Origin of the sequence: Enterococcus sp. E4-150 (genome assembly GCF_035726465.1) — a bacterium.
In the GTDB taxonomy this organism is placed as follows: Bacteria; Bacillota; Bacilli; order Lactobacillales; family Enterococcaceae; genus Enterococcus_B; species Enterococcus_B faecium.
Genome location: NZ_JAPRGK010000007.1, coordinates 1 through 57,671 on the forward strand (window position 1 = coordinate 1; position 57,671 = coordinate 57,671).

General features: G+C 38.7%; 52 protein-coding genes (1 of these 52 running past the window's edge). 7 read left to right on the forward strand and 45 right to left on the reverse strand.

What is annotated here, in order from left to right:
• Nucleotides 1-670: 670 nt before the first annotated feature.
• From OZ002_RS07340 to OZ002_RS07360, 5 genes are all read right to left on the reverse strand, one after another.
• Nucleotides 671-2,176: a HAMP domain-containing sensor histidine kinase gene (locus tag OZ002_RS07340; protein ID WP_002298265.1), complete on the reverse strand. Its 1,506-nt coding sequence runs from the start codon at nt 2,174-2,176 to the stop codon at nt 671-673.
• A complete protein-coding gene (locus OZ002_RS07345) occupies nt 2,173-2,859 on the reverse strand; it encodes a response regulator transcription factor (RefSeq protein ID WP_002346592.1) in 687 nt (228 codons plus the stop codon). The genes OZ002_RS07340 and OZ002_RS07345 overlap by 4 nt, the downstream gene beginning before the upstream one ends.
• Nucleotides 2,860-3,051: 192 nt before the next feature.
• Entirely contained in the window at nt 3,052-4,473 is a 1,422-nt protein-coding gene (gndA, locus tag OZ002_RS07350; RefSeq protein WP_002295350.1) for an NADP-dependent phosphogluconate dehydrogenase, read from the reverse strand.
• 169 nt (nt 4,474-4,642) lie between these two features.
• Complete coding sequence (rpmF, locus tag OZ002_RS07355) at nt 4,643-4,822, reverse strand: 50S ribosomal protein L32 (protein ID WP_002290970.1); 180 nt, start codon at nt 4,820-4,822, stop codon at nt 4,643-4,645.
• 57 nt (nt 4,823-4,879) lie between these two features.
• Nucleotides 4,880-5,449: a YceD family protein gene (locus OZ002_RS07360; RefSeq protein ID WP_002295352.1), complete on the reverse strand. Its 570-nt coding sequence runs from the start codon at nt 5,447-5,449 to the stop codon at nt 4,880-4,882.
• 185 nt (nt 5,450-5,634) lie between these two features.
• Between OZ002_RS07360 and OZ002_RS07365 the strand changes: the two genes are divergently transcribed.
• Nucleotides 5,635-6,537 (forward strand): LysR substrate-binding domain-containing protein, encoded by a 903-nt coding sequence (locus tag OZ002_RS07365; RefSeq protein ID WP_002295354.1) that lies wholly within the window; start codon nt 5,635-5,637, stop codon nt 6,535-6,537.
• A gap of 34 nt (nt 6,538-6,571) precedes the next feature.
• Here the strand turns inward: OZ002_RS07365 and pyk are convergent, their stop codons facing one another.
• From pyk to dnaE, 3 genes are all read right to left on the reverse strand, one after another.
• Nucleotides 6,572-8,356: a pyruvate kinase gene (gene pyk / locus OZ002_RS07370; RefSeq protein ID WP_002295355.1), complete on the reverse strand. Its 1,785-nt coding sequence runs from the start codon at nt 8,354-8,356 to the stop codon at nt 6,572-6,574.
• 73 nt (nt 8,357-8,429) lie between these two features.
• The gene (pfkA, locus tag OZ002_RS07375) at nt 8,430-9,392 is read right to left on the reverse strand and encodes a 6-phosphofructokinase (RefSeq protein WP_002304759.1); all 963 of its coding nucleotides are present in this window, start codon (nt 9,390-9,392) and stop codon (nt 8,430-8,432) included.
• Nucleotides 9,393-9,559: 167 nt separating this feature from the next.
• On the reverse strand, nt 9,560-12,874 hold the full coding sequence (gene dnaE / locus OZ002_RS07380) for a DNA polymerase III subunit alpha (protein WP_156249161.1): 3,315 nt from the start codon (nt 12,872-12,874) through the stop codon (nt 9,560-9,562).
• A gap of 230 nt (nt 12,875-13,104) precedes the next feature.
• On the opposite strand from dnaE, the gene OZ002_RS07385 reads away from it, so the two are divergent.
• A complete protein-coding gene (locus OZ002_RS07385; protein WP_002295359.1) occupies nt 13,105-13,290 on the forward strand; it encodes a YjzD family protein in 186 nt (61 codons plus the stop codon).
• Between the two features lie 61 nt (nt 13,291-13,351).
• On the opposite strand, the gene OZ002_RS07390 is transcribed toward OZ002_RS07385, so the two are convergent.
• Nucleotides 13,352-14,548, reverse strand: a complete 1,197-nt coding sequence (locus OZ002_RS07390) for a multidrug efflux MFS transporter (RefSeq protein ID WP_002290958.1) — start codon at nt 14,546-14,548, stop codon at nt 13,352-13,354.
• A 169-nt stretch (nt 14,549-14,717) separates the two neighbouring features.
• Complete coding sequence (locus OZ002_RS07395; protein ID WP_002295362.1) at nt 14,718-16,154, reverse strand: NCS2 family permease; 1,437 nt, start codon at nt 16,152-16,154, stop codon at nt 14,718-14,720.
• Nucleotides 16,155-16,446: 292 nt separating this feature from the next.
• On the opposite strand from OZ002_RS07395, the gene OZ002_RS07400 reads away from it, so the two are divergent.
• Entirely contained in the window at nt 16,447-17,256 is an 810-nt protein-coding gene (locus tag OZ002_RS07400; protein WP_002296740.1) for a Cof-type HAD-IIB family hydrolase, read from the forward strand.
• 430 nt (nt 17,257-17,686) lie between these two features.
• Here OZ002_RS07400 and OZ002_RS07405 read toward each other — a convergent pair whose 3' ends face one another.
• The 5 genes from OZ002_RS07405 to OZ002_RS07425 all read right to left on the reverse strand — a co-directional run bounded on the left by OZ002_RS07405 (nt 17,687) and on the right by OZ002_RS07425 (nt 25,533).
• Complete coding sequence (locus tag OZ002_RS07405; RefSeq protein ID WP_002332036.1) at nt 17,687-19,840, reverse strand: peptidoglycan D,D-transpeptidase FtsI family protein; 2,154 nt, start codon at nt 19,838-19,840, stop codon at nt 17,687-17,689.
• 293 nt (nt 19,841-20,133) lie between these two features.
• The gene (locus OZ002_RS07410; protein WP_002287653.1) at nt 20,134-20,982 is read right to left on the reverse strand and encodes a MurR/RpiR family transcriptional regulator; all 849 of its coding nucleotides are present in this window, start codon (nt 20,980-20,982) and stop codon (nt 20,134-20,136) included.
• Between the two features lie 224 nt (nt 20,983-21,206).
• A complete protein-coding gene (gene thrS / locus OZ002_RS07415; RefSeq protein WP_325083019.1) occupies nt 21,207-23,147 on the reverse strand; it encodes a threonine--tRNA ligase in 1,941 nt (646 codons plus the stop codon).
• Nucleotides 23,148-23,483: 336 nt separating this feature from the next.
• Nucleotides 23,484-23,663, reverse strand: a complete 180-nt coding sequence (locus OZ002_RS07420) for a 2-hydroxymuconate tautomerase (protein ID WP_002287649.1) — start codon at nt 23,661-23,663, stop codon at nt 23,484-23,486.
• A gap of 46 nt (nt 23,664-23,709) precedes the next feature.
• Complete coding sequence (locus OZ002_RS07425; protein WP_156249162.1) at nt 23,710-25,533, reverse strand: heavy metal translocating P-type ATPase; 1,824 nt, start codon at nt 25,531-25,533, stop codon at nt 23,710-23,712.
• A 277-nt stretch (nt 25,534-25,810) separates the two neighbouring features.
• Between OZ002_RS07425 and helD the strand changes: the two genes are divergently transcribed.
• Complete coding sequence (gene helD / locus OZ002_RS07430) at nt 25,811-28,090, forward strand: RNA polymerase recycling motor HelD (RefSeq protein ID WP_325083020.1); 2,280 nt, start codon at nt 25,811-25,813, stop codon at nt 28,088-28,090.
• Between the two features lie 92 nt (nt 28,091-28,182).
• On the opposite strand, the gene OZ002_RS07435 is transcribed toward helD, so the two are convergent.
• From OZ002_RS07435 to fabT, 21 genes are all read right to left on the reverse strand, one after another.
• Nucleotides 28,183-28,830, reverse strand: coding sequence for a hypothetical protein (locus OZ002_RS07435; RefSeq protein WP_002319388.1), 648 nt, complete (start codon nt 28,828-28,830; stop codon nt 28,183-28,185).
• A 179-nt stretch (nt 28,831-29,009) separates the two neighbouring features.
• Nucleotides 29,010-29,729, reverse strand: coding sequence for a YebC/PmpR family DNA-binding transcriptional regulator (locus tag OZ002_RS07440; RefSeq protein WP_002287641.1), 720 nt, complete (start codon nt 29,727-29,729; stop codon nt 29,010-29,012).
• A gap of 130 nt (nt 29,730-29,859) precedes the next feature.
• Nucleotides 29,860-31,011 (reverse strand): nucleotidyltransferase, encoded by a 1,152-nt coding sequence (locus OZ002_RS07445; protein ID WP_156249163.1) that lies wholly within the window; start codon nt 31,009-31,011, stop codon nt 29,860-29,862.
• Between the two features lie 216 nt (nt 31,012-31,227).
• The gene (locus OZ002_RS07450; RefSeq protein ID WP_002287639.1) at nt 31,228-31,968 is read right to left on the reverse strand and encodes a class I SAM-dependent DNA methyltransferase; all 741 of its coding nucleotides are present in this window, start codon (nt 31,966-31,968) and stop codon (nt 31,228-31,230) included.
• A 3-nt stretch (nt 31,969-31,971) separates the two neighbouring features.
• Entirely contained in the window at nt 31,972-32,331 is a 360-nt protein-coding gene (rsfS, locus tag OZ002_RS07455; protein WP_079993968.1) for a ribosome silencing factor, read from the reverse strand.
• Between the two features lie 20 nt (nt 32,332-32,351).
• Nucleotides 32,352-32,945 carry a bis(5'-nucleosyl)-tetraphosphatase (symmetrical) YqeK gene (yqeK, locus tag OZ002_RS07460; protein ID WP_002287635.1) on the reverse strand — a complete coding sequence of 198 codons (594 nt, stop codon included), beginning with the start codon at nt 32,943-32,945 and terminating at the stop codon, nt 32,352-32,354.
• Nucleotides 32,929-33,579: a nicotinate-nucleotide adenylyltransferase gene (locus OZ002_RS07465; protein WP_197081279.1), complete on the reverse strand. Its 651-nt coding sequence runs from the start codon at nt 33,577-33,579 to the stop codon at nt 32,929-32,931. The genes yqeK and OZ002_RS07465 overlap by 17 nt, the downstream gene beginning before the upstream one ends.
• Before the next feature lie 9 nt (nt 33,580-33,588).
• Nucleotides 33,589-33,900: a ribosome assembly RNA-binding protein YhbY gene (gene yhbY / locus OZ002_RS07470; protein WP_002295376.1), complete on the reverse strand. Its 312-nt coding sequence runs from the start codon at nt 33,898-33,900 to the stop codon at nt 33,589-33,591.
• Between the two features lie 15 nt (nt 33,901-33,915).
• On the reverse strand, nt 33,916-35,025 hold the full coding sequence (yqeH, locus tag OZ002_RS07475; RefSeq protein WP_002287628.1) for a ribosome biogenesis GTPase YqeH: 1,110 nt from the start codon (nt 35,023-35,025) through the stop codon (nt 33,916-33,918).
• A complete protein-coding gene (locus OZ002_RS07480; RefSeq protein WP_156249164.1) occupies nt 35,022-35,549 on the reverse strand; it encodes a YqeG family HAD IIIA-type phosphatase in 528 nt (175 codons plus the stop codon). Before OZ002_RS07480 ends, yqeH begins: the two co-directional genes overlap by 4 nt.
• Before the next feature lie 227 nt (nt 35,550-35,776).
• Nucleotides 35,777-36,562 carry an acetyl-CoA carboxylase carboxyl transferase subunit alpha gene (locus OZ002_RS07485; RefSeq protein ID WP_002290847.1) on the reverse strand — a complete coding sequence of 262 codons (786 nt, stop codon included), beginning with the start codon at nt 36,560-36,562 and terminating at the stop codon, nt 35,777-35,779.
• On the reverse strand, nt 36,555-37,424 hold the full coding sequence (gene accD / locus OZ002_RS07490; RefSeq protein WP_125179262.1) for an acetyl-CoA carboxylase, carboxyltransferase subunit beta: 870 nt from the start codon (nt 37,422-37,424) through the stop codon (nt 36,555-36,557). The genes OZ002_RS07485 and accD overlap by 8 nt, the downstream gene beginning before the upstream one ends.
• Nucleotides 37,425-38,804, reverse strand: coding sequence for an acetyl-CoA carboxylase biotin carboxylase subunit (locus OZ002_RS07495; protein ID WP_002287622.1), 1,380 nt, complete (start codon nt 38,802-38,804; stop codon nt 37,425-37,427). It lies immediately after the preceding gene.
• A gap of 7 nt (nt 38,805-38,811) precedes the next feature.
• A complete protein-coding gene (gene fabZ, locus OZ002_RS07500) occupies nt 38,812-39,231 on the reverse strand; it encodes a 3-hydroxyacyl-ACP dehydratase FabZ (RefSeq protein WP_002287621.1) in 420 nt (139 codons plus the stop codon).
• Between the two features lie 24 nt (nt 39,232-39,255).
• Nucleotides 39,256-39,732, reverse strand: a complete 477-nt coding sequence (gene accB, locus OZ002_RS07505) for an acetyl-CoA carboxylase biotin carboxyl carrier protein (RefSeq protein WP_002332042.1) — start codon at nt 39,730-39,732, stop codon at nt 39,256-39,258.
• Between the two features lie 2 nt (nt 39,733-39,734).
• Complete coding sequence (gene fabF, locus OZ002_RS07510) at nt 39,735-40,970, reverse strand: beta-ketoacyl-ACP synthase II (RefSeq protein ID WP_156249165.1); 1,236 nt, start codon at nt 40,968-40,970, stop codon at nt 39,735-39,737.
• 18 nt (nt 40,971-40,988) lie between these two features.
• On the reverse strand, nt 40,989-41,726 hold the full coding sequence (gene fabG, locus OZ002_RS07515; protein ID WP_002287617.1) for a 3-oxoacyl-[acyl-carrier-protein] reductase: 738 nt from the start codon (nt 41,724-41,726) through the stop codon (nt 40,989-40,991).
• A gap of 11 nt (nt 41,727-41,737) precedes the next feature.
• Complete coding sequence (fabD, locus tag OZ002_RS07520; protein WP_002287616.1) at nt 41,738-42,655, reverse strand: ACP S-malonyltransferase; 918 nt, start codon at nt 42,653-42,655, stop codon at nt 41,738-41,740.
• A 106-nt stretch (nt 42,656-42,761) separates the two neighbouring features.
• Nucleotides 42,762-42,986: an acyl carrier protein gene (locus OZ002_RS07525; RefSeq protein WP_002287614.1), complete on the reverse strand. Its 225-nt coding sequence runs from the start codon at nt 42,984-42,986 to the stop codon at nt 42,762-42,764.
• Nucleotides 42,987-43,038: 52 nt separating this feature from the next.
• Complete coding sequence (locus OZ002_RS07530; protein WP_002287612.1) at nt 43,039-44,001, reverse strand: beta-ketoacyl-ACP synthase III; 963 nt, start codon at nt 43,999-44,001, stop codon at nt 43,039-43,041.
• Nucleotides 44,002-44,010: 9 nt separating this feature from the next.
• Nucleotides 44,011-44,451, reverse strand: a complete 441-nt coding sequence (gene fabT / locus OZ002_RS07535) for a fatty acid biosynthesis transcriptional regulator FabT (RefSeq protein WP_002287610.1) — start codon at nt 44,449-44,451, stop codon at nt 44,011-44,013.
• A 305-nt stretch (nt 44,452-44,756) separates the two neighbouring features.
• On the opposite strand from fabT, the gene OZ002_RS07540 reads away from it, so the two are divergent.
• On the forward strand, nt 44,757-45,722 hold the full coding sequence (locus OZ002_RS07540) for a GIY-YIG nuclease family protein (protein ID WP_002376261.1): 966 nt from the start codon (nt 44,757-44,759) through the stop codon (nt 45,720-45,722).
• 56 nt (nt 45,723-45,778) lie between these two features.
• Here the strand turns inward: OZ002_RS07540 and OZ002_RS07545 are convergent, their stop codons facing one another.
• The 6 genes from OZ002_RS07545 to OZ002_RS07570 all read right to left on the reverse strand — a co-directional run bounded on the left by OZ002_RS07545 (nt 45,779) and on the right by OZ002_RS07570 (nt 51,514).
• A complete protein-coding gene (locus tag OZ002_RS07545) occupies nt 45,779-46,009 on the reverse strand; it encodes a YkuJ family protein (protein WP_002287607.1) in 231 nt (76 codons plus the stop codon).
• An 85-nt stretch (nt 46,010-46,094) separates the two neighbouring features.
• On the reverse strand, nt 46,095-46,982 hold the full coding sequence (locus tag OZ002_RS07550) for an NAD(P)-dependent oxidoreductase (protein ID WP_156249166.1): 888 nt from the start codon (nt 46,980-46,982) through the stop codon (nt 46,095-46,097).
• A gap of 88 nt (nt 46,983-47,070) precedes the next feature.
• Nucleotides 47,071-48,294, reverse strand: a complete 1,224-nt coding sequence (locus tag OZ002_RS07555; protein ID WP_002287605.1) for a glycosyltransferase family 4 protein — start codon at nt 48,292-48,294, stop codon at nt 47,071-47,073.
• Between the two features lie 16 nt (nt 48,295-48,310).
• Nucleotides 48,311-49,357, reverse strand: coding sequence for a glycosyltransferase family 4 protein (locus OZ002_RS07560; RefSeq protein WP_002323526.1), 1,047 nt, complete (start codon nt 49,355-49,357; stop codon nt 48,311-48,313).
• Nucleotides 49,358-49,520: 163 nt separating this feature from the next.
• Entirely contained in the window at nt 49,521-51,248 is a 1,728-nt protein-coding gene (gene ptsP / locus OZ002_RS07565; protein WP_002295388.1) for a phosphoenolpyruvate--protein phosphotransferase, read from the reverse strand.
• On the reverse strand, nt 51,248-51,514 hold the full coding sequence (locus OZ002_RS07570) for a phosphocarrier protein HPr (RefSeq protein ID WP_002287602.1): 267 nt from the start codon (nt 51,512-51,514) through the stop codon (nt 51,248-51,250). The genes ptsP and OZ002_RS07570 overlap by 1 nt, the downstream gene beginning before the upstream one ends.
• A gap of 478 nt (nt 51,515-51,992) precedes the next feature.
• Between OZ002_RS07570 and OZ002_RS07575 the strand changes: the two genes are divergently transcribed.
• Nucleotides 51,993-54,227, forward strand: coding sequence for an ATP-dependent Clp protease ATP-binding subunit (locus OZ002_RS07575; protein ID WP_002287598.1), 2,235 nt, complete (start codon nt 51,993-51,995; stop codon nt 54,225-54,227).
• Between the two features lie 147 nt (nt 54,228-54,374).
• Nucleotides 54,375-54,695 carry a DUF1827 family protein gene (locus OZ002_RS07580; protein WP_002290825.1) on the forward strand — a complete coding sequence of 107 codons (321 nt, stop codon included), beginning with the start codon at nt 54,375-54,377 and terminating at the stop codon, nt 54,693-54,695.
• Nucleotides 54,696-54,899: 204 nt separating this feature from the next.
• Here the strand turns inward: OZ002_RS07580 and OZ002_RS07585 are convergent, their stop codons facing one another.
• The 3 genes from OZ002_RS07585 to OZ002_RS07595 form a co-directional block, all read right to left on the reverse strand.
• Nucleotides 54,900-55,124 carry a hypothetical protein gene (locus OZ002_RS07585; RefSeq protein ID WP_002287661.1) on the reverse strand — a complete coding sequence of 75 codons (225 nt, stop codon included), beginning with the start codon at nt 55,122-55,124 and terminating at the stop codon, nt 54,900-54,902.
• Nucleotides 55,125-55,320: 196 nt separating this feature from the next.
• Complete coding sequence (locus tag OZ002_RS07590; protein ID WP_002298237.1) at nt 55,321-56,901, reverse strand: peptide chain release factor 3; 1,581 nt, start codon at nt 56,899-56,901, stop codon at nt 55,321-55,323.
• A gap of 400 nt (nt 56,902-57,301) precedes the next feature.
• Nucleotides 57,302-57,671 carry the 3' end of a hemolysin family protein gene (locus OZ002_RS07595; RefSeq protein ID WP_002295395.1) on the reverse strand. Its footprint extends 1,007 nt past the window's final position, so 370 of the gene's 1,377 nt are visible here — the last part of the coding sequence; the start codon falls outside the window, past its right edge; the stop codon is at nt 57,302-57,304.

Below are 57,671 nucleotides of genomic sequence, written 5' to 3' on the forward strand. Positions count from 1 at the left end.
GCGATTGTTAAGCTCAATTTGTTTGCTAGCATATTGCTTGCTTGTTAAAAATGTTTGTTGTCTTGAATTGAATCAAGACGCCCTACACATTTGGTTTGTCTTACTTTGTTCAGTTTTCAAAGGTCTAATCTTTTTGTTTCAACAACTCTTTAATCTTATCAGATTCAGAAGAGAATGTCAACAACTTCTTTGTTTATTTTTTCTAAACGTCTTTGTCACTCATTAGCAGCGACTTGATTATCATATCATCTTTATTGTTATTTGTCAATAACTTTTTCGAAGTTTTTTTCGATAAAATCAAGCTTTATTAGCTATCTCATCCAAACGACTTCGTTATTATAACATGACATCAAAAGTGCGTCAACACTATTTTTTATAATTTTTAGTGACACCTTAAAGGAATCATTTAGAACAAATAATAATATAGCAATCTCTTTATAAAATTGCAATAGAAAATTCCCTATTTTTATTTATTATTTTTAAACACGAATATTACAGCATTTCATTGTTTTTTCGTTCATCTAAAAGCTACTTACATTTAATTAACGGATGTTATTCTATTTAATTGTTCGCTAGTTTTTTTATAATGACACCCCTGAATTTCTCACTTGCTTGTATTTTGTACCTTATTCTTTGTTGGATATATAAAAAAACAAGTAAAGCACATGCTTTACTTGTCTTCTGCCTTTGCGATAGGAATAAAGATTCTAAAAATTGTCCCTTGCCCTACTACACTTTCTGCTAAGATACGTCCTTTATAGTTTTCAACCAGTTGTTTAGCGATAGACAACCCCAGACCATTTCCACCCTTCGTTCTAGCTCTTGCTTTATCCACTCGATAAAAACGATTGAAGATCTTATTAAGGTCTTCTTTGGGTATTCCTTCGCCAAAGTCCTGAATCGCGATCTCAAATTCATTCAGAGTGGAAGAAATAGAGATATGGACTTCTTTTCGTGTAGTTGAATACTTTACTGCGTTATCCAATATGATAATGATTAATTGTTCAAAGTGATTACGATAAATTTGCAGGGTCACTTCTTTTGTCAAATCATCATCTAAAGTGATCACATAGTCTGGATATAATATCTTGAAATTATTATAAACTTGATAGGTGACTTCTTTTCCTTTAGTTGTTTCATTCGCATAATGAACATCTACTTGTTCTGCTCTTGATAAGTCTAGCATCTCTTGAACTAAGCTTTTCATACGGCTGATTTCTTGCATGCTGGCGCTTAATGATTCTTCTAATATCTCAGGATCATCTTTCCCCCAACGATTTAGCAGACTAAGATGCCCTTCAATAATTGCAACAGGTGTCCTTAACTCATGAGATACGTCTTCCACGAATTGCTCTTGTTGTTCAATATACAAACGCATACGGTCAAGCATCTCATTGAATATTTCAGCTAAATCTGCCAATTCATCATTTGTGTCGATTTCAGGCATGTGGATATCTGATTGCGGATCTTTACGTATAGTATCCATTGTATCTCTGAGTACCTTGAGTGGTTTTAAGAAATAAGAAGATAAAAAGAAACCTAAAATACTACTTAAGATCAAAGAAACAACTTCTAAAACAATAAGAGTCAATAATAGCTTATTTCGAATATCATAGAAAGAAGATAATTCATAGAAGCTTTGCGCATAGCCGATCTTTTCTCTTGTACCTTTAGAATATATAGGCTGGATAGATAAAAAGCCAGTTTTTCCTTCTAGTGTAACGATCGTTGGAACTTTACGTGTAGTCTGAATCAGGTTTCGACTGTTTTCATGGGTTTTAAAAATCAAGTTCTCGTCCAAATCATAAACATAAAGATCCATTGATGGCTGCCCTAGCTCAGCTATAAAGGAATCGATCTTCATTAAGTTCCCTTCGACCAGTGAAGTATGATCTACGACCTCATCTCCGTCATTTGTCGCTTTCGTCAGATTACGATACGTATTTACTAATGTCAGTTCTTCATCCGAGTTAGCCAAACGAGAAGCTACTTCTGAAATCGTACGCTCTACATTGTTTCTTTCTTTTGCCACAATCAGATTGATAGATGATTTATAGGTAATGACAGCGAAAATTGTAAACACAACGAATATGAAGAAAGAACTCGCAAAGGCCCACTTGATTGTCAAGGAGGGCCCTTTCAGTTCTCTTTTTTCCGATTTTTTCGGCTTTATCACGAGCGCATCACATAACCTGTTCCGCGTACAGTTTGGATATAGCTTTCCTCCCCGGGAACGTCAATTTTGTTGCGAAGATAACGAATATATACGTCCACTACGTTTGTTTCAACTTCTGTTTCGTATCCCCACACTTTATTTAGTAAAACGTCACGTGCTAATACCACGTTCACGTTTTCCATTAAAGTAAGCAGCAACTCGTATTCTCTTTTTGTTAGTTCAATTACTTCATTTCCGCGACGTACGACACGGTTTTCTTTTTCGATAGTCAAATCGCGATAAGTAATAGTAGTTTGTTTAGCCACATTTTTATCGCCTTCAATATCGATTCGACGCAACAATGCACGAAGACGTGCTAATAATTCTTCGATAGCAAATGGTTTGACGATGTAGTCATCTGCTCCGTGGTCAAGTCCAGATACACGATCGATCACAGAATCTCTTGCAGTCATCATAATGATTGGTGTATTTTTGACTTGGCGTACACGTCTGCAGACTTCTAAACCGTTCAATTCTGGGAGCATCAGATCCAACAATATGGCATCCCACTCATTATTTAATGCCGCATCTAAACCAGTTCGGCCGTTGTAGTGGACTTCTGTGTTATACCCTTCATGCTTCAACTCTAGCTCGACAAATCGTGCCAAGTTCTTTTCATCTTCAATGATTAGAATATTGCTCATTTATTATTTTATCCTTTCTATTCTACTGGCTTTTTAAAAACTCTATCATTATACCGATAATATGCTTAAAAATCTATAGTCATTTTATCATGGATAGCAATTTTAAAAAAGAGCTGAAGTCTACTCATAACAATCGACTTCAGCTCTTTCGTCCTCTTTTTATTTTCTCATTTCCTAACAGCCGAAAGACTATTATTCTTCATGGTACCATGAGTAATGGAAGATTCCTTCTTTGTCGACACGTTCATAGGTATGTGCGCCAAAGTAATCGCGTTGGGCTTGGATTATATTTGCAGGCAGACGTTCTGCTCTGTATGAATCGAAGTAAGCGATGGCTGATGAGAAAGTCGGTACAGGTACGCCAGCTTGGACAGCCAAGGCAACGACGTCTCTGACTGATTGCTGATATTTTTTCGTGATTTCAACGAAGTAATCATCTAGCAATAAATTTTCGATCTCAGGATTTTTGTCATAGGCATCCGTAATTTTTTGCAAGAATCGAGCTCGGATGATACATCCAGCGCGCCAGATTTTTGCGATTTCACCAAATGGCAAGTCCCAATCAAATTCTTTTGAAGCGACACGTAATTGAGCAAATCCTTGGGCATAACTCATGATTTTACTGAAATACAACGCTTCTCGGATTTTTTCGACCAATTCTTTTTTGTCTCCCGTGAACTCAAAATCGTTCGTACGAGACAAAATTTTACTTGCTTGTACGCGTTCTTCTTTATAAGCAGAAATATAGCGGGCAAATACAGATTCAGTGATCAATGGAAGTGGCACACCTAAGTCAAGCGCGCTTTGGCTTGTCCATTTACCTGTTCCTTTATTCCCAGCTGCATCAAGGATCACATCTACTACTGGTTTACCTGTTCCTTCATCGTCTTTACGTGTCAGAATGTCAGCAGTGATTTCTATCAAATAGCTGTCTAATTCGCCTTGATTCCATTCTTTAAAGATATCAGCCATTTCTTCTACTGAAAGGTTTAAAATATTCTTCATTAAGTCATAAGATTCAGCAATCAGTTGCATATCTCCATACTCAATACCGTTGTGTACCATTTTCACATAATGTCCGGCTCCATTTGGGCCAATATATGTGACACATGGTGCTCCGTCTTCTGCTTTTGCAGAAATTTGCTCTAAGATTGGTGCAACTAGCGCATAGGCTTCTTTTTGTCCACCAGGCATGATTGAAGGTCCTTTTAAAGCTCCTTCTTCACCGCCGGAAACGCCTGTACCGATAAAGTTGATGCCAGAGTTGGCTAACTCTTCATTACGACGCATCGTATCTTTAAAGAATGTATTTCCTCCGTCAATCAAAATATCGCCTTTATCAAGGTGAGGAAGTAACTCTTGGATTGTTGCATCTGTTGCCGGTCCTGCTTTGACCATTAGCAAGATCCGACGTGGTTTCTCGATAGATTCTACAAATTCTTCGATTGTATATGTTGCTTTGAAATTTTTATCTGGGTGTTCTTCTACTACAGCGGTTGTTTTAGCCCCTGTACGATTGAATAAAGCCACTGAATAGCCGCGGCTTTCTATGTTCAAGGCTAGATTTTTACCCATAACGGCCATACCGACAACGCCGATTTGTTGTTTTGACATATGAACTCCTCCTACATACGGGATTTCTCCCTAATCTCTTACATTATAGCTTAACACGGCTACATTGCAAACTAAAGAACAACATATTTTTTATTTACCGACTACAAAAAAATAAACCTCAAGGCTCCATGGTTAGCCTTGAGGTTTTACATTTTCTAATTAAAATGTATTAAGCTTCTTTTGACATTACGTCCTTACCATCATAGTAACCACAATTTGCACATACGTGATGGCTTTTTTTCATTTCACCACAGTTTGGACATTCGTTTAACCCTTTGATTGTCAATTTGTAGTGTGTACGACGTTTTGCTTTTTTAGCTTTTGATGTTCTTCTAGCTGGTACTGCCATTTTGCTACACCTCCTTGTAAAGTCTTGTATCTAAATTAGACACAATATATTCCAATCTTACTTGTTATCGTCGTCTTTTGATTTAGAATCAAAAAGTTCAGATAGTTTTGCAAGACGAGGATCAATTTTATTCTCGGCTTCTTCCATTTTTCTGCGCTGGTATTCTTCTTCGGAAACAACTTCCCAATCATTGCCTTTTGGAAGTTCTGTTGCTGCTTCCTCTTCTTTTGTCAATACCCGCATTGGAATCGCCAATAAGATGTTGTCTTCAATCGACTCTGCTAAATTCAATAATGGACCTTCAATTAGCAAAATCTCATCTGCAGACATTTGTTCATCTCTACTTTGGAATTGTTCTTCTGTCATGAATACTTCGTCTACAGAAAAATCCATGGGCAGTTCAACAGGTTCTAGTGAACGTGTTGAAGGAACTGTCAAAGTCGTCTGCACAGTGTAATGAACGATATAGCCTTTCTTATCAACTGAGACCAAACCTTCGACTTCCACTGGCGCAACATCAAGTATTAAATTGTCTCGCTTCATGAGAGCGGCTTTCAAGTCGAGCGTCTCATGAAAAGTTAACGGTGTCTCCTGGTATTTTCTCAATTCCAATAAAGACCATTTCATTTTTCATCACTCCTAAGCAACAAAAGCAATTATACAGGGCAAAAAGCATGTTGTCAATGAAATTTTCTTGACACCTTGCAGTTCATAAAAAAACAGAAAAATCTTTATTAGAAAGCCTCTGTTTGCTATCATCCTCAGAATCATTTACAATAATCATTATTCCATTAAAGGAGCGGATGATCTTCATGAACACGAAAGATATCGAATACTATGTCCAAATCGTCAAACAAAAAAATTTTACGAAAGTGGCTAATTATTTCCGTGTGAGCCAACCTACTATTACATATGCATTACAACGTCTTGAAAAAGAGTTTGACACCGTACTTATTACAAGAGATCGATCGCATCACGAATTAATCGTCACGCCTTCTGGAAAGCAGCTGTTTCTCCATGCACAAACCATTCTCCAAGAGATTTCTACTGCAAGAGCTGAAATCACTCAGTTGCAAAAGAAAAAGCTTCGTTTTGGCATGCCTCCTATTATCGGCAATGAATACTTTCCTAAACTGTCAAGTTACTTTATCAAGCATGAATTGATGAATCAAATTGAGATTACCGATGGAGGCTCTCGGGACTTATACGGGATGATCCGACAAGGGAGGATCGATTTAGCTGTATTAGGCTCAACACAGCCAATCGTGGATCAATATTTAGAAACAGAGTTACTTTTGGACAAACGTTTCATGATCGTCGTGCCACCTACACATCCTCTTTCCAAGCAGGATACTGTCTCTTTCAAAGATATAGCAGATGAACAGTTTGTACTATTGAACGAACATTATGTCCACCCCGCAGCATTCACTAAGCTTTCTAAACAAACACATACTCATCCAAAAGTTGTTTATCAAAGCAATGACTTGACGATTTTAAAGAGTATGGTCCGAGAAAATGTGGGTATCGGTTTTTTGGCAGAGATTGCTGTCCATCCTGAAGATCATTTAGTTTGCCTCCCTCTTTCAGATGAAGTTCAGCCTCGCTTCTTGATTTCATTGGCAAAACGAACACAGCAGATCGTCACGCCTCTTCAAGAACAAGTAGTCCAAGTTATCCATGAATTCGTTACAGCACAAAAAAACAGCTCTTCGTAAAAGAAGAGCTGTTTTTATTTTTTATTAAGCTAAATTAGATAGCTGTTGTTTCGCCACGGTAAACGATGCCGCGACGTGAATCAACGGTAATCAATTCACCTTCTGTAATTGTTGTTGTTGCGCCTTTAGCACCAACGATTACAGGAATATCTTGTGCAATTCCTACAACTGCAGCGTGAGAAGTCAATCCGCCTTCTTCAACGATAACAGCAGCTGCTTTTTCGATTGCAGGCATATATTCTTTGTCAGTTGATGGTACAACTAGAACCATTCCGTCTTTTGCTTTTTTTACAGCTTCTTCAGCAGATGAAGCAATAACTGCATTTGCAACGACAGATTTTTGTCCAACGCCTTGAGCTTCTAATAATTTAGAACCAATCATTTGAATTTTCATCACGTTAGTTGTTCCGCGTTCACCAACTGGTACACCAGCAGTGATCAAGATTAAATCGCCTTCTGATGCGAAACCTAATTCAACAGCTTTTTTAGCTGCTAGTTCAAACATTTCATCAGTTGTTGATGGTTTTTCAGCAACTGTTGGGTAAACGCCCCAGTTTAACATCAAACCACGTTTTGTGCGTTCGTCAAAAGTAACAGCCAAGATATCTGCATCTGGACGATATTTTGAAATCATTTTTGCAGTGTATCCTGATTCAGTTGCAGCAACGATTGTTTTCACGCCTAGATTTTTTGCAGCACGAGCTACAGATAAACCGATTGTTTCAGTTACATCTGTTTTATCGAATTCGTTCAATTGGAATGTACCTAATTCTGATAATGCATTTTCAGCTTCTTGGTCGATACGTGCCATTGTTGAAACAGCTTCAACTGGGTAGTCCCCGTTTGCAGATTCACCAGATAGCATTGTTGCATCTGTGCCATCAAATACAGCGTTAGCAACGTCAGAAGCTTCCGCACGTGTTGGACGTGGGTTTTCTTGCATTGATTCTAACATTTGTGTAGCAGTGATAACTGGGATACCAGCAGCATTACATTTTTTGATAATGCGTTTTTGAACCATTGGTACTAGTTCAGCTGGGATTTCAACACCCATATCTCCGCGGGCAATCATAACACCGTCAGAAACTTTGATGATTTCGTCAATGTTGTCGATACCTTCTTGAGATTCGATTTTAGGGAAGATTTGAACATGAGTCATGTCTTTTTCTTCTAAGATTTCGCGGATATCTAGAACGTCTTGTGCTTTACGTACAAAACTTGCAGCGATAAAGTCGATATCGTTGTCTAAACCAAAACGAATATCGTCAGCATCTTTTGGAGTAATACCTGGCAAACTAATAGAAACGCCTGGTGCATTTACCCCTTTACGTGATCCTAGCATACCTGCATTTTTAACTTCTACGACTAATTCACGGTTTGCTTCGTCTTTTTCAATGATTTGCATATCGATCAAACCATCATCAAATAAAATGTGTCCGCCAACGTGAACATCGTCAAATAATCCTGGGTAAGTAACCGCGATTTTTTCTTTTGAACCTACATGTTCAGGATCCATAGAGATGCGTGTTTGATCTCCTACTTCAAATTTGATGTATCCTGCACGACCAAAATCAGCTTCTGTTGTGCCTTGAACAGTTGTACGGATTTCAGCTCCTTTTGTATCTAAAAGAATACCGACATCTTTTCCTGTCTTTTTAACTGCTTCACGGACCATAGTCATACGTGATAATTGTTCTTCATGGTCACCATGAGAAAAGTTAAAGCGGAAGACATTTGCCCCAGATTCAATCAATTGAGAAATAATTTCTACTGAGTTACTTGCTGGTCCTAATGTACTAACGATTTTGGTTTTTTTCATTTAAAAAACTCTCCCATTCAATTTTGTTTATTTAAAGCTGTACACAGCTTAAATAGCTTGGTTTCTTTCACTCTTAAAATGAAAGTGAATTATTTAGATCATATAGTGATAAGTCTGGTTTATGTTTGTTGTTTTCAAGTGTATCAATGATGTCAGACGCAACGATTTCGTTGTCATGGATACCGACACATAATCCACCTTTTCCTTCTTGAAGCAATTCGACAGCGTAAGCACCGAATTTACTTGCCAACACGCGGTCGCGTGCGCTTGGTGCTCCACCACGGACAACGTGTCCCAAGATAGATACACGTGTATGATAGTCACCAAATTCTGAAAGTTTCTCAGCGAATTCATTTCCGCCCATTACACCTTCAGCCAAGATGATCAAGCAATGTTTCTTCCCGCGATCGCGGCCTTCTTGGATTTTTTTAGCAACTGAAGCCATATCAAAATCATGTTCTGGGATGATGATTTCATCCGCTCCGCCAGCCACACCTGACCATAAAGCGATGTCTCCTGCATTGCGTCCCATTACTTCGATAACGAATGTACGAACATGAGAAGTCGCTGTGTCACGAATACGGTCAATTGATTCTAGTACTGTATTGATTGCTGTATCAAAACCGATTGTGAAATCAGTCCCAGGAATATCATTATCGATTGTTCCAGGAATACCTACTGCTGGGAAACCGCGTTTTGTCAAAGCCATTGCGCCATGATAAGAGCCGTCTCCTCCGATAACCACTAGACCTTCGATTCCGAATTTTTTCAATTGTTCGATTCCTTTTAATTGACCTTCTTCAGTTGCAAATTCTGGATAACGTGCAGAATACAAGAATGTACCACCACGTTGGATCTTGTCACCTACATCTGCCACATCAAGACGACGAATATCTCCAGCAACTAAACCGGCAAAACCATAATTGATCCCGTATACTTCCAGTCCTTCGTAAATACCTTTACGAACAACGGCACGAACAGCTGCATTCATTCCAGGTGCGTCTCCGCCACTGGTCAAAATTCCGATGCGTTTCATAATAAACATTCACCTCATTAAAATACTTTATCCTAAGTATGACTTAGGTTTACAACCATTTTTGCGTTAACCACGACTAACATTCTAACATTATTTTTCTCACTTGTCTTGATTTACGGATAAAAAAATGAAAAAAAATGAAAGCAAGTAGTATTTTTTACCGTAAGTTATTTGAAAACCACATTATCTTCGCCAAGCAGATAAATAAGTTGCCCCTTTATACTCTTGCTGTCATCCACCCAATAAGCATCTGACAGAACTACTTTTCGTTGCGTTTTTTCGTGATACATAACTACTGGTATATATCCTGGGTGTTTCTGAAAAATCACTTGTAATTGTTTCATTATCTCGGGATCTTCCCGTTCTTCTGTAATACGCAAATAGCAAGTTTGTGAAGGATACTGGGCTTCTAACTGGTTAGGATCAGCAAAGCTTTCTCCAATTAGTTGCAGTTCCTGATTATATTTGCTGATTTCGCTCCGCCCTTGAACAAAGATCACTCGATCAACGGCAAACAAATTACGATATTTACGATAAAGAGTTGGAAAAACTGTGACAGAAATTTCTCCACTACTGTCGGTTCCTTCAACAAAGGCCATCAGTTCTCCTTTTTTTGTCCGAATTTCTCTAACTTCCTTGATCATCACTAATAAATTGACTGGTTGATTAGGGACGATATCTGTAATCAGCTGAACTTGTTTAGCTAAACGAAGACGATCAAACCCTTCTGCAGGATGACCTGACAAATAAATACCTAAGTACTCCTCTTCCAGCTTCAAGCGTTCTTCTAGTGTATAGTCAGCGACTTCTTCTTCTTTTAATGCCATGATTCCCAGCAAGTCAAGACTTCCACCACTGTAAACGATATTTTGGATTTTTCCTTCGAGATCAAGCATCAATTGTTTCCTGTTAGGAGATAATTCATCAAAAACTCCTACTGCTGTCAGTGATTGCAGTAACTCTAATTTCAGCCAACGCTTATCGATCCGTATGAGGAATTGATCCACTGACTGGAACGGGCCATTTTGTTTTCTTTCGTTTAATATATCTTCTACAAAATCACGCCGAATACCTTTTATCGCTGTCAGTCCGAATCTGATTTCTTCCTTATTGACCAACTCAAAACTGGAATTACTTTGATTAATGGACGGCGAGGAAAGTTTGAGTTTATTTTTACGTGCTTCTGCAATATATTCTTTCAATTTTGATGTGTTATGCCGAACAGAATTCATCAGGCTGGTAAAGAAAGCACCTGGATGATGGGCTTTTAGATACGCCATTTGGAATCCCACGAATGAATAAGCAAATGCATGTGACCGATTGAATCCATAGTTTGCAAATTTTTCGATATATTCATATACGGTCGCTGCTGTTTTTTCCGAATATCCCTGTTGTAATGCTCCTGATACAAAATGCGACTTTTCTTCATCTAATACGTCTTTTTTCTTTTTACTCACTGCCCGTCGCAGAATATCTGACTGCCCTAATGTAAATCCAGCCATAGTCGAGGCGATCTGCATGATTTGTTCCTGATAGACGATCACTCCATATGTGTTTTTCAAAATCGGGATCAGTGAATCATCTGGGTAGCGAATGGCTTCTTTTCCTTTCTTCCTGGCAATGAAGGTATCTATATTTTGCATAGGGCCTGGTCGATACAATGCATTGACTGCGGCAATATCTTCGATGTTTTCTGGACCTAATCTTCGTAAAACGTTCCGGATACCAGCAGATTCAAATTGAAATACTCCTGAGGTTTCGCCTCGTTGAAACAAGAGCAGCGTTTTTGCATCATTTAGCGGGATCTCTTTTAATCGGATCTCATACCCTTCTACTCGCTTAACAGCTTTCAAAGTAAAATCAATAATCGATAAGTTGCGTAGTCCTAAAAAGTCCATTTTCAAAAGACCGATTGCTTCTACCTCATTCATCGTATACTGGGTCAGAAAAGCTTCATCAGAACCGCGTTGGAGCGGAACTAGTTCAAGTAGATTCTTATCGCTGATAACTACACCTGCTGCGTGAGTCGAAACATGTCTTGGCAATCCTTCTAAAATCACTGCAGTTTTGAATAAAAGTTGGTTTTTTTCGCTTGCCTGAACTAATTCTACTAATTGATGCGAAGTTTTATAAGCTTGGGTCAATGTGATTTTCAATTGATTGGGTATTGCTTTTGACCAGCGGTTTGCTTCACTTTGCGATAAACCAAACACTCTAGCTGCATCTCTAAGAACCATTTTTGCTGCCATTGTGCCAAATGTTGCGATTTGTGCCATATGATATTGTCCATACTTTTCTCGAACATAATTCAATACTTCTTCACGTCGATTGTCAGGAATATCCAAATCGATATCTGGCATCGTAAAGCGTTCGGGGTTTAAAAAGCGTTCGAATAGCAAATCATATTCTAATGGATCCACATCTGTGATTTCTAACACATAGGCTACTAATGAACCCGCAGCAGAACCACGACCTGCACCGGTAACGATTTTGTTTCTATGAGCAAAAGCCATTACATCCCATACGATCAAGAAATAATCATTGAATCCCATTTGATGGATGACAGATAACTCGTAGTCCAAACGTTCTTGGTATTCCTTTGTATAATCAGTGATTCGGCGTTCCACTTGCGAATAGCATAACTCTCTTAAATATTCTCCAGCTTGTTTTCCATTAGGAACTGGATAATGCGGAAGTAATTTCTGATGGAACTGGAATTCAAATGAAATCGATTCAGCTAAACGCTGGGCACCTATTACAGCTTGGGAAAGACCCGCTTTTTCGAATCGTTTGATCATTTCTTGTTCTGAAAGAAGATAGCCATTTGCTGTTAGTGGTAAAGATGCAGATAAATTTTCTAAAGGTATTTGGCTTCCATCTTTGATATGTTTCATCACTTCAAGTGCAAAAAGTTCTTCTTGTTGTAAACTAGCGATGGGATGTAATGCACAAAGCGAATAATTTTCTTTTATCACATACTGATACCATTCAGGCAATTGATCAGGCGTGTTTTCTGTCAAGCCGATATAAAAATTTCTAGTAAAAACATTTTCAAGTAAAAACTGCCAATGACCGAAAAAGTTATCCTCTTTATTGAAAGCCTCAGAAACAGAATGATTTGCCGGAACAACAAACGCTAGATGGTCGGTTTCTGTCATTTCTGCAAGTTCCAATTTTTCTTGGATCATTTTTCGGCTGGAAAGTTTCATCAGCTGCTGATAACCTATTTCATCTTTTGCGTACGCAAGCAAGCCATAATTTTTTTCTTCATAAGTATAACTAAGATGTAATCCAATGATTGGCTGTACTCCTTCTTCTACACAAATACGATAGAATTCAGGTGCACCGTATAAGACATCTTTATCCGTTATGGCTAATGAAGTGTAGCCTTGTTTTTTTGCTTCTTGTACATATTCTCGAATACGTATCGTACTTTGTAAAAGAGAATAAGAAGTAATTGTATAAAGTTGTGGGAAAAACATCTTGCATTCCGCCTTTTTTTTCGTTAAAATTCACTAGCGTTAAAAGGTTTGATCCTTTTACTTTCATTAAGATAGCAGGCGCTGAAGTTGATTATTCCACTTCATTTGCTTGCTTGTAATCTGTAGGAATGAGTTCTTTCGTAAGAACTCAAATTTTATTGAGATTTGGTCTCGTTTCTTTACATTCAAAGAAAATCTGGTAAAATTAAGATAGAAAAGAGGTGTTCTTTATGCGATATATCGTTACATTATTCTGGGCTGTCGTTCTAGGTCAAGTAGTCGGTTATATTGGTGCTGCATTAACAAGCGGAACATATGATTTTACTTTGACAACAATCATTTCATTCATTGCGGGTGTCATTATCCTTTTGATTGGTGCAGTTGCGCCAAGAAAAGAAACCTCTGCCCATTCGTAAAAAAACAGCCAAGAGCTTGAGATATCTCAAGCTCTTTTTTATTTTCTACTCCTCACCACCATTATAATCTGCTGCGAAGAACTTTACGAAAGTTGAATAAAGAAAGAAGAATATTTGACAGAACAAACAAACTTGTCACAATAAAAACAGCACTGTAATTATAAGCATGCGCGACTGTCGATCCTAGCATGGGACCTAAAACTTGTCCAAAGTTGCTAAACATCTGATTGTAGCTATAGATTCGGCTGACTCCTTCTTGAGGCGTAATCTTACTGATCAGTGTATTGACAGAAGGCATCAAAGCACCAGTTGAAAAGCCTAAAATAAAGCGAAGTATACCTAATTGGAGCGGTGTAGTGACGAATGCCATAGGTAAATAACAGCAAAATGATAAAATGAGTCCTCCAATTAGAACTTTTTGATTCCCAATCTTATCCCCTAGTTTTCCTAGTTTCGGTGAAGAAAAGACAGCGGAAACACCAGCTATCGAAACAATCAAGCCGCTGACAAAAAGGATATTTTCTGTACTTCCGCTCAATTCACGAATATATAAGGTCAAAATAGGGCTGATCGTAGTGATTCCTATCTGTAAAATCAAGGTCGTAATGAAGAGACCGATCAAAATAGAGAGATGATCCATTTTTGAAAAAATTTCTTTGGTGCTTATCAGATCTTTTTTCTCGATTGGATGGAAATCTTCTTTGACTAAGAAAATGGTCAATACCGTTGTGATCATCAACAAAGCCCCTGTGATCAAGAATACATTTTCCATACCAAACCACTGAGCCAGTGCACCGCCCATTGAAGGTCCGATCAGATTTCCAGCAATCGCTCCGGTAGACAATGTTCCTAACGCCCATCCGCTCTTTTCTCTAGGTGCCTGTGAAGCAATCATCGCTGTGGCATTTGGAATATATCCAGACAAAATCCCATTCCAAAACCGCATGATCAAAAGCCAATACGCGTTCGGTACAAAAGCCAAAGATCCCATTGTTAATGTCATCCCTGCTGCTGCACGGATCATCATGAGTTTTCGGCCTTTTCGATCAGCTAGATTTCCCCAGATTGGTGCAACCACGGCAGATGCAAAAGCAGTCACAGAGATTGCTAGTCCCGAAAACAATTCGATTTGATCTTTTGGTGTTCCTAGTTGCTCAACATAAACTGGTATGAATGGCATAACTAAACTAATACTTGCACCAGTGAAAAAACAGCCAATCCACGCAATCACTAAATTTTTTCTCCAATTAATCTCCATCTATCATCCCTCTTTCGTCTCTTTTATCATACCTATTTTCGAATAAACAAGCAACGATCTCGCCAGTAAAAAGAGAAAAATCCCGCAAAGGTCATTTTATATGTAACGTTCTTTTTATGTAAAACAAAAAGAGATCAGAACAAATACTGTTCCAATCCCTTCTCTTTAGTTAAATTGTTGCTAGAATGATGAAGTTGATAATGAATAAAATATCAACGATCCACAAAGCAACAGAAACTTGATTGTATTTTCCTTTGATTACTTTCACAATTGTATAGAAAATAAATCCTGCTGCAATCCCATAGGAAATGCTATAGCACAATCCCATAAAGATCGATGCAAAGAAGGCCGGTAAAGCTTCTTCCATATCTAGCCATTTGATGTCTGCAAAAGAAGCCATCATCATTACTCCAACTAAAATCAATGCTGGCGCAGTTGCTTGATTTGGTACAATGGCGATCAGTGGAGAGAATAAACTACTTAATGCGAATAGCACTGCCACTACTACTGAAGTCAAACCAGTACGTCCACCGGCCCCGATCCCAGCTGCAGATTCGACATAAGTTGTTGTATTCGATGTACCAAAGATAGCCCCCACAGAAGTAGCGATCGCATCGGCAAATAGTGCTTTATCCATTTTTGTTTTGAACCCACGACCATCTTCCAACGCGATCTCGTCTTCTTTTGAGAAAATACCTGTGCGGCGTCCTGTACCGATAAATGTTCCGATCGTATCGAAAGTATCAGATAAACTGAATGCGATGATCGTCATCAATACTTGAGGAATCTTGGAAGAATCACTGAATAAAGATTGCATGCCTTCAGAACCAAATGCTGCACCGAAAGTTGTTCCTAATTCTTTAAATGAATTACCTAACGAATTCGTTTGCCAATCAATGGAACTTAAATCAACAACACCCATAAAAATACCAAGGACTGTGGTCGCTACGATACCGATAAGAATAGCCCCACGGACATTTTTTACAACTAAAATGGCTGTCAGTACCAAACCAATCACAGCCAATAAGATAGGAGCGTTGTCAAAGTTGGCTAACGCAGGGACGATTCCACCATTTATCGTAACATTTGTCGCTTTTCCGCCTTCAACGACAGAGCTCGAAATAGCTGACTGGTCTGCTGAAAAAGATAAGAATCCTGCATTTTTGATTCCGACATACGCAACGAAAATACCGATCCCGCCACCAATCGCATGTTGAAGACTTTCGGGAATCGCCCGAATAATCATTTTTCGAATATTTGTGACAGTAATAAAAATATTGATTAATCCGCAAATAAACACCATTGCCAAGGCTTGTTGCCAAGAATAACCAAGCCCAAAAACAACCGTAAAAGTGAAAAATGCGTTCAATCCCATACCAGGTGCCTGAGCATATGGTACATTTGCGAACAATCCCATTACCAGCGTACCAATAATCGATGCAATGATTGTCGCTAGAAATACTGCTTGGAAGGGCATACCTGATGCTGACAAAATCGTCGGATTTACGAATAAGATATAACTCATGGCAAAGAATGTCGTTACTCCCGCCATTATTTCAGTTGATACATTTGTATTGTTTTTCTTTAAACCGAAAAACTTTTCCATAAAAAGTTCCACTCCCTGAATTTTTTTCTGATGGAAAACTATAATAATAAAAAATAAGTAAAATAGGGCAAATCCATCGAACAATTTCAAATTATATAGACGTTTCATTCGCTTTTCAACGTTTTTTTAACAAAAAAAGCGAAAATAATACTTAACGTTCGTGTCTAGCTTGTGTTTAGCTATTTATATAGCCATAACTGTAGTTTTTGTTAGGAATAGCTGATTGCTCTTGTTAATTACCTAAAATATGCTAGACTAAAACAAATGCTAGTTGAGGAAAGAAGGACCCTTATTGAATAAAAAATTAATTGCCATCGATCTGGACGGAACTACCCTCAATCAAGATTCGATGATTACATCTAAAACAAAAGAGACTCTGAAAAAAGCAATCAATGCCGGTCATCATGTCAGTATTGCTACAGGACGCCCATTCCGAATGAGCCATCAGTTTTACCAACAATTAGAATTAACAACACCGATGGTTAATTTTAACGGCGCATTAGTACACATCCCTAATCAGCACTGGGATGGTGAAAGAGAAACGTTGATCAATCGTGAAATCGCTTTTGAAATCTTATCGCAAAAAAAGCAGCTAAATTTAGATTTTATCGCTGCTGAAAATCGTGATACTTTTTTTATTGACAGTTTTGATTTCTTTGATGAAAAAATTTTTGCTTCTTCTCGTCCAGGAGAGAAGAATTTGCTTTCTCCTAAAAATTTGACGACAAATCCTACATCTTTGCTTGTCCGAACAGACAAACGTTTTGCAGGAGCTGTATCTGCTGAATTAACACGTCAATTTGGCAGTTATGTCGATGTTCGGACATGGGGTGGACCTACTGCCATCTTAGAGATTGTTTCAAAAGGAATCCAAAAAGCAAAAGGCGTGCAAGAAATTGCTAACTACCTGTCTATCGATCAAAAAGACGTCATTGCCTTTGGTGACGAGCATAATGATTTGGAATTGTTGGATTATGCAGGTTGGGGAGTAGCTATGGCTAACGGTACTGATCAACTCAAAGGCATTGCAAATGATGTCACTCCTTTGAGCAATCAGGAAGACGGTTTAGCTGTTTATCTGGAAAAACTACTTAAACTATAATAGAGAATTAGATTCCACAAAAAAGAGGTTGTGACAATTTTTGTCACAACCTCTTTTGCCGAGTAAACGGTGTTCTCCTGCCAACTCCTCAATCACAAGTCACAATATTCATAAAACATGAGAAGCTGTTTTTTTGAACTTGTTCCTTGTGACTCGGAGCTGAACGGCAGGCCCACGACCTCTTGATAAACGGCGTTCAATCAGCTGTCCTTCGGTATTAGCTCAAAAACGGCAAAATATGAGAAGCTATTTTTCCGTTTTGTTTCTCTAATACTCAGGTCAGGGCGCTGATTTCACAACCTCTTCCTTAAACGGTGTTCAAAAGCCAGTTTCTCGGTATGAAGTCAAATTTAAGCAAAAATGTGAGAAGCTATTTTCACAAAATTTTTCTTCATACTCGAAACTAAGCGGCTTTTTCACGACCTCTTTTTTATTTTGCCATGAACATATCATAATACGCGTCCATTATTTCTTTAGCAATCGTCAAGTTCATGTGGTCTTGTTCGTCTAATAAGTTCGGCAAGACAACACTGATGGCAATTTCCGGATTGTCTGTTGGTCCGTATGCCACGATATTACTATTGACTGTCGTAATATCTGGATGACCTTCCGCAACCGTTTCTGCAGTCCCTGTTTTTGCGGAAAGGTCCATTTTCGCACTGGCTAATGGTTTGGCTGTTGTGTAAGGATCGGTACCATGGACAACTTGGTGGAATCCTTCACGGAGGATCGCCATATTTTCTGCAGAAATATTGACCGTATTTTCTACTGTTGTGCCAATTTCTTTCTTCACTTCACCCAAGTTTCCATTTTCGTCATTGCCATAGATCGCTTTGACTAGGTGCGGCTGTACTCGTTTCCCGCCATTAGCGACTGTTGAAGCATATTGAGCTAATTGGATTGGTGTATATGTGTCAAACTGTCCAAATGCCAAATCGGTAAAGTTACCTGGAGTATACCATTCTTTGCCATTATCCGCATTGAACTTCTTCATATAATCAACAGAACGTGAGATCCCAGGAGATTCATTCGGCAAATCGATCCCAGTCGTTGTACCAAGACCAAACTCTTTGAAAGAGTCTCTCAATTGCTGATAAGCTTTAGCTTCTTCATCTAAACTAGGTAGTCCCATTCCAGGTGTATAGTCTAGTCCTAACATCTTTAACGCCACTTTGATCATATACGTATTAGAAGACAATTCCAATGCTTTGACTGCATCAAGAGCAACTTGTCCGCTTCGATTAAAGACAGAGCTTTTTTCTGAAGAACCTTGCAGACGAATCGGCTCATCAATCAAAACTTGATTTCCGCTGATCGCGTTACTTGCCCAGCCTGCTGTCAAAGTACCAGCCTTGACTACAGACCCTGGAGCAAAGGCGCTAGTAATCGTGCCTAAAGCATTCTCGGTGATTTCTTTGGAACCTTGTTCATGACTGAAACCAGTCATTGCTAGCACTTCTCCTGTCTGAGGATTCATAGCCACTGCATAAGCACCAGGCGAATACTGTGCTTTGCCGTTGTTGATCAATGTTTGATAATTCCTTTTCAAAATTTCTTCTACTTTTGATTGGAATTCTGCATTCATAGATAACATTAAATTAGAACCTTTTTCCCCAGAGAAGATTTCTTTTTGATTCGAAACATTTCCTTCATTATCAAGGGAAACTTCATATTGGGTTTTGGTTCCTTGCAGGACATCTTCATATTGTTTTTCCAAATAACTTTGTCCTACACGGTCATTCCGAGAATAACCTTTTGCTAGGTATTTCTCTGCTTCATCTGCTGGAAGTCCTTGCTTTTCAGTCGTCACACTGCCAAGAATACTTTTCAGTGAACTTGCTGCATTATATTCTCGTGTCCAGTCTGTGCCAGTCGAAACTCCTGGAAGTTCAGAAGCGCGTTCTGCCACAACAGCTAACTCTTGATCAGTAACACCAGAGTTTTTGATATAGACAGTGTTTAATTCATATGCACTATTCATCCGTTTAAAGATGGTAGCAATTTTTAATTGCTCCTCGTTTAAATTAATCTCATCAGCTGTGACTTTATTGACCATCGCACTATATTGTTCGCTGTTCCCTAATTGCTTTTCTTTTTCCGAAAGTCTTTTTGTGGCTTCTTTCAAATGTTTGGGATCAGCCAGCCAAAAATCTTTTTTATCTCTATCTGTCAGATTTTCATCTACCGGAACATCGATCAGCGAGTTCAGCTTCGTTGCGATTTCAAGCAAATCTTTAGCCGTAACTTGTGTTCCTCTCGTATATGTGATGGCCTGATTCGCTTTATTCGTAACTAAAGCTTTTCCTGTGGAGTCGTAGATCATTCCGCGAGGAGTACTTTCTTGGACCGTAATCGTAGAAGTAGACTTCACTCGCGCCTCCATCTCTTCGCCGTTCACGATCTGCAAATAACCCAATCTAGCAATCAACGCAACAAATAACGTAAATATAATGAAAAAAAGAAAATTTAAGCGAAAAGGAACATGGGACCGGCGAAACGTTTTGTTCTTAGGTTCTTGTGCACCTTTTCTTATTTTTTCTAACCAAGAAGTATTTAATTTTTTTTTCATAAAATCTTTCATCATTTCCTATCCTTCCGCCTATTTACATTCATGCTTCATTGTACCCAAAAACTTCTTAATAAAAAAGAAAAAATGGGCGGAGCAAGAAATTCTTTACCTAATTTCAAGATAAAATCAACTTTTTGTTTCACAGCAATCACTTAAAGTTACATATCCAACTATTTTTTTCATTAAAAAATAAACTTATTTTTGAAAATTATGTTTTCTTAAGTCGTGAAACACTTTGGTGGATCATTTATTTGTGGAAAACTACGTTTTGTTATTCTAAAAAACTTATATAAAAAATAGTAAGGTTTTTATTTCGAATCCATAAAATATTCTTGGATTGCTTCTCGTGTTTTTTTCACTTTTTCGCTAAGCTTTTCGTTTTTAGCCATATAGAAATAAAAAATGATATCGATCGTAGCAAATTGGGCCAAAAGTGAATTAGTTGCCGCACTTCGATTCGTGATTTCTTTTGGTCTAGATGTTTGTACGAGTACATCGGCTATCTTGCTAAGCGGGTTATTTCCAAATTGCGTCAACGCAATGATTTCGATATTCATGCTTTTCGCCAGCTCGGCTAATGCGACTACATCTGCACTTCTACCTGAGTTTGAAACAAGCCAAAGCACTTTCTTTTTCTCATTGCTGACAAGTTGCGGGAGCAAGACGTGGATATCTTTTTCAAAAATGATTGGCTTACCGACACGAGACCATTTTTGCAGAATATCTTCTACTACTAAAGAAGAGGCGCCAACCCCATATAAAAAAACAGTCTCTGCCGATTCCAAACACTCTACGACTTTTTGGATCGTTTCTTCTTCTAGAATATCTACTGTTTCTTTTATCGCTACTTGTGCATTGTTACCAAGTTTGTTTTTGATAGAGTAAAAGGACTCATTTGCTTCTATATCACTAAAACCTTCATCGATTCCAGTCTGTAGTTCTGTTGAAATCGTGATTTTGAAGTCCGTCAGACTTTGAAAACCGATTTTTTTGGAAAAACGTACAACTGTCGGCGCACTCAACCCGGAAGCTTCTGCTAATTCATTAGCTGTCATTGTAGGGACCTTCTCAATATTACCGATAATGTAGTTGGCCAACTTTTTTTCTGCTGAAGAATAATCTTCCATCATACTTTCAATACGACTAATTACGCTCATAAGTTCCTCCACCCTTTTAATGATAGTCTATGTAAGTATACCATATCAGACCCTTATTCACGGTCGTATACTGGATAAAAAAACAAAAAAACAATCCGCCCAACAGAATATCTTATCCCATCAATCCCACAGATTCTATTGAGCATCTGTGTCTTTGAGGAATACCTGTTATCTATTGTTCGGATTGTTTTCTATCTACTACTTTTTTACAGGAAATTTACCTATTAGTTTTCTCTGCTGTAATTTTTGACTTCTGCTTCCATAGCATCAATAAAGATATTCAAATCTTCTACAGCTGTTTCTTTACTTCCATAACGACGTACGTTCACTGTTGCATCTTCCAATTCCTTGTCTCCAACAACCAATTGGTAAGGGATCTTTTGTGTTTGAGAGGCACGTATCTTATAGCCCATTTTTTCATTACGATCATCAACTTCTACACGCAACCCCTTCATTTGCAAACGTTCTTTGATTTCATAAGCATAATCGCCATGTGCATCAACAGAAACAGGGATGATTGTTGCTTGTATAGGTGCCAACCATGTTGGAAAAGCGCCTTTGTATACTTCTGTTAAATAAGCAACAAAACGTTCCATTGTAGAAACGATTCCGCGGTGGATAACTACTGGACGATGCGTATTTTCCCCGTCTTCTCCAACATATGTCAAATCAAAGCGCTCTGGCAATAAGAAGTCTAATTGTATAGTTGATAATGTTTCTTCTGTACCAAGAGCTGTTTTGACTTGAACATCTAGTTTTGGTCCGTAAAAGGCTGCCTCGCCTTCTGCTTCAAAGTAATCTAGTTCCAATTCATCCATAGCGGCTTTCAGCATTGCTTGGGCTTTTTCCCACATTGCGTCATCATCAAAATATTTATCTGTATTGTTTGGATCGCGATAGCTCAAGCGGAAACGATAATCTGTAATATTGAAGTCAGCATATACTGCCACCATCAATTCAAGCGTACGTTTAAATTCATCTTTGATTTGATCAGGACGAACAAATGTATGACCATCATTCAACGTCATTTCTCGTACACGTTGTAAACCTGACAAAGCACCTGATTTTTCATAGCGATGCATCATTCCTAATTCAGCGATACGAATTGGTAATTCACGATAAGAATGGATCGTGTTTTTGTAGACCATCATGTGATGAGGGCAGTTCATTGGACGAAGAACAAGCATTTCGCCATCTCCCATATCCATTGGCGGGAACATGTCTTCTTGATAATGATCCCAGTGTCCAGATGTTTTGTACAACTCAACATCTCCCATTATTGGTGTATATACATGTTGGTAACCTAGACTAACTTCTTTGTCTACGATATAACGTTCGATCGTGCGTCGGATTGTTGCCCCTTTTGGAAGCCAGAATGGCAAACCAGAACCTACTTCTGGGGAAACCATGAACAAGTCAAGTTCTTTTCCTAGTTTACGATGGTCTCTTTCTTTTGCTTCTTCACGGAGACGGATATATTCTTTCAAAGCTTTCTTGTCAAAAAAGGCTGTCCCGTATACACGTTGCATCATTTGATTGTTTGAGTTTCCACGCCAATAAGCACCTGCCACTGATAATAATTTAAATACTTGTATACGGCCAGTGGATGGAACATGTGGTCCACGACACAAATCGATGAATTCGCCTTGTTGATAAGCAGTAATCACTTCTTCTTCTGGCAATTCACTAATCAGTTCTACTTTGTACGGATCACTTGCAAAAATTTCTAATGCTTCCTGTTTTGAAAGAACACGGCGTTCGATTGGCAGATTTTCTTTGACGATTTTCATCATTTCTGCTTCGATTGCCGGCAAAACTTCTGCAGTTACTTGGTTTTGTCCATTATCTGTATCGTAGTAAAACCCTGAATCGATAGCTGGTCCAACGCCAAAGTGGATATTTGGATAGAGGCGACGCATGGCTTGGGCCATCAAATGAGCTGCTGAATGACGGACTAAGCCAAGTGCATCTTCATGGTCTGGTGTGATGATCTCAATACTTGCATTTTCCTCGATTGGACGAGTCAAATCAACGAGTTTTCCGTTCACTTTACCAGCTAAAGCTTTTTTTGCTAAGCTTTTTGAAATGCTTTCAGCAATTGCCAATGTTGTTGTTCCAGACTCAAATTCTTTAACTGCACCATCTGGAAAAGTAATTTTTATCATAATAGTTTCCTCCTTGAAATGTTTTGATTGATCAGATCATCAAGCTGAAGAACAAAAAAATCCTAGCATCTCTTGAAAAGAGATACTAGGACGAAAAGTTCGTGGTTCCACCTAATGTTCAAACGCAAATGCGTTCCTCAAGCGTTGTAACGGTCCGACCGCCCTTGCTTCAACAAGGGTTTCGAAAGTGGTCATCCTTTGGTTTTCTCCTGGAAAAGTTTCAGCCTAGCTTTTCCTCTCTTATCGAAGACTCTCAAATTCAGTTGGCTTTCTCATCAATCAATTATGTGTTTATTTAACCACTAATAAATAGAAAAATCAAGTGGGAAACTAAACTTATTTTTTCCATTCCCCATTTACACCGTATGTTCCTTTTTTCATCTCATTGATGATGACATGGATGTGTTCTTTTGGTGCCTGCGTGTTTTTATGAACAGCTTCCGTGATATCTTTCATCATATTTTCTAATTGTTCCGGACTGCGGCCTTCTACTAATTCGACATGTACGAATGGCATAATGCTCTCTCCTCTTTCTGATCGTTCTTTTTTCAACTCGATTCTATCATACTATGTTTGTCTTGGGTACTGAATCAGGAAAAATGGCTGGATCTTTTTTTGCTCTCAAGGCACTCAAAATAGAGACCGTATCCACGACTTCTTGCAAAACAGCTCCGAATAATGCGGGGATTAGTCCCGTACTTGCAATTAACATCAAAAAAATACAAATAAAGATGCCAATCAGTACAGATTGTTTCGCTATTCTCATCGTATCTTTTGAGATCACTACTGCTTTTGCTACACGTAAAAGATCATCTTTCAAGATGACCGCATCTGCACTTTCACTAGCAGCTGTAGAACCATGAGCTCCCATTGCAATGCCGATATCTGCAACAGCAAGTGCTGGTGCGTCATTCACGCCGTCTCCTACCATCGCAACAGGTCTTTGATCTTTAGGGATACTTTCTAAAATGGTCAGTTTATCTTGAGGCAAGCAACGGGCATGTACAGAATCTAATCGGACTTTTTCTGCAATCGTTTGAGCAATGGCAGATCCATCCCCGGTGATCATCATCAAATTTTTCACATCAAGTTTTCTTAGCTCCTTGATTGTCTTTGCTGCTTCTGGGCGAATCTGATCCGAAAATAGGATCGTTCCTGCAAAAGATCGATCAATTGTTACATAGATTGCTGTATTGGACGTTTCTATTTCTTCAGCTGAAACAAAAGAGGCACGTCCAATCTTTACTTCATGATTATTGACTACTGCTTGTATTCCTTGACCGGTCACTTCTTTCAGTTGACTAACAGGATACAGTTGGCTGTTTTTCACGTTGTTCACTAACGAACGAGCTAAGATATGGCTAGATTCCTGTTCTGCACTAGCTGCATACAGAAGTAGCTCTTCTTTTTTTATTCCATTGACTGGCTGAATCGCCTCTACTTCCAATATCCCTTTGGTAAGCGTTCCTGTTTTATCAAAAGCAATCGTTTTTGTACGTGCGAGCTTTTCAATCGTTGTTCCAGTTTTTACAACGATCCCGTTTTTACTTGAACGGCTCATTCCTGCAACTAAAGCAATGGGCGCAGCTAGAATCAGTGGACAAGGTGATGCCACTACCAGTACCTCAGCAAATCGTAAAGGGTCTTTTGAGAACCACCAAGAAATACCACCGATCAAATAAGCAATCAACGTGAAAGGGACTGCATAACGATCAGCTAAACGGACAAATCGGGCAGGCTTTTCTTTTGATTCTTCGACTAGTTTAATAATCATTTGATACTGGCTGTCTGCGGCACGTTTTTCAGCGATCATTTGGATCGATCCGTCTCCATTTAAAGACCCTGACATAATCTGATCTCCAGGTTTCTTGGTTTCCGGGCGGGACTCACCTGTCAAAGAAGATTCATCGACCGAAGATTCTCCTTTGGTCACTCGACCATCTGCGGGTACAAGTTCGCCAGGCTTGACTAGTAACTGGTCATCAATATTTATTTCATCGATTACTATATCCTGCAATTTTCCTTCTTTGAATCGATGGGCAATTCTTGGGGTGTTATCTAACAAAGACTGCAGTTCTTTACCCGCTCGTTTATTCGCGTAATCCTCTAGACTATCTCCGCCCGTAAGCATGATCAATATCATCAAACTAGCCCAGTATTCTTTGACGGCTAATGTTGCAAGGATTGCGGTAATCGCTAATACATCTACGCCATATCTTCCTGAACGTAACGTCTTGATCATTTCCAAAAACATCAAGAAGGCGAGAATCCCTCCAGTAAATGCGACAATCGCAAATGCAAGGGCTGGCTGGTGAAAAACAAATTCACTTAATAAAGCTATCCCACCAATAAGCAAAGTAAGTAAAAATTTTTTGAAATGTGTCATTGTTTTTTCTCCTCTTTTATGTGACTTAGAGAGGTTAGTAATAAATTTCCAGCTACCTCTTTCATCTTAAGCATAGTCCTTGACTAGCACTTTTTAAAACAATAGGCCTTAATTGAAAACAACTATCACTATCAGCGTTTCCAAAATTCATCAGTTCTACAAACAAAAATATTCAGCAAGGATGACTTTTTCGATTCATCAGTTAAAAAGTACCTTTTTTCGAAAAACTATGCTATACTTTTAATTCGTTATTTACGGCGGAAGGAGTAAACATGCGATGAATGAGAAACAACTAGAACAAACGCACGTGGATGAAACGATTGAACTAATCCAGATCGAACAAAATATGCTGGATACAAAACAACAAGAATTGACTCAGGAAATGAATCATTCGACAAAAGACACAGCTAATCACAAGATTCGAGCTGGTTCCAATGAAGCTTTTTATGAATCTGCTGTTGAATATCGCCAACATGAGCAGGAATTGCTTTTGAAATACCATACTCTTGAAGCACAGCAAAAACGCCTGCAAACGTTGTCTGTCATGAAAGATAGTCCTTATTTTGCCCGTATCGACTTTAAAGAAGACCGTGAAACAGAAACATTATATCTAGGTATCGCTTCTTTAAGAGATCTGGCAGAAGAAATAATCGTTATTGACTGGCGCGCACCAATTGCCAATCTTTATTATGAAGGTGAGATTGGTCCCGCATTTTATGAAACTGAAACAGATAGAATAGATGTCGATCTGCAGTTGAAACGACAATTTAAAATCCAAGAAGGACGTATTTTATCTATGGTAGATACGTCGGAAGTAATCAATGATGACTTTTTGCTAGAGATATTGGATGAATCATCAAGCAACCATATGAAAAACATCGTCTCTACGATACAAAAAGCACAAAATGCAATCATTCGGGACACAACAAGTAAAGTAATGCTGATTGAAGGAATCGCCGGAAGTGGAAAGACATCCGCTTTGCTTCAACGTATTGCTTTTCTGTTGTATCATAATCGCAAGTGGCTCGAGGCTGAAAACGTTCTTCTATTTTCACCCAACCATTTGTTTTCTGATTACATCTCGACTGTATTGCCTTCATTAGGTGAAAGCGGCGTGCCTACACAGACATTCAAAAATTATTTGGTGCAGCTGCTGCCAGAGTTTTCTTTACTAGATGAACAGCAACAAGAAAGTGGGTTTTTGCTAGGGGAAAAAGATCCGATACAAGTGATGAAAAGCGGATTGACCTTAGTCGATCAGATTGATCGCTATATCCAAGGCATCACAAACTACGGTCCCTTGTTCCGTGATATGAAAATAAATGGCCGTACGATCCTATCAAAGGAATCGATTCGCCAATGGTATAAAGAAACAAATGAACAATTACCTTTACATCATAGACTCTCTCTATTACAAACGAAGCTCCTGAAAAAATTAGGCGGTCTGCAAAAAGACGAAACACGTCAGCAATGGGTCAAAGATCTGGCGGAAGAACAGCTCCAAGAACTATACGCAACAGATCCTAATCTTGAATATACAGAACAAAAGGAGCGTTCATTACGTAAAAAACTGGCCAACCAAATCGTACGTAAAAGATTCCGTCGAATCCATCGAGGGATCATGAATTATCAATTTGTCAATATAACGAAACAATATCTCCACTTTCTACAAACTGTGCCACTTTCTCTTCTAACAGGACATAAAATCAGCGAGACCAGATGGCAGGAACATTTGACAACTGTTCGTACACACTTGCGTCAAAGAGAATTGCGTCAAGAGGATGCTGTACTATTCTTTTTACTGATGCGCCGAATATATCCAGTGACGGTTACACACAAAGCTCGCTATATCTTTATTGATGAAATGCAGGATTTCGCACCATCACAAGTGGCATTGCTGCAAGCCTTGTTCCCAAAAGCAAATTTGACTTTCTGTGGAGATCTAAATCAAAATGTCTTTGGAAATGAAACGATCGTTGGATCATTGGAAGACCTTTTCGTGGACCGTGAAGTCACTCGTTTCCAATTAACGACAAGCTATCGCTCCACAAAAGAAATCACTGATTTTGCTAATCATTTTATTGTGAAAGAACATCAAGTAGAAACAACAGCAAGAAAAGGAGACCTTCCTTTGCTCATCCAAGGAACAACAGATGATATCAAATTGAATTGGTTAGCAGATACCATTCGAATGACTCAGGGAAAAGCCCGGTATTGGCGTACAGCAATCATAGCTAAAACACAAGAAGAATGCGAAGCTCTTTATGCTCAACTGCCAGACGAGTTGAAACAACAAGTCCAGCTGATTTTAAATGAGAGTGACTTTATGAAACGTTCCATTATTTTACTTCCAGCCTTTTTAGCAAAAGGTCTGGAGTTTGACCGAGTTTTCTTGTGGGATGTAGATGCAGAACATTTTTCTTCTCAGCAAGACAAATTGATCCTTTACACCATGTGTACACGTGCGATGCATGAATTGACCCTTTTTACCTCCAATAATGAAAGTCCTTTGTTAAACAATATGGATATTTCATCTTATGAGAAAAAAGTACTGTAAGTAAAAAGACAACTGCTATCATTAATGTTAGCAGTTGTCTTTTTATTTACAATAATAATTGCAGAAAAAGTAATTCAATCATTTAAGGTCATTTATTCTATATATAAATCCAAATCTGTTTCAGGATATTTTAATTTGACAAGCGAAATAATCATTTTCAGTTCTTCCATGTTTTCTGGATATTCTGGGTCAAATACCTTGCTATGACGGCCAATCCCGCCATTGTCGATCAATCGGTAAATTCGATTCCATTCAATGAACTGGTCAATTGATTGGAAATTGCTGATTGGATAGCCGCCACAATCCAAAATCTCTGATACACGAAATGCTAGGTATGCACTATCGATCACTTTATTTTTTTTCGTGTCTATCTTCTCATTTCTTTCGATAAGAATTTTTTCAGGACGATGCTTCAAGCTCCACTCTAATAGTAGAAAGAAAGCCTCCATCCGATACTCTTCTTCAAATAACCGAAAGGCTGAATCAGAACGACGAAAAAGCAGCGGAATCAAATATTTTTGTCTATAAATCAGCATTGGTGCGCGGTCCACCATACACTCTAAATAACGGTTCAGATACCCTGTACCGACATAGTTTCCTAATCGATAGCCTTCAACGCCGAATCTTGCGTATTTTTGCGCTAATTTTGAACAATCAGTTACGTTCACAGCTAACTCTTCTACTTTGCGGTAACCGCTTAAGATACGTTCAAAAGGTTCTAAAGTGATTTTTGCTTCCATATTCTTCCCCGTCCATCTTCCACATACTTCATATCATTTCACATGATACTTATGCTCTCATCATACCACAGGTTGAATTAGAAAAGAAAATAAATCACACAAAAAAGCAAGACAATCTGTTAGTGAGATTGTCTTGCTTTTCGAAAAAGACTGAATACTTTTCGTTAAAAACTGGTTGCTTAGTCTTCTAATGCCACATTATGGAACACATGCTGTACATCTTCTAGATCTTCCAGTGCATCAATCATTTTTTCAAATGTTTCTTGATCTTCTGGAGATAGTGTTACCTCGTTTTGAGGGATCATTTGGATCTCAGCGATTGAAAAATCAGTGATTCCTTTTTCTTTTAATGCTTCTTGTATACTATGGAAATCCGCTACTTCACCGTAAACGATGATTTGTCCTTCTTCTTCCATTACATCGCGAACATCGATGTCTTTTTCCATTAGGTATTCAAGGATCTCGTCAGCGTCTTCTCCTGCAAAAGCAAAGATTGCTGTATTGTCAAACATGTAAGAAACCGCTCCGGAAACACCCATGTTCCCGCCATTTTTCCCAAATGCTGCCCGTACGTCTGCTGCTGTTCGATTCACATTGTTCGTCAATGTATCAACAATCACCATTGAGCCGCTTGGTCCAAATCCTTCATAGCGCAATTCAGAGTATGTTTCATCTCCTGCACCTTTTGCTTTTTCGATTGCTCGGTCAATAATATGTTTTGGTACATTATAAGTTTTAGCGCGATCAATGACGAAACGTAGTTTTTGGTTTGCATGCGGATCAGGATCACCTGATTTTGCTGCCGCGTAGATTTCAATCCCAAATTTTGCATAAATCCGGCTATTATTAGCATCTTTAGCAGTTTTCTTTGCTACGATATTTGCCCATTTACGTCCCATATTTTCACTTCGCTTTCTGATTTGATAGTTTCATAACGCAAAAACGTCCTGTTCCATTATACTTGTGAATCACGATTCTGTGAAGCTTTTTTTCTTTCTTCCTTCATTCTTCTCATTTTTAGTCAATTATCTATACTCGGATTGGAATTTGCCCGAAATTCTGTTCCGGAATATTGCCTCCCAATTGATAGATTTGATCACTTCTAACTAACAGTTCCGCTTCTTGTGCCTCTTTTTTTCCGATTCGGGAATAAATAGAAATCTCTTTTTTTTCTTTTAAGAATCTTCTTCCAGCATCGGTAAATCCAAGTAGTCGAAGATAATTTTTATTTTGTTGGACAGGAATCTCTTGCTTTTTGATATTCAGCAAGACATAACAAGATAATCGTTGGATCCGTGTCCATGTATATCTTTTTGTTTTTACCTTTGACACAAAATCCTCAAAACTATCAGCAGTTGCAGCTGCTATTTTCATGCGCGATTCTATTCCTTCGGTCATCTGATAGATATCTGTCAGTTCCAGCAAAGTAGAAGATAACAACCGATAACGCAAATACGGCCAATAAGATTCCCAAGTCTGCAGCGAACAAGTTGAAAGATCTTCTTCTGTCTGAGGCGGCACAAGTCCAGCTATCCTTTTTCCTTCTTCTAACGCATGGCGAATGGCTGTTGCACTGGCTATCGTCTGATCTGTGATAATTTTTTCATGATAGCCTGCACTTTTACGTCGGATCGGATGTAATTCCATAGGGTGGACATACTTGGCATTTTCCTTTGCATAACTTAATCCCAAGATATGATTTGGCGAAGAAAAATCAAACGTAATATCGGGATACAGACTGCGAAAAACCTCAGTCATTTTTTGCGGATAACTATACGTTTGATCAGACAGTTCTTGAAATGCCTCTTCTATCCTATCTTGATTCTCTTGGACAAAGCGTCCGAAACTGCTGTAATCAAACGAAGTCTCTTCTTCTGTTCCAAAACACAAACTGTCACAGTCCAGTGTTTGCAAGATTTTTACTGCACCTTTAGCAAAATAGTCAGCTGACTGAACCGCCCATTCGACGGGAAGCTCCACTACTAAATCAACACCATTTTGTAAAGCTTCATTCGCGCGATGCCATTTATCGATGATAGCCGGTTCGCCTCGTTGCAAAAAATTCCCGCTCATTACAGCAATGACGACCTCTGCTCCTGTTGTTTTTCGTGCCATTTCCACATGATAGCGATGTCCATTGTGAAAAGGATTGTACTCTACGATAATCCCGCAGCTTTTCATGCGCATCCTCCTTCATAGTTATCGATAAAAAAGAAATAGAGACAAGTAAAAAAAGGCAAAAATCGGAAAAAATACCCGAACTATATAAACTATTCTCGCAAACACAATACTTCTGCGACGAAAAGCTGCACTGCAAGAGCAATGCCTATATCGTTCGGATATATAATTTATGTTGAAGTTTTATTCTTTTCTTGTTAACTCGAGCAGGCAAAACCGCTAGTCTTTGTATGCTACAAAGAACCAGCGCTTTGATTTCTCTGATGCTGCTTCGTCTGTAAAATCAGAAAATGCTTCGACTTTCGAAAAGCCGCTGTTTTCCAGCATTCTTAGATAACTTTCCAATGGATAGGTACGCTCTTGATGTAGTTCATCTTCACGAATAAATCGACCAGACCCTTCTTGTTCTTCAACGAAAAAGGTAAGAAAATGTTCGATGCTGTGTTTCTCGCTTCCTGGATAACTATCCCACAAAAAAGCAAAATTATCCCCTTGATAATGATAGCTATATTCTGGAAAAACTTCATCTACTTGATAGGTGGAGTGTACGTCAAATAAAAATCGGCCATTTTCTTCTAACGCTTGATAGACTTCATCAAACACTTGCTGTACCTCTTGTCTATTTTTCATATAGCACAGCGAATCAGAAAAACAGGTAATTGCCTGATATTGTCCGATTTCTGATAAATCGAGCATATTGCCTTCCACAAATTGGATCGATGCGTCTTCTTCATATGCTCGCTGGCTGGCAATCATCAACATCTCTTCTGAAAGGTCTAACCCTGTCACTTTATATCCATCTTTTGCAAAGGCAACCGCTAATGCTCCAGTACCGCATGCCAGTTCCAAAATATTTTTTGTGTCTTCTTGTAAATGACGTTTCGAAAAAGCTAGCCATTGCTGATAAAGTGTTTCGTCCATCACTTCATCGTAAATGAAAGCAAATGTTTCATAAGCCATATGTTAATCCAACCATTCACTAAGATCGACTAGCGGAGCATCTGACCATAGTTTTTCCAGATTATAGAAACTTCGTTCTGGTGCATGGAAAACATGTACGATCACATCTCCAAGATCGATCAATACCCATTTTCCGCCTTCTTTTCCTTCAATACGTTTTAGTTCATATTTGTTTTCTTCTTCTTTATCAATGATTTCTTCTGTAATTGCGTTGATTTGACGTTCGCTATTTGCTGAACAGATCATGAAATAATCTGCCAACAAGGAAACATTTCGAACGTCTAAAGCGATAATGTCTTCTGCCCGTTTTGAATCTGCTGCTTCAACCGCAATTTTTAATTGTTCTTTACTATCTATGATGATTTCCTCCTAATATGAGCAGCTTATTTTTTTGCTACCCAGTAATTATATGTTTCGATTGTTTTTGGATAAATCTGTTGTTCTTGCGCAAGCAAATGGGCCAATGTATGTTTTGTTTCAAATGCTACAGCTTCGTCTAGATCAGCCCATGCAATGGCTCGTGCATCTTGTACCCCAGGAAAATCTCGACCTGGTTCAATATAGTCTGCTACATAAATGATTTTGTCAAGGAGACTCATCTTAGCAGCCCCAGTCGTATGCACCCGGATTGCATGAAGAATCTCTGCATCGGTGATTCCTAATTCCCGCTCTACAAACGAAGCGCCAACAAGACCATGCCAGATTGCATTATTATAATTCAATAACTCTGGATCAAAACCGTCTCTTACGATTACCATTTTGAACTCCTCATCTGGTCGTTCTTTTGCATAATCATGTGTCAATGCAGCAATACTAGCTTTTTCAGGAGAAGCACCGTATTTTTTGGCAAGAGCCACGGCTGTTTCTTCTACTCCAAGCACATGCTTGAAGCGTTGTTCGCTCATTCTCATCTGTATTTTTTGCATCAGGTTTTCTCTAGAATAAGCAGTATATTCATTACTATAGTCCATATTCATACAACCCTTCATTTTGAATATAATCAATTACTTTATCTGGAACAAGGTAGCGGATAGAACAGCCTTCTTTGATCTTTTGACGTATTTTCGTGGAACTGATGTCGATCTCAGGTACATCTACCCAAATTACAGGATATGGAGTATCCGTTGTGTATCCTGGTCGACGTATACCCACAAAGTTGACCATAGAAGTCAGCTCATCGATTTTATACCATTTTGGCAAATATTCTACCATATCCCCACCGATAATAAAGTAATAATCTGTATCCGGATTGTTTTGCGTCAATTCCTTCATAGTATCATAGGTGTAACTTTTCCCACCACGAGCTAATTCAATCGTTTCAATCTGCAAAAAAGGATTGTCTTCCACAGCTAATTCCAACATGTTGAGTCGATGTTTTGCATCAATCGTCTGTTTCTCATCAATATGAGGTGGCTGATAAGAAGGCATCAAAAATACGCGGTCAAGACCTAAATTCCGGCCAGCTTGTTCAGCCATCACTAAATGTGCAAGGTGAACGGGATTGAATGTTCCGCCCAAGATCCCTACTTGCTTTTTCTTCTCTAAGAATTGAGGCATGTCTTCAGGAAATAATTGTGAACGAACAAATGTCTTAGCTTGCGTATTCATCATGGTCACTCCTTATATTGCTTTTACTTCTTTTGATAGCCTTTGATACTTTTCTTTTGTGGAAGGTTTGTATAATACAATAACACGTCCAATGATTTGGACGATTTCGCAATCTATTTCTTTTTCTAATACTTGAGCTGCTTCTTCTACAATCTCATCTGTATTTTGAAGTAACGATACTTTGATCAGTTCTCTTTTTTCTAAAGCTTCTTCAATTTGAACGATCATTGCTGAATTGATCCCACCTTTTCCGATTTGAAAAATCGGCTGAAGATGATGCGCTTTGCTACGTAAAAAACGCTTTTGTTTTCCTCTTAAACTCATAATTTTCCTTCTTCCTTAAATCAATGCTTTGCGTTTCAATACATCTACACCCTTTGGCGCCCAGCCCGCAATTACTACTGGCGCTGTTACAGTGATCCAGCCTAGACCGGCAAAAACGATGTCTGTTTTTTCTTTCACAGAAAACTCAAAACGAACAAGCTCCGGAAATGCCTCGACTTCATCAGGACGAGGAGGCTGTAATAATCCACCTACATGTTTTTGATAAAATTCGTCTGCTTTTTCCAGTTTCGTTCGATGAATATTTACATCATTTGACACATAAGCAATAAATGAAGCACGATTGCCGCTGATAAAATCAAATCTTGCAAGTCCGCCCAAGAAAAGTGTTTGCCCTTCATTCAGCTGATAAACTTTAGGTTTGATTTCTTTTAACGGTGCAATGATCCGCAAATCTTTTTTACCTAAGTAGTGCGCCATTTGATGGCGATGGATAATTCCCGGTGTATCAATCAAAAAATGCCCGTCATCTAAAGGAATCTCGATTTTATCCAAAGTCGTTCCTGGAAACTGCGAAGTTGTGATTACATCTTGTACTCCCGCTGTATTTTTGATGATTTGATTGATAAGCGTCGATTTTCCGACATTTGTTACTCCGACGATATAGACATCCCGTCCATCGCGGTATTCTTCGATTTTTTCTAATAGTTCCGTCATCTCATGAGATTTCTTAGCACTAGTTAATAATACATCTACTGGACGAATTCCTGCTTCGTAAGCACGTTCCTTCATCCATTGTGTTAATTTAGTTTTTTTCAATGATTTAGGTAATATATCCACTTTGTTCCCAACTAAAAGTACTGGATTGTCACCGACAAAACGGTGTAGTCCTGGGATTAGTGAACCATTGAAGTCAAAAATATCCACCACATTGACGATCAATGCATCTTTTTGCCCTAATTCATTCAGTAAGCGCAAAAAGTCGTCATCCGTCAATGAGACATCTTGGATCTCATTATAATGGCGTAATCTGAAACAACGCTGACAATAGACTTCCCCGGAAGCTAAACCTTTTTCCAAAGCCGTTTGCGGCGTGTATCCTAATTCACCGGGTTTGTTTGTTTGTATAACGGCACCACAGCCGATACATTGTAATTCTTCTGTCATTCGATTCCACCTCGCCAGCCCATATCAGGGTGTTTTGCTAATAGATAGGTCATAATTCTTTTTTCCCAAAAACGATTAAATTGTGTCTTCCAACTATCTGTTGCGATAATGGGTTTTACAAGGATGCTACGTATCCCTGCACGATTGGCTCCACGTATATCAGTCATAATCTGATCGCCTACCATTACTATCTCATCATCTGCTAAATCCAATTGTTTCTTTGCTATGTTGATCCCTCTTGCTAAAGGTTTCATTGCTCGTGCAACATACAAAAGATCAAATTTTTCAATCGCTCGCGCGACACGTTTTGAATTATTGTTTGAAACAACAACAACAGGGATTCCTGCATTTTTCATTTCTAAAATCCAAGTAAGCAACTCTTCTGTTCCATCTGGATTATTCCATGCAATCAACGTATTGTCTAAATCGGTCAATACTGCTTTGATGCCTAGATTCTTTAATTGGGCAGGTGTAATCTGATAGATGGCTTCTACCATCCATGTTGGTTTGTAATTTGAAAACATGCTGTCTCCTCATCTGCAAAAAATGAAGGAGCACATAAAGTACTCCTCAACCCCGTATTATACTGCATATCAGCAAAAAAAACTACCTCTATACTCGTTCGTCTTTCAGAAAAAGCATTTCTTTACAAAATGACCAAAAATAAAGATTGATCACAGAAAAATTTAGAAACAAAAAACAACTAAGCGAGCAAGAACCATTCTTTACTCTTTGCTTAGTTGTTAAACACCTAATATTGGCGGAACCTCTTGTATCGTTTTTCCAGTAATTCATGCTGGTCGAATCGAACAAGTTCCGTCAATCTTTCAATCAACGCTTTTTTCATAATGTGTGCGACTTTATATCGTGGCAACTGCTCGCCGTTGAACGTTTCAGGAATAACTCGATCAACGATTCCTAACTCGCGTAGTTCTGGCGCAGTAATTTTCATCAACTCAGCTGCTTCTGCGGCGCGACTACCGTCTTTCCACAAAATCGACGCAAATCCTTCTGGAGAAAGCACAGCATAAATCGTTTCTTCCAGCATCCAGACTTCATCCGCTAAACCTAGAGCAAGGGCACCGCCACTTCCACCTTCACCAATGATGATGGCGATGATCGGTACCTTTAAATCAGACATTTCGAGCAGATTTCTGGCAATAGCCTCTCCTTCGCCGCGCTCTTCTGCTCCTACACCGCAATATGCACCTGCTGTATTGATCAAGGTAATCACCGGTCTATTGAACTTTTCCGCTTGTTTCATCAGTCGTAAAGCTTTTCGATAGCCTTCAGGATGGGGAGAACCAAAATTTCTGCGGATATTTTCCTGCAGATCCCGTCCTTTTTGAATACCGATCACTGTTACCGGTTTGCCATCTAATCGAGCGATTCCACCAACAATCGCTTCGTCATCTGCAAACAAACGATCACCATGGCATTCCTCGAAAGAATCGAAGATCTCTTCAAAAAAATCCAAGCTTGTCCATCGTTCTTTAGCTCTTGCTAACTGAACGACATCATGTGCTGTCTTATCCACGATCTATCCATCCTTTCTGTGTATGCAATTCAAGAAGCGTATGGATTTTCTGCTTCAATTCCATGCGGGGAACAATCTGATCTACAAAACCATGAGATAATAAGAATTCAGCCTTTTGGAAATCTTCTGGAAGTTCCTGCTTGATCGTCTGTTCGATGACGCGTCTTCCAGCAAAACCGATCAAGCTTTGGGGTTCTGCTAGAATGATATCGCCTTCCATTGCAAAACTGGCAGTTACTCCTCCGGTCGTCGGGTCCGTTAAAACGGTTAGATAAAAAAGACCTTCATTGCTATGCCGTTTGACAGCAGCAGAGATTTTTGCCATCTGCATTAGAGAAAAGATTCCTTCTTGCATCCGTGCGCCACCTGAAGCTGTGAACATGACGACTGGAAGACTTTCCTTTGTTGCTCGTTCGAATAATCTGGTGATCTTTTCTCCGACAATCGTTCCCATACTTCCCATGATAAAATTAGGATCCATCACTCCAATAATGAAGGGAATCCCCTGAATGGTTGCTTTACCAGTGAGGACTGCTTCATGAAGTCCTGTTTTATCTTGCATTTTTTTAATTTTTTCCGTATATTCGGGAAATGCTAGCGGATCTTTGGTTACAAGATCCGTATCCCATTCTTCAAAACTTTTTTCATCAATAATCAAAGCTAGACGCTGCCATGCACCGATTCGAAAAGCGTATCCGCAATGAGGGCATACTTTTTCTTCACCGATGTCTTTCGTATAAAGGATATGTTTACAATTTGGACACTTTGCCCACATGTTATCAGGAACAGATGGCGAGTTAGCAGGTTTGCTCTCTCTATTAGGATTGATCCGAATATATTTCTTTTTCTTAAACAGAGCCATCTATGCGCCTCCTATCTCCGTTTCTGGTGTCCAATTCGGTAAAAATTCTTCTTGTAAAAATGCTGTGCTGTAATCACCTGCTATGACTGCAGGGTGACTAATCAAATCCATCTGAAATTCTGCGTTCGTGATGATTCCTTCTGTGATAAATTCACTTAAGGCTCGCTGCATCTTCATTAATGCTTCAAAACGCGTATTTCCATGGACGATTATTTTTGCAATCATTGAATCATAATATGGCGGGATCGTATATCCCGGGTAAACTGCACTGTCTACTCGCAGTCCCATCCCACCTGCTGGAAGCAGTAAGTTTTGGATCTTCCCTGGAGAAGGAGCAAAATGGAAAGCAGGATTTTCTGCATTAATCCGGCATTCGATTGCGTGTCCTTGGAATACTACTTCTTCTTGACACACATTCAAAGGCTCACCGGCTGCTATCTCCACCTGTTTTTTTACTAAATCGATTCCTGTGACCATTTCTGTTACTGGATGTTCCACTTGGATTCGAGTATTCATTTCCATGAAATAAAAATCGCCTTCTTCATCCATCAGAAACTCGATCGTTCCGGCATTTTCATAATTGACTGCTTTAGCTGCTCGAACAGCAGCGTCTCCTAGTGCTTCTCTTTTTGTTTGTGAGATCACTACAGAAGGAGATTCTTCCAGTACTTTTTGATTGTTGCGTTGTAAAGAACAATCTCGCTCACCTAAATGAATGACATGACCAAATCGATCACCTAAGATCTGAACTTCTATATGGCGAGCAGGATAAATGATTTTTTCCAAATACATATCATCATTTCCAAATGCCGCTGCTGCTTCTTGCTGAGCTGAAGAAAAATGCTGTGGGAGCTCTTCTTTTGATTGAACTTTCCGAATGCCTTTCCCGCCACCACCTGCAGCTGCTTTCAGCATCACTGGATAACCAATTCTGTCTGCTATTTCCAATGCTTCTTCTACTGTAGATAATACACCAGTACTTCCTGGAATGACTGGGACATTTGCTTCTTGCATCAATTGACGCGCATTGATCTTATTTCCCATTGCATCGATCGTTGCACTTTTAGGACCAATAAATGTGATATTGCACTCTTCACACATGGAGGCAAATCGGCTATTTTCAGATAAAAAACCAAATCCTGGATGAATTGCTTCGGCTTTTGTCACGATTGCAGCGCTCAGTACTTCCTGAACATTCAGATATGAATCAACGGCTTTTGCCGGGCCAATGCAGATTGCTTCATCTGCTAACTGTGTATGAAGTGCTTCGGCATCTGCTTCTGAATATATCGCTACGGTTTGGATCCCTAGTTCGCGGCATGCACGAATGATACGTACAGCGATTTCACCGCGGTTAGCTATCAATACTTTAGAAAACATATTTCACCTATCCAATCATAAAGGTTAATTCCGCTTCGGCTACTTTTTTACCATCTACTTTAGCGATTCCTTTGCCTATTCCGGCTGAAGCTTTCACTTTCAATATCTCAACTTCAAGGTATAAGGTATCTCCCGGTGTAACTTTCTTACGGAATTTTGCTTTGTCCAATCCGCCGAAATAAGCCGTCTTTCCCTTGAATTGTTCAAGAGAAAGTAATGCAACTGCTCCTGCTTGAGCCATTGCTTCAACAATCAATACCCCTGGCATAACAGGTTCTTCTGGAAAATGTCCTTGAAAAAAGGGCTCATTGATCGTTACATTTTTCTTAGCAACGATCCGTTCTCCTTCAACCATTTCTTCCACTCGATCAATCAAAAGCATTGGATAACGATGTGGGATGATTTCTTTTATTTCTTGTATGTTCATTGATTTCCCTCTTTCCTGCTTTGCTTATTTTTGCTGAATCCTAAAGAGTGGCTGTCCATATTCGACAACTGACTCGTTTTCTACAAGGATTTCTGTGATCACTCCGTCGGCCTCACTAGTTATCTCATTCATCAGTTTCATCGCTTCAATAATGCAGATAACTTCTCCTTTGGCAACTTGATCACCTACTTTTTTGAAAGCTGGTTTGTCGGGCGCCGGTTGCAGATAAACGATTCCCACGATTGGCGAAACAACCTCGATTCCATCAAATACTGCCGATTCTTTTTCCTTCGTTGGTTCTGGAACAGTTGTTGCTTGTTCAGGTATGACATTGACTGGCTCCGAAACTGGCAACGTTTCGTTTGTCTGAACCATATTCATGCCTCGACTTGTTTTATTTTTATTCATATACAATTCAAATTGACCTTCACGCAAATCGAATTCCGTTAGCGAGGATTGATCAAATTGACTGACTAATTCTCTGATTTCATTGATATCCAAAATTATTCCTCCCAGCGTTTCATGCACAGAACCGCATTATGTCCGCCAAACCCTAATGAATTACTCATTGCATAAGTAAAACTTGCAGGTTTGCTTTCGTTTTTGACAACTGTCAAGTCAATCTCAGGATCTTGTTTTTCTACATTGATCGTAGGTGGGATAAATTGATGTTCTAATGCCAGCAAAGTTGCCAAGGCTTCGATCCCGCCGGCTGCTCCCAATAAATGTCCAGTCATCGATTTCGTGCTGCTGACGTAAGTATCTCTGAAATTTTCACCTAATGCGATTTGGATTGCTTTTGCTTCTGCCTGGTCATTGGCTGGTGTACTTGTTCCGTGAGCATTGATATATCCGACTTGTTCCGGCTGTACACCAGCTTCTTCCATCGCAAGCTTCATTGCTTTAGATGCACCAGAACCATCTGGAGTAGGAGCTGTCATATGGTAAGCGTCACAGTTTGCACCGTATCCAACGATTTCTCCATAGATTTTGGCACCGCGAGCTTGTGCATGTTCTAAAGATTCAAGAACTAGAACGCCTGCTCCTTCACCCATCACAAAACCATTCCGATTTTCGTCAAACGGAATCGAACCACGATTAGGATCAGTTGATTCTGAGAGTGCTGTTAAAGCTGCAAATCCAGCAATCCCCATCTCACAAATCGTTGCTTCTGTTCCTCCAGCAAGAATGACATCAGAATAGCTATGTTTGATGTTACGGAATGCTTCCCCAATTGAATTCGTTCCGCTAGCACAAGCTGTTACGATAGCTGTACAAATACCTTTTGCACCTACGCGCAAAGCAATATTTCCAGCTGCCATGTTGGCAATCGCCATTGGTACGAACATTGGAGAAACTCGTTTTGCACCTTTTTCATGTAGACGAATAACTTGGTTTTCGATTGTTGGAAGACCACCGATCCCAGATCCGATGATGACGCCAAACCGGTCTTGATTCATTTTTTCTTTATCTAAACCGCTCATCTCCATTGCTTCTAAAGCAGCGTAGATTCCATAGATCGAAAACATATCCATTCGTTTGCTATCTTTTTTAATAAAATATTTATCGTAAGGGAAATCTTTGACTTCACCCGCTAAGGTAATCCCTGTTTCTGAAGCATCAAATTTAGTGATCGGTGCGATGCCATTCGTCCCCTCTTTTAAGCTATTCAAAAAGCTGTCTGCGTCATTTCCAATAGGTGAAGTGACTCCATAGCCAGTAATTACCACTCGATTCATTTGTTTGCTCTCCTTTTCTTATCCGTGCATGACCAATCCGCCATCGACATTGATGACTTGTCCGGTGATATATGGATTTTGTGCTAAGAAAACTGCTGTTTGTGCAATATCTTCTACTTGTCCGAAACGCTGCATCGGAATTTGCTTTTCCGCTTGTTCCTTGACTTTGTCTGCTAAAACTTCCGTCATATCAGTTGTGATGAATCCTGGCGCAATGGCATTACATGTAATGCCTCTAGTTGCAGCTTCTCGTGCCACAGATTTTGTTAATCCTACTACGCCAGCTTTACTAGCTGCATAATTTGCTTGACCAATATTTCCAATCAACCCAGATACACTAGAGAGATTAATGATGGCCCCTTCTCGCTGCTTCATCATTTTTTTCAATACGTGCTGCGTCATATTGAAGGTTCCAATCAAATTGATATCAAGACATTTTTTGAAATCTTCTGCATCCATTCGCATCACAAGTTTGTCATTTGTGATTCCGGCATTGTTTACTAACACATGGATCGATCCAAGCTTTTCTTCTGCTTCTTTGATCATTTGTCCCGCTTTCTCATAATCAGAGATGTCACCGGAAACTCCTACGCATTTTACACCGAATGCTTCGATTTCTTCTATCTTTTCTTTTGGAATCTCTCCGCGACCATTCAAAATGATATTTGCTCCAGCTTTTGCAAAAGCTAAGGCCATCGCTTTGCCGATTCCTCTTGTACTACCTGTGATAAATACATTTTTTCCTTTTACATCCATAACGTTCCTCCTTATAGTATTGCTATTGTTTCATCAAATGTCTGCTTATTCTCAACACGCAGAACTGGTATTGTTTTATCGATTTTTTTCATAAATCCGCTTAATACTTTTCCGGGGCCGACTTCGATGACTTGTTCGATGCCGATTGTTTTTAACTTATGGATACTCTCATAGAAACGAACAGGTTGCATGACTTGCTGTTCAAGCAGTCCCGCGATTGTTTCTTTCTTCATTATTTCCGTTGTTGTGTTGCTTATGATAGGAAAAGAAGGTTCAGAGAATTGAATCTGACTTAGGTCCTTCGCCAGTTTTTTTGCTGCCGGTTCTAAAATAGCTGTATGAAAAGGCCCGCTGACATTTAGAGGGATCATTCTTTTGAACCCTTTTTCTTTTAATAGTAAAACAGCTTCGTCTACTGCTTTTTCTTCGCCACCAATCACGATCTGCTGAGGTGTATTATAATTTGCAGGAGATACGATGCCGTACTTGCTAGCTTCATGACAGCTTTCCTCGATCGTTTCAATCGGCGCATTCATCACTGCAACCATTTTCCCGCTTCCAGCTGGGGCAGCTTCTGTCATATAAGCGCCTCTTTTTGCTACTAACGCAACTGCTTCAGTGAAGGATAGCGCATTACTAGCTACTAATGCCGAATATTCTCCTAAACTCAGTCCTAAAGCTGCATCTGGGATGATTCCATGCTCCTTCAATAAGCGATAATACGCGATGCTGACTGTTAGAATAGCTGGCTGTGTATATTGCGTCTGATCCAAACGTTCATTTTCTGTAAAGCAAAGTTCAGCCATATCGTAGCCGAGAATCTCACTTGCTTCATCAAATGTCTGCTTTACAACGGCTTCTTCATATAAATCTTTTCCCATACCTTGATATTGTGCACCTTGGCCACTAAATAAGAATGCTGTTTTCATGTTTTTCTCCAATATATCCAGAATATATGTTTGATTCTTCCTATTCAAAAAGGCCGAGACATTCCTATTTCAGGAAATGTCCCAGCCCCCAACCTAATTTTAATGATTATGCAGTTTGTTTTTCTACGTAAGTCACTAAATCTTGAACCGTTTTGATTCCGTCTTCTGTTTCGATTTTCACGTCAAATTCATCTTCAATTTCATTGATGATTTGGAATAAATCCAAGCTGTCAGCTTCTAAGTCTTCTTGGATGTCAGTAGTCAATTTGATTTCTTCAGTTTCTTTTCCTAATTCTTCTGCGATGATTTCTTGAATTTTTTCGAATACCATAATAATATATTCCTCCGATATTGTTTGCTTTTTATTTTTATAATTTAACAGTCTACAACTCCATGAGAATACTTCCCCATGTTAAACCTCCGCCATAGCCTGTAAATATTACTTTCTGCTGTTTTCCCAAGGTGATCTTTCCACTAGAAACTGCTTCATCCAATAAGATAGGGATGCTTGCAGCAGATGTATTCCCATATTTATCCATATTGGTCAGGAACTTTTCTTGCGGCATCTTTACTTTTCGGGCAATTTTCTCAATAATTCTGAGGTTTGCCTGATGCAAAAGCAGATAATCAACTGGTTTGTCTTTCATGACTTCTTGGATATTGTTTGCAACGTCTCGTACGGCAAAATCAAAAATATCTCTGCCAGTCATTTGCAAATAATACGAACCTTCTGAATCTTCTGAATAGAACGGATTTTTATTTTGCTGGTAGCCAGCGGTCAATGAGCTACTTCTGGTACCGTCAGCTGCTAATTTTTCTTTCAGCAATTTTTTCTGTGGATTCGCTTCTAAGAGAATCCCACCTGCTCCATCGCCAAACAACACAGCAGTCGTACGATCAGACCAATCGATTAGCTTAGATAGTGTTTCACCACCAATCACCAGTCCCTTAGTTGAGCCGCAACGGATCATTTTTTCAGCCATGCTTAACGCATAAACAAATCCTGAGCACGCAGCACTGATATCAAAAGCGATAGCATGAGTTGCTCCCAATTTCCCTTGTACTTGTGCTGCTACAGATGGTGTCGTGTAATCGGGCGACATTGTTGCTACTAAAATAAAATCCAAATCTTTAGGGTTTAGATTTTTCTGTTTTATCAATTTTTCTGCCACTAAAATGCATAAATCAGAAGTCTCCTGATTTGTTACACATCTTCGTTCACGAATACCCGTCCTTGACGAAATCCATTCATCAGAGGTATCCATCATCTTGGAAAGATCATTATTAGTAATAATCTTTTCAGGAAGGACGCTGGCTGTTGCAGTAATCATTCCAAATTGTTCCATTAAATATCCTCACTTATAGTCTTGCAAGAAGTCGTGCAAGTTTTTCAGTGCATCCAGCAAGGCATGCTGTTCCTCCGTAGCCATTCCGTCTAAGATGTTCTTGACCATTTCACGATGAAAATGCTGATGGACCCGAAATAGTAACTTTCCTTTTTTCGTTAGTCCCAACTTTACAACGCGGCGGTCATCTTCACTGCGGATACGTTCGACATAGCCTTTTTTTACTAACTTGTTAATAGCAGTGGTCAAGGTCCCAACAGTAATTGATAGTTCTTTGGCTACTTCTGAAGTTGTTTTTTTCTTATACATCCCGATTGCCTCGATCGTGTGCATCTCTGTGATTGACAGATCTTTGAATTGAGATTTTTTCAGCTCAGACTCTTCGATTGTCAAAATATCATTGAAGACACTAACAAGATAATCATTTACTGTTTTTAAATCTGGTTCCATGTTCCACCGTCCACTAATTAGTTTGATTATCAAATCTTTTGATGTTCAAACTATATCTTAACTTTTTTCAAAATGCAACCTTAAAAGATCATTTTTTTACTATATGAGCTTTTTTTAAGATTTTACTCATTTAAAAAAACTGATAAATCAGCATTTATAATTTCTTTTATTAGAAAAATCATCTATCTCACATATTTTGATTATCAAAGTATTTTCTGTGAACAGAACTATAGAATTCCCTAAAACTTGTCCATTATTTCAAAATTTGTTATAGTCTTTTTATTCAAAGCGTAAAAGGAGATCCTATGTTAAAAGAAAAAATGAAAACTCTCCCCATGCTGCCGGGTGTCTATCTTATGAAAGACCGAGATGGTAAGGTCATCTATGTTGGTAAAGCAAAACGGCTCAAAAATAGAGTAAGCAGCTATTTTCATCAGAATAAACAGCATTCAAAAAAAGTATTACGTATGATTCATCATATAACAGATTTTGATTTCGTCGTAGTAGACACGGAATTAGATGCTTTATTGCTCGAGTGTCAATTGATCCAACATTACCGTCCTTTTTATAACCGACAAATGAATTATTTCAGTAATTATAATTATGTACATATTACCAATAAGGGATTTGTATTAACAGATACTCCTACGGCTCGAACATACGGGCCTTTTCGTCTCTATAAAAAAATGCCGTCTATTTTGCGTATAATGGAAGAAACTTATCAAATGCCTTGGTTGTCTGAAATTAGTTTGTTAGCTTTGCGAGTCCAGCTTCCTGACCTACAGGAAATGACTTTTGAACAGAAAAAAAAGGAACTCCAAGGGCTGTTTCAAGGCCGAAATAAAAAGCTACTGACTTACTTGAAAAAAAGACAACAACATTTCATCTATCAGTTGAATTTCGAAAAAGCCGGTATGCTTCAAAAAGATATCGAATTAGTTACTTATTTCATCAGACGGATCCAAGAACAAAAGCAGTTTTTAAGAACACCATCGCTCACCTTCAGCATGCCATTAGCAGCAGATGAGAGTCAGAAAAAGCACTACCTCGTTTGTTATGGTCAACTTGCAGAAACAATGATTGCCTCTGGTGACGTTTCTCCTGACTTCTATTATGAAAAGAAAGAAGCTCATTTATCTTTGAAACGTCAATTGTCAAAAGAAGAAATCGATCCTGTGCAAATCTTGATCAGTTACCGCAAAAAATTAGAAAAAGAACAGTTTGAAATTGAACTGTTAAACAAAAAAGAAGCTGAAAAGCAACTAAATTAGTTGCTTCTCGGCTTCTTTTAGGCATCTTCAACTTCAAATGTCAATTATCCTAAAATTTATTGGATTAAATCATAGATTTCCATCGCTACGATATCGATATTATCAAATTCGTATTGCTGATGAGTATCTGTTTCAGTTAATTCAAATGTATCGGTCGCTTTATCATAAGTTACTGTACACTTCTCTACGCCTTCTTTTTCAAAACGGCGAACTTGCAGTTCATTATCTGCTGACTCGACCATAGCCTCCAGTCGTTTTATGATTGCGACTAATTGTGAATGTGTCATCGGAGGTCCTCCTTTTCTTATTTCTGTTATATTGTATCAAAAGCATAGCCTACTTGCATTGATTTTCTCTAAAAAAACTCGTTTTTTATGATTTTTTTTCTGGTATTTTTCCTTCAGGCCACCAAAGTTTGATCAAAGCTTGGGTTCCGTCATTCTCAAAACCTTTATCTGCCAACTCTTCATATAGTTTCAATGCTTGGGTAGTTGCTGGCAATACAAGGTCCATTTTTTCTGCTTCTTCTAATGCAATCTTTAAATCTTTGATAAAATGTTTGACAAAAAAACCAGGTGTGTAATCTTCTTTTAAAATACGAGGAGAATAATTGCTTAAAGACCAGTTAGCTGCACTTCCACCTGAAAGCGTCTCAATCACTTTCTTTAAATCAAGTCCGTTTTTTTGTGCATAGACAAGCATTTCCGTCATTCCTGTCATCGTACCTGCAATCATGATCTGATTAGCCATTTTTGTATGCTGACCTTTCCCAGCAGAACCATGCAATGTAAATGTCGTACCAAATTCTTTGAATAAAGGCAGTACTTGATCATAAACGGCTTCTTCTCCACCGACCATGATCGTCAGTGTACCATTCTTTGCTCCTAAGTCACCACCGGATACCGGTGCATCTAACGCATCTGCGCCTTTTTCTTTTGCTGTTTTTGCAATTTTTTCTGCCAGGCTTGGTGTACTTGTAGTCAAGTCAACTAAAATATGTCCTGAGATATCTGCAGAAAAAATCCCCGACTGTCCATAGTAGATTTCTTCTACATCTTTGGGGTAACCTACCATTGTAAAGAGAATATTACTTTGTTCTGCTACCGCTTTTGGTGTATCTGCCCAGATAGCTCCTTCTGTTACTAAAGGATCAGCTTTTGCTTTTGTCCGATTATAGACAGCTACTTCGTGTCCTGCATCTAGTAGATGGCGTGCGACAGCACTTCCCATGACGCCTGTTCCGATAAAACCAAGTTTCATTTTTTCGACCTCCTAAAAATCAAAAATCCTTGCTTCTATGCTAGTATACGCTAGAAACAAGGATTTTTTCATAAAAAATGTTTGAATTTTATCTTTTAAATGAATTTAATTTTATTTTGATTCGTTCAATCGAGTCTTCTTCTTCTTTTCTTCGCATCTCTTCTTCATGATAAACAACCATGTCTTGATAAAATTCGATCATAGCTTCGCCGAAATGTGTAGATGAAATATCATAAAGTTTAGCTTCTAAAACTTTTGGATCTTTAGGAACTTCACTGGAAATATAATCAATAAGTGCTGGTGCAAAGTCTTCGTCGGTTTCAAAAGTTTTCCCTAATGAAGGATGATCGAACAATCGGTTCAAATAAGCATTTCCTTCCACGACACAAGGTGTTCCGGCTGCCATCGCTTCTGTATAAGTAAGCCCTTGTGTTTCTGAAGTAGAAGCACTGACAAAATAATCTGCCGCTTTATAATAAAGTGCTACATCATTGTTGTCCACTTCTCCTGTGAACTGCACAAATTCTTCTAACTGCAGTTCTGAGATCAATTCCTCTAACTCTTCTACATAAGGTCCTTTTCCTACGATAACTAATCTGGCGTTAGGATAAGCGGAGATGACCTGAGGAAACCCATTAATCAAGGCTTGGATATTTTTCTCATAAGAAATCCTGCTTAAAGAAAGAATCATCAAATGGTTTTCCTGAAGACCTAGTGACTCCCTTAATTTGCTGATATCCTGCTGAGTGATATCAGAACGTTTGAATTTTTCAATGTCGATACCAGTAGGAATCACGCGAAGCGGTGCTATTACACCATAGCTGCGTAATGTATCAATAACACGTTCACTTGGACAAACTACACCTGTCGTATGATTTGCAAATAATCTAGACAAGTATTTTACATGGGATTGCCTGATCACTTTTCCTTTACCGATATAATGAAGGTAGTCTTCATACATCGTATGGTAAGTATGGATCAGAGGTATTTTCAATTTCTTAGCTACCATCTTCCCAAGTATCCCTGCTCCGAATTCTGTATGGGTATGAATAAGATCTAGTTCTAGTTCTTTGGCAACCAAATAAGCATACCACATGCCTCTAACAACAACTCTTCGATCCTTGAAAGAAATAAATGGTACACTTGGCATTCGAATCACATCTTTTTCCAACTTATCCGCATTAGGATCGGTCGTTGTAAAAATATAGACTTCATGCCCATGTCTTTCTAATTCTTGTTTTAATGTTTTGATCGATGTAGCAACTCCGCTGACTTGCGGAAAGTAGGTATCGGTAAAAAAGCCGATTTTCATGTTTTTCGCCTCCAAACTAGTCCTTGACCTGATTTACTTTTTTTAATTTGCTAGAGACTTTTTCATTCAGTACACTTTCGTATACATTTTTAAGTTCTTCACCGATTTTATTGATACTTCGCTCTTTTGCTGTTTGATAACCGGCTTGTGTCGTACTCGGTAGTTCTTGATTGGTAATCTGTTGGATCAGTCGGATAAATTCTTCGTTTGTCTTCCCCATATAGCAGTTCTTGCTATCTTCTAACCAGCCATTATACACTGGAATATCTCGAACAAGTACGTTTTGTTTGCTTGCTAAAGCTTCTAAAACAACGATCCCTTCTGTCTCTTCATAAGAAGGGAAAAAGAATAGATCTGCACCTGAATACGCACCTTCTATGATCTCTCCACGAATGTAACCAGGAAACAGGACATTTTCAGGATGATCTTCTTTTACAATTTTCCGGATGTTCCGAGGAATCGAGTACATGGGAACATGACCAAACCAAATAAATGTGTATTCGGGCATCTTCTTAGCAATTTCTACGAAATCAATGATTCCTTTACGTTCGAAAAACAAACCGACACAAATGATTACTTTTTGATCCGGAGACAGTTTGAAATATTCTCTGAACTTTTGTTCTTTCATTGGATCAGGGCGATATTTCTCTAAGTCGATCCCATTGGAAATAGCTTGAATCGGCACACGGATACCATAGCTTTCCAACAACTGTTTTGAATAAGGTGTTGGCGTGATCAGATAGTCCGCTTTTTGGTACAATCCTACCAGATATTTTTTTACGATAGGAGAAAGCTGGTTCGATCCGATAAAGGAATTTCGGAAATCTTCCTCTGTAGAATGCGCATGATAGACAACTTTTTTTCCTTCTCTTCTGGCTTTATTGACCATATTATGACTATTGATTCCGTATGTATTGATGTGCAGGATGTCATAATCTTCTTTTTCATCTAGTGTATAAGAGATACCAACTTCCGTCAGAGCACGTTTTTGATGATCAAGCGCACGCCCGATTCCAGATTTTGCAAGCATCTTTTCACTTTCAAAATATAATAATACCTTCACCTTACGTCCCCCTTCACTTATATAGTATAACATAGCCTACAAACTGTCACTCAAACTTAAGCCCTATTTTTATCTATTCTTACTGACAAAAACGTTTTCTTAAAAAAGAACAAAAAAACTGGCGTAGCTCTTTTACAAGCCACACCAGCTTTTGATACGTTGTTTATTTTACATATTCATGAACAAGTTCAACGACTTCTTCCATCGTATCGCATTCTTTCAATGCACGATCAGCAAGTTCAGCCATTTTCGCTGTGTCCAAGCGTTTCATTAAACTACGCGTTTTAAGAATAGATGTCGCACTCATTGAGAACTCATCTAGACCCATACCTACTAGCAATGGAACAGCTGTTTGATCTCCAGCCATTTCTCCACACATACCTGCCCATTTTCCTTCAGCGTGTGCTGCATCAATTACATTTTTGATCAAACGTAAAATTGATGGGTTATATGGTTGGTACAAGTAAGAAACGCGTTCGTTCATACGGTCTGCTGCCATTGTGTATTGAATCAAATCGTTCGTACCTACAGAGAAGAAATCTACTTCTTTTGCAAACTTGTCTGCTAAGACTGCTGCTGCTGGAATCTCGATCATGATGCCGACTTGGATCGTATCAGATACTTCCTTGCCTTCACTGATCAATTTTTGTTTTTCTTCTTCAAAGATCGCTTTTGCTGCGCGGAATTCTTTGAGTGTAGCTACCATAGGGAACATGATACGTAAATTACCATGAACAGATGCACGAAGCAATGCACGCATTTGTGTACGGAACATTTCGTCGCCTTGTTCAGATAAACTGATACGCAATGCACGATATCCTAAGAATGGATTCATTTCATGAGGTAATTGCAGATATGGTAGTTCTTTATCTCCACCGATGTCCATTGTACGAACAACTACAGGTTTTCCTTCCATACCTTCTAATACAGCTTTGTAAGCTTCATATTGGTCATCTTCTGTTGGGAAGTCTGGAGAATCCATATACAGGAATTCAGTACGGTACAGACCAACTGCTTCTCCACCATTATTATGGACACCAACTAGATCTTTTGGTGTTCCGATGTTTGCAGCTAATTCAAAATGCTTGCCGTCAGCTGTGACAGTTTCTGCATTTTTTAATTTTTCCCATTCTGCTTTTTGTGCTGCGTAATCTGCACCTGCTTTTTCAAATTCAGCTTTTTGTTCATCTGTAGGATCGATGATTACATCGCCTTCGATCCCGTTGACAGCCAAAATATCGCCTTCTTTGACTTTAGCAGTAATTTCTTTTGTACCAACGATTGCTGGAATTTCTAAAGAACGTGCCATGATAGCAGAATGTGAAGTACGTCCACCAATGTCTGTTACAAACGCTTTTACAAAATTGCGATCTAATTGTGCTGTATCACTTGGAGTCAAGTCATGTGCAACAACGACCACTTCTTCGTTGATCATTGATGGATTTGGTAAAGTAACGCCTAATAAGTGCGCTAAAATACGTTTAGCAACGTCACGAATATCTGCAGCACGCTCTTGCATATAAGCATTATCTTCCATTGCTTCGAACATACCGATATACATATCCGTTACTTCTTTTAGCGCTGATTCAGCATTTACGCTGTTGTCTTTAATATTTTGCTTGATTTGACCTACCATTTCTGGATCTGAAAGAACCATCAAATGGGCATCAAATACTTGCGCTTCTGCTTCACCTAAGCTTTGCGCTGCTTTTTCACGAATTTGCTGCAATTCTTCAGTAGATTTAGCTAATGCAGCATCCAAACGAGCTTCTTCAGCCGCAGTATCTTCTACTGTTGCCTTACTGAATGTTAAATCCGGTTGAACTAGCAGGTAAGCTTTTGCAACGGCTACACCGTCACTAGCGGCAATCCCTTTTAGCATTTCAACCATTATTCAGATAAGCCTTCTTTCTTCATTGTTTCAACGATTGCTGCCATTGCATCAGCTTCGTCAGCACCTTCTGCAGTAATAGTAACATCAGAACCTTGACCTACACCTAAAGACATAACGCCCATGATTGATTTCAAGTTTACTGATTTACCTTTATACTCTAAGTTTACATCAGAGTTAAATTTGCTTGCTGTTTGTACTAATAGTGTAGCTGGACGAGCGTGGATCCCAGTTTCTGCTACTACGTGAAATTCTTTCTTTTCCATATTAATCGGTCTCCTTTAAGTGAGTGTTGTTTTTATGTGAGGGTTTTCTTTTTTAGTAATTCAGAGAATCCTAACAAATGCCACCCTTTCATCTGTAAAGATTAACATTTTTTTTCGTTAGATACAACAGTTTTCATTCAATTTCAGATAAAAGTATTCAAATTATTCCGGATTCTTTTTCATCCTTTTCTTCACATTTTATAACAAACGTGTTTATTTTCTTTTTCTTGTCGCTTTCTCTTCTCCTGACGTTTATCATTCTTTCCTTTGACCCTCTTTGTTTTCATATGAAACGAATTACTTGCTTCCCTTTTTATTTTTAGTATAATAAGAGTCAAAGGTCAGGAATGGTCAATAGAGATTTCACCTTTTCTACCTCATAAATCTCTTAAAAAACTAGGGGTTATTCTTTTACCTCATGAAAAACGAGATGTAAAATATGGATGTACCCATTTTTGTGAAAGGACGTGAATGATTCATGCTTTGTCAAAACTGCGGCAAGAATGAGGCAACGATTCACTTGTATGCCACTGTCAATGGTCAGCGGACACAACTCGATTACTGTCAGAGCTGTTATCAAAAAATCAAAAATCAACAAAATGGAGGTCTGACTAATATGGCCCAAAATGATCCATTTGGATTTGGCAGTTTGGACGATCTTTTCCGTTCCATGTCTCGCCAAATGCAACAGCAAGGAAATTATGAGCAAACACCACCAACACAATTTGGCGGAAACAACAACTTCAATGGTGGTCAGCCACCTCAAGGCAATACAGAAGGTTTATTGGGAGAATACGGAATCAATATCACAGAACAAGCACGACAAGGTGATATCGATCCTGTGATCGGACGCGATGACGAAATCAAACGAGTCATTGAAATTTTAAATCGCCGAACCAAGAACAATCCTGTCTTGATTGGAGAACCAGGTGTTGGTAAAACAGCAGTTGTTGAAGGTTTAGCACAAAAAATCGTAGATGGTGATGTACCGCAAAAATTAATGGACAAAGAAGTCATTCGTTTAGATGTCGTATCTTTAGTCCAAGGTACTGGTATACGAGGACAATTTGAAGAACGTATGCAAAAATTGATTGAAGAGATCCGTCAAGCAGAAAATGTGATCCTATTCATAGATGAAGTTCACGAAATCGTCGGTGCTGGTTCTGCTGGTGATGGAAATATGGATGCTGGTAATATTTTAAAACCAGCTTTAGCTCGAGGAGAATTACAAATGGTTGGTGCTACTACCTTAAATGAGTACCGCATCATCGAAAAAGACGCTGCTTTAGAACGTCGTATGCAACCTGTACGGGTAGATGAACCAACTGTCGAAGAAACGATCAGTATTTTGAAAGGTTTGCAAAAACGTTATGAAGACTATCATCATGTAAAATATACTGATGAGGCCATCGAAGCAGCCGCAACTTTATCCAATCGTTACGTCCAAGATCGCTTCTTGCCGGATAAAGCCATCGATTTGCTAGATGAAACAGGTTCTAAGAAAAACTTGACGATCCAAATCGTTGATCCTAAAACAATCGAGAAAAAACTGCAAGAAGCAGAAGAACAAAAAGTTTTAGCTTCTCGAGAAGAAGATTTCGAAAAAGCAGCTTATTATCGCGATCAGATCAATAAACTTCAAAAAATGAAAGAACGTCAGCTCACTGAAGAGGAAACACCTGTGATTACCGAAAAAGATATGGAAAAAATCGTTGAACAACGGACAGGTATTCCAGTGGGTGAATTAAAAGAAAAAGAACAGACACAACTGAAAAACTTAGCAGATGACTTGAAAGCTCATGTCATCGGACAAGATAACGCTGTAGATCGAGTAGCGAAAGCGATTCGCCGAAACCGTGTTGGATTAAACAAACAGAATCGTCCAATCGGCTCCTTCTTATTTGTTGGACCAACTGGTGTAGGTAAAACAGAGCTTGCGAAACAACTTGCCTACGAACTATTCGGTTCACAAGATTCAATGATTCGTTTCGATATGTCTGAATATATGGAAAAACATAGTGTCTCTAAATTGATTGGTTCTCCTCCAGGTTATGTCGGATACGAAGAAGCTGGTCAATTAACAGAAAAAGTACGGAGAAATCCTTACAGTCTTGTCTTGTTAGATGAAGTAGAAAAAGCTCATCCAGATGTTTTGCATATGTTCTTGCAAATCTTAGATGATGGTCGATTGACAGATGCACAAGGAAGAACGGTCAGCTTTAAAGATACGATCATCATTATGACAAGTAATGCCGGAACTGGTAAAGTAGAAGCAAACGTTGGTTTTGGTGCGGCACGCGAAGGTGTTACTCGTTCTGTATTGAACCAATTAAACAACTACTTTACACCAGAATTTCTGAACCGTTTTGACGGGATCATCGAATTCAGTGCATTATCAAAAGAAAACTTGATGACAATCGTCACACTAATGCTAGACGATGTCAACCAAATGCTGGCAGCACAGCAACTTCACATCGAAGTTCCTACGAATGTCAAAGAAAAATTAGTTGACTTAGGCTATGATCCATCTATGGGTGCTCGTCCTCTTCGACGCACGATCCAAGAACAAATCGAAGATGGTATCGCTGAATTTTATCTTGATCACCCTTCTATCCATGAGTTGAAAGCAAAACTGGATAAAGATGGAAAAATCATCGTTACTTCTAAACCAGAACGTTTGGCAAAAGAATCAGCCGAAGAAACGGCTGAATAAATCCAGTTTTATAGCGTGAGACGGTATTTCTTTGAGAAATGCCGTCTCATTCTTTTTTCAGAAAAGTCAAAATACTGTTCATTTTATAAAAAAGAAATTATAATAAGAGAAACAAGCAATTAAAAATACATAAAAGAGGTGAGCGCCATGAAATTGGTAAATGTAACAAACAGCCATTCCCGTCTTGTATTAAACCAGCTTGAAAACACTGATGCCCATCTAGTCAAGGTCTACACAGCCGGAAATACCACTATTGTCTACACTGAAGCCCCTGAACATAATGAAATTCTGCTGATCAATGACAAACGTAAAATCCAGCCGAAAGAAATCGAAGATGCTAAAAATTATTTCTTAGATAAAATCAAAGACGCCGTTTACCACGAGGATGAAATCAAAGTAATCGAATTGGCAGGCCTTGTTGAAATCTCGATTCCAAAACATGAATTAGGCGCTACATTAGCCGTGTAAACAAATTTTGAACATAATAATTAAAGAGCGTGGGACAAAAGTAAAGAACACTTTTGTCTCACGCTCTAAACACGTATAAACGGCGGAAGCAGAAGCAACTCCTTCGGAAATAAGCTGAAATTCACGAAAATTGCTTTTCAAATTTTTGTGAATTCCAGCTTATTTCTTGGAGTTAAACGCTTCTGTCTCAGCCTCTTTTTCTTTCTAGCTTTTTGATTTTTCTCTTTTCTTTTGTACTTTTCTCTTTTCATTTTCAGTTCTACGTGTGTCTTTATTTTTAACTTTTTCCTCTTTATGGATGATTGATCGTACTTTTTGTGCAATTTGCTCGTTTTTGTCCCAGTCTTTTACATCTAATAATCGACATAATCGTAACATCTCTTCTTTTTTCTGTTTTTTTCTTTCACGTCTTTGCCATTCTGTTTCCATGTTTCACACTCTCCTTTCTTTAATCATATGTACGCAAAATAATTTTTATATTTTTTTGATTAGACATTTCTATGATTTTAAATAGTAAAAAGAGCCGTCACGGAAAATCCGTCACGGCTCTAAACAAAATATGAGAAGCTGTTTTTGTTTGGCTATTCTTATTACTTGATGCAGGGCAGCTTGTGTCAAGACTTCTTTACATCAGACTTTTTAATTTTACATTAGGATATTTATCCGCAAACCAGCGTTCTGCAAATTGGTTCTCGAATAAGAACAATGGTTGGTCGAAACGGTCACGAGCCAAGATATTGCGACTTGAACTCATCTTCTCATCCAAATCTTCTGGATCGATCCAGCGAGCGATTTTGTGTCCCATTGGAGACATGATTACTTCGGCGTTATACTCATTTAACATACGATATTGGAATACTTCAAATTGTAGCTGACCAACAGCTCCAATGATATATTCTTCCGTTAGATAAGTTTTATAAAGCTGAATCGCTCCTTCTTGAACTAATTGATAGATTCCTTTGTGGAAGGATTTTTGTTTCATGACATTTTTTGCAGTCACTTTCATAAACAGCTCTGGAGTAAATGAAGGGAGTTCTTCATAAGCAACTTTTAGTTTTCCTTCGAACAATGTATCCCCAATCTGATAATTACCTGTATCATATACACCGATGATATCGCCTGCTACTGCTTTTTCGACGTTTTCTCTCGAATCTGCCATAAATTGTGTGACATTGCTTAATTTCAGTTTTTTATTTGTACGTTCCAACCAGACATCCATTCCTCGTTCGAATGTTCCAGAACAGATTCGGACAAAAGCGATTCGGTCACGATGGGCTGGATTCATATTTGCTTGGATCTTGAATACGAAACCTGAAAATTCTTCCTCATAAGGACTTACCATCTGATCATCTTGTGTTTTGTGTCCATAAGGAGCTGGTGCCAATTCAACGAAAGTCTCTAAAAAAGTCTGTACACCGAAGTTAGTCAATGCAGAACCAAAAAATACTGGTGTCTGATCGCCACGAGCAATTTTTTCTTGATTAAATGCATCTCCAGCCTCTTTGATTAGTTCTACTTCTTCTAAGACTTGTTCATATAAGGAATTTTCAGTTAGAGGATGATTTTCGGGAAGCAGTCCATCTTCATCCAATTCTACTAATCGTTCATCCTGATAATTTTCCGGACGATAAAACTCTACACGATTATGGTAGATATCATAAAGACCTTCTAGCCCTTTACCCATACCGATTGGCCAATTCATCGGATAAGATTCGATATCTAATAGCTCTTCTAATTCTTCTAACAATTCCAATGGTTCACGACCATCACGATCTAGTTTGTTGATAAAAGTAAATATCGGGATACCACGTTTTTTTACAACTTGGAATAATTTCTTTGTCTGTGCTTCGATCCCTTTTGCACTATCGATTACCATGACCGCACTATCCACGGCCATCAAAGTACGATAAGTATCTTCAGAAAAATCTTCATGTCCTGGTGTATCCAAGATATTTACTCGTTTCCCTTGATAATCAAACTGCATAACAGAACTAGTAACAGAAATCCCACGTTGTTTCTCGATTTCCATCCAGTCTGATTTGGCAAAATTACCTGTTTTTTTGCCTTTTACGGTCCCGGCTTGACGGATAGCCCCACCAAACAATAGTAATTGTTCTGTAATCGTTGTTTTCCCAGCATCCGGATGGGAAATGATCGCAAAAGTTCTGCGATTGTCCACTTGTTGCTTTAATTCTGGATTATTCATAACCTAACTCCATTTCTTCCATTCAATTATTTATATTTTCTCTAGGCACAGATTGTCCGATCTCTTAAAGAAAGACAATTTCATATAGGGCTGTGACAAAAGCCGTGTAGCAGTCTCTTTTTCCGAGTAAACGGCGTTCTAGAGACAGCCTATCAGCAATAAGCCCACCCAAGCCAAAAATACGAAAAGCTGTTTTTGCTTGGCTGCTCTTATTACTTAATGCAGGATAGCTTTTTCACAACCTTTGTCAACTACTACAACTGAATCAGTATAGCATGGATTCAGCGAATGAAAAAGCCACCAAACCATAAGAGTCAAATATTTTTTTGTCAGCTGACTAAAAAAAAAGACGTGTTGCTTGTTTATTCAAGCAACACGTCTTTCATAACCAAGTTTCCAATTATCTTCTTGGCTCGTCATCTTCGAATTCTTTTCTGAAGTATCTTCGTTCTTCTTCAGGTTCCGCTTCTGTTTCTTCCGGATCATGAAAAATGACACGGATTTTAAGGATTCGAGAACCTTCCATTTCTTCAGAAACCAGCGTAATATTATCGACATCAAACGATAACTTTTCGCCTTCATCCGGAATCATGCCTAATGCTGTAATCAAATAACCAGCCATCGTATCTACATCACTCATATGCAGATCACTGTCAAAAGCTTCATTGAACTCATCAATCAGCATACGTCCTTGGATGATATATTCGTGTTCATCGATTTTTTCATAAAGATTCTCAACTTCATCTGATTCATCATCGATTTCTCCGACG

Excerpts from the sequence above, each read along its gene's own strand:
- pfkA (WP_002304759.1), bottom strand. The coding sequence starts at position 9,392 with ATGAAACGCATCGGAATTTTGACCAGTGGCGGAGACGCACCTGGAATG.
- helD (WP_325083020.1), top strand. The coding sequence starts at position 25,811 with ATGAATGAGAAACAACTAGAACAAACGCACGTGGATGAAACGATTGAA.
- OZ002_RS07360 (WP_002295352.1), bottom strand. The coding sequence starts at position 5,449 with ATGAAATGGTCTTTATTGGAATTGAGAAAATACCAGGAGACACCGTTA.
- OZ002_RS07385 (WP_002295359.1), top strand. The coding sequence starts at position 13,105 with ATGCGATATATCGTTACATTATTCTGGGCTGTCGTTCTAGGTCAAGTA.
- OZ002_RS07420 (WP_002287649.1), bottom strand. The coding sequence starts at position 23,663 with ATGCCATTCGTACATGTCGAATTAGTAGAAGGCCGCAGTCCGGAACAA.
- pyk (WP_002295355.1), bottom strand. The coding sequence starts at position 8,356 with ATGAAAAAAACCAAAATCGTTAGTACATTAGGACCAGCAAGTAACTCA.
- OZ002_RS07345 (WP_002346592.1), bottom strand. The coding sequence starts at position 2,859 with ATGAGCAATATTCTAATCATTGAAGATGAAAAGAACTTGGCACGATTT.
- OZ002_RS07465 (WP_197081279.1), bottom strand. The coding sequence starts at position 33,579 with ATGATGAATACGCAAGCTAAGACATTTGTTCGTTCACAATTATTTCCT.
- fabF (WP_156249165.1), bottom strand. The coding sequence starts at position 40,970 with ATGAATCGAGTGGTAATTACTGGCTATGGAGTCACTTCACCTATTGGA.
- OZ002_RS07410 (WP_002287653.1), bottom strand. The coding sequence starts at position 20,982 with ATGAGCGTAATTAGTCGTATTGAAAGTATGATGGAAGATTATTCTTCA.
- OZ002_RS07525 (WP_002287614.1), bottom strand. The coding sequence starts at position 42,986 with ATGGTATTCGAAAAAATTCAAGAAATCATCGCAGAAGAATTAGGAAAA.
- OZ002_RS07540 (WP_002376261.1), top strand. The coding sequence starts at position 44,757 with ATGTTAAAAGAAAAAATGAAAACTCTCCCCATGCTGCCGGGTGTCTAT.
- fabD (WP_002287616.1), bottom strand. The coding sequence starts at position 42,655 with ATGAAAACAGCATTCTTATTTAGTGGCCAAGGTGCACAATATCAAGGT.
- thrS (WP_325083019.1), bottom strand. The coding sequence starts at position 23,147 with ATGATAAAAATTACTTTTCCAGATGGTGCAGTTAAAGAATTTGAGTCT.
- OZ002_RS07480 (WP_156249164.1), bottom strand. The coding sequence starts at position 35,549 with ATGTTTTCAAATTACAAACCAACATGGATGGTAGAAGCCATCTATCAG.
- OZ002_RS07545 (WP_002287607.1), bottom strand. The coding sequence starts at position 46,009 with ATGACACATTCACAATTAGTCGCAATCATAAAACGACTGGAGGCTATG.
- yqeH (WP_002287628.1), bottom strand. The coding sequence starts at position 35,025 with ATGACAGAAGAATTACAATGTATCGGCTGTGGTGCCGTTATACAAACA.
- OZ002_RS07450 (WP_002287639.1), bottom strand. The coding sequence starts at position 31,968 with ATGGCTTATGAAACATTTGCTTTCATTTACGATGAAGTGATGGACGAA.
- gndA (WP_002295350.1), bottom strand. The coding sequence starts at position 4,473 with ATGTCAAAACAACAAATCGGCGTTGTCGGTATGGCCGTTATGGGTAAA.
- OZ002_RS07440 (WP_002287641.1), bottom strand. The coding sequence starts at position 29,729 with ATGGGACGTAAATGGGCAAATATCGTAGCAAAGAAAACTGCTAAAGAT.
- OZ002_RS07445 (WP_156249163.1), bottom strand. The coding sequence starts at position 31,011 with ATGAAAAGCTGCGGGATTATCGTAGAGTACAATCCTTTTCACAATGGA.
- OZ002_RS07550 (WP_156249166.1), bottom strand. The coding sequence starts at position 46,982 with ATGAAACTTGGTTTTATCGGAACAGGCGTCATGGGAAGTGCTGTCGCA.
- OZ002_RS07405 (WP_002332036.1), bottom strand. The coding sequence starts at position 19,840 with ATGATGAAAGATTTTATGAAAAAAAAATTAAATACTTCTTGGTTAGAA.
- OZ002_RS07435 (WP_002319388.1), bottom strand. The coding sequence starts at position 28,830 with ATGGAAGCAAAAATCACTTTAGAACCTTTTGAACGTATCTTAAGCGGT.
- OZ002_RS07425 (WP_156249162.1), bottom strand. The coding sequence starts at position 25,533 with ATGACACATTTCAAAAAATTTTTACTTACTTTGCTTATTGGTGGGATA.
- fabT (WP_002287610.1), bottom strand. The coding sequence starts at position 44,451 with ATGGAACCAGATTTAAAAACAGTAAATGATTATCTTGTTAGTGTCTTC.
- fabZ (WP_002287621.1), bottom strand. The coding sequence starts at position 39,231 with ATGAACATACAAGAAATAAAAGAAATCATCCCACATCGTTATCCAATG.
- OZ002_RS07580 (WP_002290825.1), top strand. The coding sequence starts at position 54,375 with ATGAAATTGGTAAATGTAACAAACAGCCATTCCCGTCTTGTATTAAAC.
- rpmF (WP_002290970.1), bottom strand. The coding sequence starts at position 4,822 with ATGGCAGTACCAGCTAGAAGAACATCAAAAGCTAAAAAAGCAAAACGT.
- OZ002_RS07585 (WP_002287661.1), bottom strand. The coding sequence starts at position 55,124 with ATGGAAACAGAATGGCAAAGACGTGAAAGAAAAAAACAGAAAAAAGAA.
- yqeK (WP_002287635.1), bottom strand. The coding sequence starts at position 32,945 with ATGAATATGGACTATAGTAATGAATATACTGCTTATTCTAGAGAAAAC.
- OZ002_RS07590 (WP_002298237.1), bottom strand. The coding sequence starts at position 56,901 with ATGAATAATCCAGAATTAAAGCAACAAGTGGACAATCGCAGAACTTTT.
- accD (WP_125179262.1), bottom strand. The coding sequence starts at position 37,424 with ATGGCTCTGTTTAAGAAAAAGAAATATATTCGGATCAATCCTAATAGA.
- OZ002_RS07530 (WP_002287612.1), bottom strand. The coding sequence starts at position 44,001 with ATGGAACAATTTGGAATGATTACTGCAACAGCCAGCGTCCTTCCTGAA.
- ptsP (WP_002295388.1), bottom strand. The coding sequence starts at position 51,248 with ATGGTTGAAATGCTAAAAGGGATTGCCGCTAGTGACGGTGTAGCCGTT.
- OZ002_RS07495 (WP_002287622.1), bottom strand. The coding sequence starts at position 38,804 with ATGTTTTCTAAAGTATTGATAGCTAACCGCGGTGAAATCGCTGTACGT.
- dnaE (WP_156249161.1), bottom strand. The coding sequence starts at position 12,874 with ATGTTTTTCCCACAACTTTATACAATTACTTCTTATTCTCTTTTACAA.
- yhbY (WP_002295376.1), bottom strand. The coding sequence starts at position 33,900 with ATGAGTTTAAGAGGAAAACAAAAGCGTTTTTTACGTAGCAAAGCGCAT.
- OZ002_RS07395 (WP_002295362.1), bottom strand. The coding sequence starts at position 16,154 with ATGGAAAAGTTTTTCGGTTTAAAGAAAAACAATACAAATGTATCAACT.
- OZ002_RS07575 (WP_002287598.1), top strand. The coding sequence starts at position 51,993 with ATGCTTTGTCAAAACTGCGGCAAGAATGAGGCAACGATTCACTTGTAT.
- OZ002_RS07570 (WP_002287602.1), bottom strand. The coding sequence starts at position 51,514 with ATGGAAAAGAAAGAATTTCACGTAGTAGCAGAAACTGGGATCCACGCT.
- OZ002_RS07390 (WP_002290958.1), bottom strand. The coding sequence starts at position 14,548 with ATGGAGATTAATTGGAGAAAAAATTTAGTGATTGCGTGGATTGGCTGT.
- fabG (WP_002287617.1), bottom strand. The coding sequence starts at position 41,726 with ATGGATGTAAAAGGAAAAAATGTATTTATCACAGGTAGTACAAGAGGA.
- OZ002_RS07555 (WP_002287605.1), bottom strand. The coding sequence starts at position 48,294 with ATGAAAATCGGCTTTTTTACCGATACCTACTTTCCGCAAGTCAGCGGA.
- OZ002_RS07365 (WP_002295354.1), top strand. The coding sequence starts at position 5,635 with ATGAACACGAAAGATATCGAATACTATGTCCAAATCGTCAAACAAAAA.